Source organism: Pseudomonas sp. 8209, assembly GCF_028682105.1.
Classification (GTDB): Bacteria; Pseudomonadota; Gammaproteobacteria; order Pseudomonadales; family Pseudomonadaceae; genus Aquipseudomonas; species Aquipseudomonas palmensis.
This window is the reverse complement of sequence record NZ_JANIAH010000010.1, coordinates 114,484-172,154: the sequence shown is the minus strand read 5'-3', so window position 1 is coordinate 172,154 and position 57,671 is coordinate 114,484. Positions and strand designations below refer to the sequence as shown.

Sequence of the window (57,671 nt, the reverse complement as noted above, 5' to 3'; positions counted from 1 at the left end):
CATTCATGGCTGCTGCTCGGGCGGGCATACAACCAGCGATGGGCCAGGGTGAAGGTGGGGGCCGGCACGGCGCAGCCCACCAGTTCGGCGAAGTTGCCCAGCAGGTGCTCGATCACGGCCTCGCGCGACAGGTCGATGTGTTGCTTGCTCCAGCTGGCCGTGGCGTGCAGAACCCAGGTGTCGAGTTTTTCGTCACGCCCGGGCTTGCTGCGGTTGCGCGCCAGCCAGTCGAGGTCGCAGCCCTGCACGAAGCAGCCCTGCATGGGGGTGTCCAGGGGAGTATCGAAGCCCAGCGCAATGGCCCAGGTGGGCTCCATCTGCACGCTGGCGGCCATGCCGGCCAGCTTGGTGGTGGCGCTGAGCAGCTGCGTGGCCTGGGGCGCCGGCACCGCAATGATGACGCGGCTGAACGGCCCGTGGCTGCCGCCCTCGGTGTCCTGCAGGTGCCAGTACTGCTTGCCGCGGAACACCTCGGCAATGCGGCAATTGAAGTTGACGGTGACATCCTTGAGCAGGCCGCGGGTGATGGCGCTCATGCGCGGTACACCCACCCAGCGGATCTGCTCGTCCGGCGAGGGGGTCAGCTGACCTTCGCGGTAGTTGTACAATTGCGGCTTCCATTCGGCCGCCCAGCCCTTGGCCTGCCAGGCCTGGACCTGTTCGACGAAACGTCGGTCGCGGGCCGTGAAGTACTGCGCGCCCAGGTCCAGGGCGCCGGCTTCGCTGCGTTTGCTGGCCATGCGTCCGCCACTGCCGTGGCCCTTGTCGAACAGGTGCACGGTGTGCCCGGCCTTCTGCAGGGCCTGGGCGGCGGACAGGCCGGCGATGCCGGCACCGATGATTGCGATAGGAACAGTCATGATGGCCTCTTCGAACCTTTTGGAAACAGCCTACGCTGCCCGACAAGCCTGTACAATATCTCCAGCTTGTATAAGATGATTCCGCTCGACGTTGCAGGTTGGCCTATGTTTATCCGAGAGCGTTCGGTCAAAAAAGTGCCTTGAACTTAAAAATAGACCAGCGCGCGCCATGTGAGGACACAGCCATGCATATATTGCTGACCGGTGGTACGGGCCTGATCGGCAGACACCTTTGCCGCTTCTGGCTGGACAAGGGTTACCGCCTGACGGTGTGGAGCCGGCGTCCGGCGCAGGTCGCTCAGGTGTGCGGGGCAGGGGTGCGCGGCATTGCCCGGCTCGACGAACTGGGCGAGGAGCCGGTGGACGCCGTGGTCAACCTGGCCGGTGCGCCGATTGCCGATCGCCCCTGGACGTCGCACCGACGCGCGCTGCTATGGGCTAGCCGCATCACCCTCACCGAGCAGTTGATCGCCTGGCTGCAAGGCCGGCAGCAGCGCCCTGCGGTGCTGATCTCGGGGTCGGCGGTGGGGTGGTATGGCGATGGTGGTGAGCGCGAGCTGACCGAGCTGTCGCAGCCGGTCAAGGAGGACTTTGCCAGCCAACTGTGCATTGCCTGGGAAGAAACCGCGCTGCGCGCCGAGGCCCTGGGCATGCGGGTGGTGCTGGTGCGTACCGGGCTGGTGCTGGCGGCCGAGGGCGGCTTTTTGTCGCGCCTGCGCCTGCCGTTCAAGCTCGGGCTGGGCGGGCCGATTGGCAGTGGTCGCCAGTGGATGCCGTGGGTCCATCTGGACGACCAAATCGCCCTGATTGATTTTCTGTTGCAGCGCGAGGATGCCAGCGGTCCTTATAATGCCTGCGCGCCGGAGCCGGTGCGCAACCGTGAATTTGCCCGACGCCTGGGGCGCGCGCTGCACCGCCCGGCGTTCATGCCGTTGCCGGCGCTGGTACTGCGCGCCGGGCTCGGCGAACTGTCGGTATTGCTGCTGGGTGGCCAGCGGGCGCGCCCGGTGCGCTTGCTGGCGGCAGGCTTCACGTTCCGTTACAACGATGTGCAATCGGCGCTGGATGACTTGTCCGCGCGCCTCTGAAAAGGATGTTGCATGACCGATCATGCTCTGCTGCTGGTCAACCTGGGTTCACCGGCTTCCACTTCCGTCGCCGACGTGCGTCGTTACCTCAACCAGTTTCTGATGGACCCGTATGTGATCGACCTGCCGTGGCCGGTGCGTCGCCTGCTGGTCTCGCTGATCCTGATCAAGCGTCCGGAGCAGTCGGCCCACGCCTATGCTTCCATCTGGTGGGAGGAAGGCTCGCCGCTGGTGGTGCTGACCCGGCGCCTGCAGCAGGCCATGGGCGCGCACTGGGCCCACGGGCCTGTGGAAATCGCCATGCGCTATGGCGAGCCTTCGCTGTCCACGGTGTTGCAGCGTCTGGCCGGCCAGGGCGTCACCAAGGTGACCCTGGCGCCGTTGTACCCGCAGTTTGCCGACAGCACCGTGACCACCGTGATCGAGCAGGCCAAGGCCGTGGTGGCCGAGCACAAGCTGGCATTGCAGATGCCGGTGCTGCGTCCGTTCTATGACCAGCCGCTGTACATCGACGCGCTGGTGGCCAGTGCCAGGCCGTACCTGGAGCAGGGCTTCGATCACCTGCTGCTGAGCTTTCACGGTTTGCCCGAGCGGCACCTGAAGAAACTCGACCCTACCGGTTCGCATTGTTTCCAGAATGCCGACTGCTGCCGCAACGCTTCGCCCGAGGTGCTGGCGGTGTGTTATCGCGCGCAGTGCCTGCGTTCGGCACAGTTGTTCGCGCAGAAGATGGGCCTGGCCGAGGGCCAATGGTCGGTGTCGTTCCAGTCGCGGCTGGGCCGGGCCAAGTGGATCGAACCCTACACCGAGGCGCGCCTGGACGAGCTGGGCAAGGCAGGCGTCAAGAAGCTGCTGGTGATGTGCCCGGCGTTCGTGGCCGACTGCATCGAGACGCTGGAAGAAATCGGCGATCGCGGGCGCGAGCAGTTTGTCGAGGCGGGCGGGCAAGAGCTGGTGCTGGTGCCGTGCCTGAATGATCACCCGCAGTGGGTGGAGGCGCTTACGCAGTTGTGTGAGCAGGCGGGTTAGGTAGTGCAGCGTTCGCCGGCAAGGCCGGCTCCTACAGGTTTGCGCGAACCCCTGTAGGAGCCGGCCTTGCCGGCGAAGCGTTTCAGATCAAGGCAAATGGTCGTCCAGCACCTTGTTCTTCCAGCCGTCATTGCCCGGCAGCAGCAGGTTGAGCGCAATGGCCACCACGGCGCACAGAGCGATACCCTTCAGGCCCCAGTCGTCCGGGCCGGTACCGGTGCCGACCAGCACACCGCCAATCCCGAACACCAGGGTCACCGAGACGATCACCAGGTTGCGCGCTTCGCTCAGGTCGATCTTGTGGCGGATCATGGTGTTCATGCCCACTGCCGCGATCGAGCCGAACAGCAGGCACAGGATGCCGCCCATCACCGGCACCGGAATGCTCTGCAGCAACGCGCCGAACTTGCCGACGAAGGCCAGGCTGATGGCGAACACGGCCGCCCAGGTCATGATCTTGGGGTTGTAGTTCTTGGTCAGCATCACCGCGCCGGTCACTTCGGCGTAGGTGGTGTTGGGCGGGCCGCCGAACAGGCCGGCGGTGGTGGTGGCGATGCCGTCACCCAGCAGGGTACGGTGCAGGCCGGGCTTTTTCAGGTAGTCGCGACCGGTCACACTGCCCACTGCAATCACGCCGCCGATATGCTCGATCGCCGGGGCCAGGGCCACCGGTACGATGAACAGGATCGCCTGCCAGTTGAAGGCCGGCGCGGTGAAGTGCGGCAGGGCCAGCCAGGGGGCGGCGGCGATCTTGGCGGTGTCGACCACACCGAAGTAGAACGACAGGCCAAAGCCCACAAGCACCCCGGCAATGATCGGCACCAGGCGGAAGATGCCCTTGCCGAACACCGCCACGATGAGGGTGGTGAGCAGCGCTGGCATCGAGATCATCATCGCGGTGCTGTAGGGCAGCAGTTCGGCGCCGTCGCCGGCCTTGCCCATGGCCATGTTGGCAGCAATCGGCGCCATCGCCAGGCCGATCGAGATGATCACCGGGCCGATCACCACCGGCGGCAGCAGGCGGTCGATGAAGCCGGTGCCCTTGATCTTCACGGCCAGGCCCAGGAAGGTGTAGACGAACCCGGCCGCCATTACCCCGCCCATGGTCTCGGCCAGGCCGAACTGGCCCTTGGCGAGAATGATGGGGGTGATGAAGGCAAAACTGGAGGCGAGGAACACCGGCACCTGACGGCCAGTGACCACCTGGAACAGCAGAGTCCCCAGGCCCGCAGTGAACAGCGCAACGTTGGGGTCGAGGCCGGTAATCAGCGGCATCAGCACCAGCGCGCCGAATGCCACGAAGAGCATCTGCGCGCCGGAGACGACCTGGCGCCAGAGCGGGTCGTTGAACTCGTCCTGCATGTTCAGGTGTCCTTCTGCTTGGTGCCGAAGATCTTGTCGCCTGCATCGCCCAGGCCGGGAATGATGTAGCCGTGTTCGTTCAGGCGTTCATCGATCGAGGCGGTGTAGATGTGCACGTCGGGGTGTGCACCCTCGACCGCCGCGATGCCTTCGGGCGCTGCCACCAGCACCATGGCGCGGATGTCCTTGCAGCCGGCCTTCTTCAGCAGGTCGATGGTGGCGATCATGGAGCTGCCGGTGGCCAGCATCGGGTCGATGATCATGGCCAGGCGCTCGTCGATCTCGGGTACCAGTTTTTCCAGGTAGGTGTGCGCTTCGAGGGTTTCCTCGTTGCGGGCAACGCCCACGGCGCTGACCTTGGCGCCCGGGATCAGGCTGAGCACGCCGTCGAGCATGCCGATACCGGCGCGCAGGATCGGCACCACGGTGATCTTCTTGCCGGCGATCTTCTCGACCTGTACGGTGCCGCACCAGCCTTGAATGTCGTAGCTTTCCAGCGGCAGATCCTTGGTTGCCTCGTACGTCAGGAGCGCGCCGACTTCCTGGGCGAGTTCGCGAAAATTCTTCGTGCTGATATCGGCGCGGCGCATCAGGCCGAGCTTGTGACGGATCAGCGGATGGCGGATCTCACGGGTTGGCATAGGGAAAGGCTCCGGGGGGCGGGCAAAAAAACCGCGCTAGAGTAATCTATTCGGCCGCAGGTGTCCTATAGGCATTGTGCACGTTAGTCCATAAATGCTTGATCTGATGCGTGAGGGTGCGTACCTTTGCCCGCTTTTCTCAACCGCAGCCCCCTGGAGAGCGTCATGTCCGCTGATCTCGAGCATATCCGTCAAGTCATGCGTGAAGCAGACTGCCTGCACAGCGAAGCCGAAGTCGAAGCGGCCATTGCCCGTGTGGGCGCGCAGATCACCGCCGACCTGGCCGACCGCAACCCGGTGGTGTTCTGCGTGATGAACGGTGGCCTGATCTTCTCCGGCAAGCTGCTGACCCATTTGCAGTTCCCGCTGGAGGCGTCCTACCTGCATGCCACGCGCTACCGCAACCAGACCAGCGGCGGTGACCTGTTCTGGAAGGCCAAGCCCGAAGTGTCGTTCATCGATCGAGAAGTGCTGATCATCGACGACATCCTCGACGAAGGGCACACCCTCAGCGCCATCATCGACTTCTGCAAGCATGCCGGTGCCAAGGCGGTGTACAGCGCGGTGCTGGTGGACAAGGACCACGACCGCAAGGCCAGCCCTGACCTGAAGGCCGACTACTGCGGTTTGAGCTGCGTTGACCGCTATGTGTTCGGCTACGGCATGGACTACAAGGGCTACTGGCGCAATGCGGCGGGTATCTATGCCGTGAAGGGCATGTAAAACCGGGTGGGAGCTGACTTGGCCCGCGAAAGGGTCGATGTGGTATCAGCTATTTGCGGTGCCTGCAGCGCAGGTCAGGCCCGCTCCCACAAGAGGCCGTCAGCTTCGTACATTTCTCATGCTAGAGTGCCAGGCCGCCCCCAAGGAGCCTGCCATGCGCGCCATCCTCGCCCTCCTGCTGCTGACCAGCCTGCCCCTGGCCGCCGCGCCGCTGCACAGCCAGTTCCTGCCGCCCGACGACCTTACCCTGCGCCAGGAAACCCCCGAAGCCCAGCAACTGCTGCAGGTGAACCAGTATTCGGTGGTGGTCGGCAACCAGCGACAGTCCAACCAGCAACCGATACCGGTCACGGCACCGGTGCTGATGCGCCTCAAGGGCAAGCCCCTGAACAAGGGCGCCACCATCAGCGAGGTGCTGATCAGCTTCGACGGCGAAGGCAAGAGCCTGCGCAAACCGGCGTTCGACGCCAAGAGCCGCACCCTGACCCTCAACTATCCCGCCAGCCAGTACCGGGTGATTCTCGACCTGCTGCGCAACGACACCCTGTACGTGCAGTTCCTCAGCTATGCCAACGGTCATATCTGGGCCGATGTGCACACCGGCACCCTACGCGCGCGTTGAGCCACAGCGCTGCCGGGGGGTAAACTGCCGGCCCGTGAAAAATGTCCGTGATGGTTCAGTTGGAGTCGGCAATGCGTAAAGACAAGAAGCAAGTGATTGGTGATGAGATCAGCGACGACTACATCAAGTCGTTTCTCCAGTTCGAACCGGCCGATGCCAGCTCGCCCTCGCACCACAAACTGATCAAGGCCTATCGCGGCCTGCGCATCGATGACTTCGAACGTTTCGTCGGCTTCTTCGTCGAGGCCGGATACGATGTGGACGGCAAGGACGAGCACGGCAACACCTTCGCCCAGGTGATCGGCGACCAGCGCAATGCGCCCGAGTACATCGAGATCATCGACAGCGCCCGCAAGTGAGTACATCGCAGCCATGAAAAAACGCCCCGAGGGGCGTTTTTTCATGCATCACGCTTACGCGTAGCTTTGCGTCGGCTGGTTCTCGACCAGGCCCAGGGCCTCGTCGTTCTGCGCGCTGATCTTGTGGTACAGCGCAGCGTCGGTCGCCAGGACCTTCTCCCGTGCCGGGAAGATCTCGTTGAGCTTGGCCGCCCAGGCGCCCTTGGCCTGCTCGGGGAAGCAGCGTTCGATCAGTTCCAGCATGATCGACACGGTGACCGAAGCACCCGGCGAGGCGCCCAGCAGGGCGGCCAGCGAGCCGTCCTTGGCCGCCACCAGTTCGGTACCGAACTGCAGGATGCCGCCTTTTTTCGGGTCTTTCTTGATGATCTGCACCCGTTGCCCGGCCACTTCCAGGCGCCAGTCTTCGGCCTTGGCTTCAGGATAGAAGCGACGCAGCGATTCCAGGCGCTGTTCCATCGACTGCATTACCTCGCTGACCAGGTACTTGGTCAGGTCGAAGTTGTCGCGGGCCACGGCCAGCATCGGCCCGATGTTGCCCAGGCGCACCGACAGCGGCAGGTCGAGGAACGAGCCGTGCTTGAGGAATTTGGTGGTGAAGCCGGCGTACGGGCCGAACAGCAGCGAGGTCTTGCCGTCGACGACGCGGGTATCCAGGTGCGGTACCGACATCGGCGGCGAACCCACGGCGGCCTGGCTGTAGACCTTGGCCTGGTGGCGCTTGACCACCTCGGGGTTGTCGCAGCGCAGCCACTGGCCGCTGACCGGGAAACCGCCGAAGCCCTTGCTCTCCTCGATGCCCGACAGCTGCAGCAGCGGCAGGGCCGCGCCACCGGCGCCGAGGAACACGAAGCGGGCATCGACGTCGCGGCTGCTGCCGCTGTTGACGTCCTTGATGGTGACGGTCCAGCCGCTGCCGTTACGGCGCAGGCCGGTGACCTTCTTGCTGTACTTGACCTGCGACTCGGGGGTGTCGGCCAGGTGCTTGAGCAGCTTGTTGGTCAGGGCGCCGAAGTTGACGTCGGTGCCTTTCATCACGCGGGTGGCGGCGATGTGCTGGTCGGCGGGGCGGCCCGGCATCATCAGCGGCATCCACTCGTTCATCAGCGCCTTGTCTTCGGTGTATTCCATCTCGGCGAAGGCGTGGTGAGGCTTGAGCGATTCAAAGCGCTTTTTCAGGAACGCGACGCCCTTGTCACCTTCGACGTAGCTCAGGTGCGGGATCGGGTTGATGAAGGCACGCGGGTTCTTGAAGGCGCCCTTTTTGCTCAGGTAGGCCCAGAACTGCCGGGATACCTCGAACTGGGTATTGATGTGCACCGCTTTCTTGATGTCGATGCTGCCGTCGGCGGCCTGCGGCGTGTAGTTCAGCTCACACAGCCCGGCATGGCCGGTCCCGGCGTTGTTCCACGGGTTGGAACTTTCCGCGGCACCCGAATCCATCAACTCGACGACTTCCAGCTTCATCGCCGGGTCGAGTTCCTTGAGCAGTACGGCCAGGGTGGCACTCATGATGCCGGCCCCTACCAGTACTACATCGACTGCTTCGTTCTGCGCCATTAACGCGTCTCCAAAAATCTTCAGCACCAAATTGACAGCATGGCTCCCAGGCTTGGCCGGGATTTCCATGTCCGCTACTTCGCAGGTTTTTCAACTTCCGCGGACACCACCAACCGGGCTTTGCGTTGCCTATGAACGCATTTTACCGCCCGTGCGGCAATTCGACTTATGGTCAAGGTGTCCATCGTGCGCTATGGACCGGCCTTAGTCACCCATCGCAGATGAGTGCTGTTGCCAGCTGTTTGGGGCTTTCAGGGACGCAGTTGCTGCTTTTACACATGCCAGACTGTTCATTGCTCGCCACACTCTCGTGAAGTTGTGAAAACCGTTTTTTCACGCTCTTTTGGAGTCGTGAACCTCAAAAAGGGTGTGCACGATGGCAAACCCGGCAGGTTCAGGCAGAGCAGAGCGCCGAAGGAACGCGGGCACACCAGCTTGGCAAGACCTGTGTGGGCGGCTCTCTGTGGGCGATTCGGGGATGCCGATGCAATGGCATTGGCGGTGCTGCGAGGCCCGATCAGGAGACGTCCTTATAATCGGGGGGAGATTATAACGAGGTCGCGGGCAGAAACGATCTTTATTAACGACTTTTGTTGCGCTTTGCTTCGCCGGCCACGCCGTGGCGGGCTGGCCTGCAGGGGGCAGGCGGCTGAACAGAGCGTTCACCGGCGCAGGTGGGCAGTCTACGCGGTCGATGATGAAACGATTGTGACAGTGGCTGGCCCCGATGGCTGGGGTGGTCCCGGGTGGTTATACTGGCGACCTTTGCTGCTATTCCTGGAGAGATGAGCATGTTGCAACGTTTGTTGTTCGGTTTGATCGCTGTCACCAGCCTGACCCTGGTCGGTTGTGCCCACAGCCCGCAACAACTCAGCCCGCAACCCAAACTCACTGCCCAGCTCGCGCCCGTGGGTCGTGGCCAGCCGGTGGTGGTCAAGGTGGTCGATGGTCGTCCTTCGCAAACCCTGGGTACCCGCGGCGGGCTGTACCCGGAAACCAGCGCCATCACCGTGAACGGCAATGACATCGTGCCCAAGCTGCAGGCCCAGGCCGAGGCAGCGGTGCGCCTGCTGGGCTTCACGCCCACGGCGAACGCCTACAACGCCCCGCAGCTGAACGTGACCCTGGCCGAGCTGAAGTACCAGTCGCCCAAGGAAGGCCTGTACGTGACCGAGGCCACCATCGGCGCCACCTTCCGTGCCGACGTGTCCAATGCCAACCGCCGCTACAGCGGTCGCTACGGCGCCTCGCTGGACCAGCGCTTCGGCATGGCGCCCAACCAGGAAACCAACACCAAGCTGGTGGGTGACGTGCTCAGCGACGCCCTGACCCGCCTGTTCAAGGACCCGACGGTCGGTCAGGTACTGGGCGAGTAAACTCGCTGACGGCAAACGAAAAAGCCCGATGCCTCGTTGCAGGCATCGGGCTTTTTAGTGGGCGTGACCTGCTCAGGCGGCTTCGACGTAGAAGTCCAGCAGGCTGATGCCGGTGCCCTGGTCGACCTCCGGCAGGTCATGGTGGGCATGCCCGCCAAGTGCGCAGTACACCAGCCACTGGCGGTCCTGGACGTTGAACGCCAGGCCGTCGATCAAGGCCTGTTGTTCATCGCTGGGGGCGATCAGATAGAGGCGATCCTGGTTTTCGGCGTGCAGCATGACAAGCTCCCTGAGTGTTGAAGGGCAATAGAGTGGCTTGTCGGGATGACGAACGTGTGACGGCCGGATTTAATTGTCATCGGTCGCAAAGTACGAGAGAGCCGCTGGCGCTTGGGTAGAATGCGCGGCGTGTCGAGGTCTGGTTTTTTATCGAGGTTGTGCGATGTCGTTGCAAGTGATGTGGGGGCTGCTGGCGGCCCACCCGGCCAAGCTGATCAATGTGCTGGCCTTGTTGATTACCTGCCCTGGCGGGTTGCTGTTGCAAGCGGCGCGGCGTCGTGGCGCGCAGGCGCTGGCGGGGCTGGCGCGTGATGAGGTGATGGTGGAGGGGATGAACCTGCGGGTGAACCGGTTCTACTACATCCTGGGGTTTTCGTGCCTGGCGATGGCGCTGCTGCTGTCGTGGTTCAGTACCTGGATCTGAGGTGAAGCCATCGCGGGTCAAGCCCGCTCCCACATGTTCTGCACTGTACTCAAGGCCAGTGATATCCCTGTGGGAGCGGGCTTGACCCGCGATACGGGCGACGCGCTCTAGAGCGCCAACCCCGCCTTGACGCGGTACTGGTTGCGCACCGGCATCGCATACTGCAGCACCAGGTACGGCTGGTGTTCCACCGGGCAGGCATCCAGGCGCCGCTGCCACTCGGCCTGGGCTCGGGCCAGCTCATCGGCCGGGAACACCTCGGCGGCCCTGGGCACCTGCAACTGCGGGTCGGCATCGGCCCACTGTGCATACGCCAGGTAATGTACCGGGAACAACCGGTAGCCACCCAGTATCTGCCGATCGATTTCCGCCGCCAGTTGCTTGGTGTCTTCGAAGTACTCGCTCACCGGCGGGGCGAAGTTGATGTGCACGCGACCTTTGTAGCCGGTGATGCCCTGGGCGATGCTCACGTCATCCTCGCCAGGCGCCTTGCTGTAGGTGCCGGTGGTGGCGCGGATGTACAGCTCGCGGGCCTTGGCCTGGTCGCACGGGTCGTACTCGTAGCTGATCGACACCGGGCTCAGGTTCAGCGACTGGATCACTGCGCCGAACGGTTCGTCCTTGCGGCTCATGTGGAACATCTTGAGGATCGCCGAATCGGTGCGGTCGTCACCATCCTTGGCGCGGCCCTCGGCCTGGGCGATCCAGATCGAGGCGCAGTCGTTGCGGATTGAGTGGTTGATGTAGGCCGACAGCAGCTGATAGGCCGCCAGCTTTTCGCGCCGCCCGGTGATCGAGCGGTGCACGATGAAGCTCTTGTTCAGGCGCATCATGTCGCTGACGAACGGCTTTTGCAGCAGGTTGTCGCCGATCGCGATGCGCGGGGTCGGCAGGCCGGCGTGGTACACCGCATAGTTGACGAAGGCCGGGTCCATCACGATGTCGCGGTGGTTGGCCAGGAACAGGTAGGCACTGCCGGACTTGAACTGCTCGACACCGGTGTAGGTCACCCCGTCGGTGGCGCGGTCGATGGTGTGGTCGACGTAGTATTCGACCTTGTCCTGCAGGGTCGATACGCAACTGACCCCGGCAAATTCCTTGCGCAAGCGCCGAGCGATCAGCGGCTTGAGCAGCCAGCCGAAGGCCCCGGCCATGCGCGGGAAGCGAAAGTGGGTGAGGATATCCAGAAATGCCGGGTCGCTGAGCAGGCGCGCCAGCACGGCGGGCACCTCGGCGTCGTTGTACGGTCGGATGGCATCGAATTCGCCCATCATGCTCTCTTGTTGGAAACGGCTAGGGTAATAGTAGGGCTGCGGACTGAAAAACGGCTCAGACACCGGCAAGGCCTGTAAATAGACCGGCAATTATACGCACAAGTCACCTGGGAGACTGCGATGGTGGAATCTGCTTTCTATGATTGTCCTTACTGTGGTGAGCAAGTGGAAACCACCGTTGACCTGTCCGGTGGCGACCAGAGCTATATCGAGGACTGCCAGGTCTGTTGCCGGCCGATCGTGTTCGTGCTGCAGGTGCATGGCGAGGAGTGGATGCTGGACGTCAAGCGCGAGGACGAGTGATGCAGCGTATCTACGAGCCGGAAAGTCTGCTGGAGGCCGAGCTTCTGATCGGCATGCTGCGCAGCGAAGGGATCAAGGCGCACCTGAGTGGGCGCGACCTGATGGGCGCCGTGGGCGAGCTGCCGATGCAGGGGCTGCTGGGCCTGGCGGTGCCCGATGCGCAGGCCGAATACGCACGCCAGCTGATCGCCGCGTACAATGGCGCCCAGCCGCTTCCTGGCGACGAGCCGGAGAGTCTTCCGGGAATACTGATTTGCTAGGTTTTGCTCATGTGTGGACGTTACGCCCTGTTTCGCTGGTCTTCGGCGTTTGCCGCGCTGCCCGGGTTCCCGCCTGACCAGCAGGCGCAATGGAACATCTCGCCCGGCGCCTCGGTGCTGATCCAGCGTCAGCGCGAAGGCCAGCTGGAGCTGGCGCGGGCGCGCTGGGGGCTGACCCCGGCGTGGCTGACCGACCTGTCGCGCACCCCGGCCCAGGCGCGCGCCGAGACCCTGGCCGAGCAACCGATGTTTCGCGAAGCGTTTCGCCTGCGCCGTTGCCTGCTGCCGGCCAACGGCTTCTACGAGTGGCGCGGCACCGCGCGCAAGCGGCCTTACTGGCTGACGCCGGGCGAGGGGTCTTCGCTGTTCTTTGCCGGCGTGTGGGAGGCCTACCCGGTGCAGGACCAGGTGTGGCTGAGCACGGCGGTGGTGACCCAGGCCGCAGTCAACCAGCGCCGGCCGCTGATTCTGGATGCGGCAGGGCAGGCCGCGTGGCTGGACCCGCAGACGCCGCTGGTGAAGTTGCAGGAATTGCTCGCTGGCCCGCAGGCCGCCTTGCGCGAGCGGGTGCTGGCGAACCTGGTGAATGATCCGAAGTTGAATGCGCCGGAGTGCCTGACCCCGGCGTAAGTGGTGAGCCCTTCGCCGGCAAGGCTGGCTCCTACAGGCACTGCATGCCCCTGTAGGAGCCGGCCTTGCCGGCGAAGCTTCTGGCTCAGACGCGAAACTGATTGATCAACCGCCGCTGCTGCTCCGCCAGCTTGGTCAGCTCCGCGCTCGCTGTGCTTGACTCATCCGCCCCGCCAGCCACTTCATTGGCCACCTGGCCGATATTGATCACGTTGCGGTTGATGTCCTCGGCCACTGCACTCTGCTCCTCCGCCGCGCTGGCGATCTGGGTGTTCATGTCGTTGATCACCGACACCGCCCGGGTGATGCTCTCCAGCGCCTGGGCCGCCTGCGCCGCCTGTTGCACGCTGACTTCGGTCTTGCCCTGACTGTCCTCCATTACCTGCACCACATCCCGCGTGCCCTGCTGCAGCTGCTGGATCATCTGCTGGATCTCTTCGGTAGCCTGCTGGGTCTTCTGCGCCAGGTTGCGCACTTCATCGGCCACCACGGCAAACCCGCGCCCCTGTTCACCGGCTCGCGCCGCCTCGATGGCCGCGTTGAGCGCCAGCAGGTTGGTCTGTTCGGCAATTGCACGAATCGCCACCAGGATCGCGTTGATGTTCTCGCTGTCACGTGCCAGGGCCTGTACCACACCCACCGCACGGCCGATCTCCTCGGCCAGGGCGCTGATCGAGGTGGAGGTGTTGCGCACGATCTCCAGGCCCTGGTTGGCGGCCTGGTCGGCATTGCTGGCCGCTTGCGCCGCATGGGTGGCATTGCGCGCCACGTCCTGGGCGGTCGCGGTCATTTCATGCACCGCAGTGGCCACCAGGTCGATTTCGGCCATCTGCTTGTGCACGCCCTGGTTGGTGCGAATGGCGATGTCGGCGGTGTGCTCGGACGAGTCGCTGACCTTCTGCACCGACACCACCACCTGGCTGATCATTGCCTGCAGCTTGCTCAGGAATGTATTGAAGCCACGGGCGATGGCGCCCAGTTCGTCGGCGCGATCACTGCTCAGGCGCCGGGTCAGGTCACCTTCGCCCTGGGCGATGTCGTCCAGCATGCCGACCATCTGGCGCAGCGGCCGGGCGATGCCGTGGGCCAGCAGCCAGATCACCAGCAGGCCAAGCCCGGCGATGCCCAGGCCGACCACGATCATGCCGGTGAGGTCGGTGCTGCGCTGGGCGCTCATTTCGCGCTGCAGCGCGTCGAGGTCGGCCATCACCGCGCTGACCGGCAGTTGCAGCAGCAAGGTCCAGCGCGAGGCGGTGTTGCCCACGGCAAATGGCACGAACAGCTCGATCTGTCCGCTGGCATGGTCGATTTCGTAGTGCAGCGCCTTGCCCGACAGGTTGCCGAGCACCGCCACTTCATTGGGTTGCAGCACATCGCTGGCTTTTTTGCCGAACGTGCTCGCATCCTTGGTGTAGGCCACCACGCGTCCGTTGTTGGACAGCAGCGCCATCTCGCCCGCGCCGTCATACAGCTGGGCGTCGGCGGCCTTGAGCATATCCTGGATGAAGTTCAGCGACAGGTCGGCGGCGGCGATGCCCTGGAACTGGCCGTTGACCATGATCGGCTCGACGAACGAGGCCAGCATCACGGTCTTGTTGCCCACCTGGTACGGGGCCGGGTCGATGGCGCAGGCCTTGCCGGTCTCCTTGGAACACAGGTAGTACTCGCTGGTGCGCACGCCTGTGGGCAGCAGGGTACGGTCGTCCACATCCTGGAGTTTGTCGAGGGTCAGGCTACCGTCGTCGTTACGGTACCACCACGGCAGAAAGCGCCCGCTCTGCGGGTTGACGCCCGCCAGCGTGCTGCCTGCATAGCGGGCATCGTCGTGGTCCAGCGCATTGGGCTCCCAGCCCACGTAAACGCCCAGCAACAGCGGGTTGTCCAGGGCGGTCTGCCTGAGCAGGGCGATCATCTGTTCGCGTTCGAGCTTGAGCTGCGGGTTGCCGGCAGCATCCTGCATGCCGATCAGGGCATTGGTGGTGGCCAGGCCGCGGGCGATCAGCAGCGGCGCCTCGAGGCTGCGCTGGATCTGGCTGACCTGGGTCTGGGCCAGGGCCGTCAGGCGTTGCTCGATCACTGCCTCGAACTGTTGCTGGGTGCGGTTGTGCACCAGCGTCTGGGTGCGGGCACCGGAATACACTGCGTATAGCACCAGTGCTGCAACGATGCTCAGCACGATGGCACCGGCCAGCGCGGCCACGGAAAACTGGATCGACTTGAACTTCATGGGAGCTCCGAGCGCAAAGAGGGTCGCCTGTCTGGGCGTTATCGGCGCGCCGGGGGCAAAGCATGAGTGTGGCGATGCAATTCTTCGCGAACGGCTGTAGCGCGTTTATGATGCGCGGCCTAGGATACGCCGCATGTTCGAAGGGAGTGTTTTCATGCGTAGATCAGTTGTTATCGGTGCCCTGAGCGCCAGTGTGCTGCTGGCCGGTTGCCAGGCCGTGAACACCACCAGTGGTGGAGCGGTGGGCGTGGAGCGCAAGCAGTACATGTTCAGCATGCTGTCGACCGATGAGGTCAACCAGATGTACGCGCAGTCGTACCAGCAGACCCTGGGCGAGGCATCCACCAAAGGTATGCTCGACAAGACCAGTGCCACCGCCAAGCGGGTGCAGGCCATTGCCGATCGGCTGATCGTGCAGGCGCCGAAGTTCCGCCCCGATGCGGCGCAGTGGAAATGGGAAGTCAACCTGATCAAGAGCGACGAGCTCAATGCCAACTGCGGCCCGGGTGGCAAGATCATTTTCTATACCGGCCTGATCGACAAGCTCAAGCTGACCGACGACGAGATCGCGGCGGTAATGGGCCACGAAATCGCCCACGCCCTGCGCGAGCATGGTCGCGAGGCGATGTCCAAGGCCTATGGTGTGGAGATGGCGCGCCAGGGCGCAGGTGCTCTGTTCGGCCTGGGCCAGGACAGCCTGGCGCTGGCCGACACCGTGGTGCAGTACAGCATGACCTTGCCCAACAGCCGCAGCAACGAGAACGAAGCCGACCTGATCGGCCTGGAGCTGGCGGCGCGTGCGGGCTACAACCCGAATGCGGCGATCAGCCTGTGGAACAAGATGACCGAAGCGTCGGGTGGTTCGCAGCCTGAGTTCATGAGCACTCACCCGGCTTCGAGCAGCCGTATCGCGTCGTTGCAGGCGGCGATTCCCAAGGTGATGCCGTTGTACGAGCAAGCCAGAAAATAGCGCCGTGACCTTCGCCGGCACTGTCGGCTCCTACCTGAACCTGTAGGGGCCGGCCTTGCCGGCGAATGCTTCACACGCTAGCCGGTATCAGCCCACCCACCCGCTGACCTTCATCGCCGAATACACCGCCACCAGCGCCAGCACCACGAATGCCGTGGCCGCCAGGCGACGGATCAGGGTCAACGGCAGCTTCTCGGCGGCAAAATTGCCCGCCAGCACCACCGGTACGTTGGCAATCAGCATGCCCAGGGTGGTGCCGATGATCACCATGATCAGGTGCGGGTACTGCGCCGCCAGCATCACCGTGGCCACCTGCGTCTTGTCGCCGATCTCGGCAATGAAGAACGCGATCAGCGTGGTCAGGAACGGGCCGAAGCGCCGCGCCGTACTGGCTTCATCGTCATCCATCTTGTCCGGCACCAGGGTCCACAGGGCCGTGGCGGCAAAGCTTGCGGCCAGGATCCAGTGCAACGTGGCCTCGGAGAAGAAACTGCCGAACCACGCACCCACCGCACCGGCCGCCGCATGGTTGGCCAGGGTCGCGGCAACGATACCGGCGATGATCGGCCAGGGTTTGCGAAAGCGTGCAGCGAGGATGAGCGCGAGCAGTTGCGTCTTGTCGCCGATTTCGGCGAGCGCAACGATGGCGGTGGGGACCAGCAATGATTCCAGCATCAGGATTCCTACGGGGGCGGGTCGACACGGCTATGACACGTACAGCCTTCCCGCCCCGGGTAAGGTGTGCGTGTCATAGGTCTTGTCAAACCCTGGATCCGTCTGTGCGGACCGTGGGTCGTACGCGCCATGGTCTGAGGACCAAGTATGTTGACGCGTACCGGGCGAGCTGGGTGCTCGCGGGAGACTACTCCCCTAGGACGGAGCGGATTCTGCCTAGGCAAAACCGTTTGGGCAAGCGAAGTTTTTAAGTTCGTGTGGCCTGGTAGATCCGAAAGCCTTGTCCCTCGTCGCGAATCAGGCAGTTGCCCAAGGCGCCTTCGATGAGCGGTTGGTACCGCAGGAAGCTGTTGGCCACAAGCCGAAGTTCGCCGCCTTTTTTCAGATGATCGGCCGATTTTTTCAGCAAGGTTTCCGAGGCGTGGTAATTGGTGTGAACCCCGGTGTGAAACGGCGGATTGCTCAGGATCACGTTCAGCTCGCGGGGCGCGGCATCGATGCCGTCACCGGCGATGACCTCCCCCTCCAGGCCATTGGCGGCCAGGGTCAGGCGGCTGCTGGCCACGGCGAAGGCATCCACGTCCAGCAGCGTTACCCGGCTTTGTGGGTAGCGGCGCTTGATCGCCGCGCCGAGCACGCCCGCACCGCAGCCAAAGTCCAGCACATGGCCCACGGGCAGTTGCTCGAGGTTGTCCAGCAGCAGCGCGCTGCCGCGGTCCAGCCGGCCATGGCTGAAGACCCCGGGCAGGCTCACGATCTGCAGCGGGCCTTCGGCCAGTGGCAGTTCGAATCGTTGCGCCAGGCTTTCCAGCGGCTGCGCCTCTGGCGGGGTGTCCACCGTGACCTGCCACAGCTGGCAATGGCGTGCACTGTCGAGCTTGCGCGGCTTGCCGAAGGCGTGCAGCTGCTTGGCCGCACCCTCGATACCCCCGCGCTTTTCACCCACCAGGTACAGCTGGCGCCCACCCAGGCGCGAGGCCAGGGCATTGAGCAGGTAGTTGGCCAGATCGCGGGACTTGGGCAGAAACAGCACGGCGCCGTCGAAAGCCACCGGCGGCACCTCCACGCCATAGTGACTGCGCCCGGCAAATCGCGCCTCGAGCGCGGCCTGGTCGCCGGCGTGCCAGCTCCAGGCGCGGGCATCGGGCAGGCTGCCCAGCAGGTCGTCGGCGGGCAGGCCGGCCAGCAACACGGGGCCTTTGAACAGCTCGGCCTGACGGAGCAACACTTCACTACGTGGGTCCATGGTCGGCGCCCCTCTGCAAAAAGTCGCGAATTCTAGCAGAACTCAGCTGACCACTCGGCGCGGGTTGCCCTGCAGGAAGGCTTCGGCGTTCTCGGCCAGTTGGCCGACGATGCGCTGGCGCGCCTCGACCGCGCCCCAGGCACTGTGCGGGGTGACCACAAGGCGCGGGATATCGCCTGCCAGCAGGGGGTTGCCATTGACCGGAGGCTCCACGCTGAGCACGTCGGTGGCGGCGCCACCCAGGTGCCCGCTGCGCAGTGCGTCGGCCAGCGCCTGTTCGTCGATCAGCCCGCCACGGGCGGTGTTGACCACGAACGCGCCGGGCTTGAGCAGGGCCAGCTCGGCGGCGCCGATCATGTTGCGGGTGCTGTCGTTGAGCGGGCAGTGCAGCGTCAGCGCATCCACCTGCGGCAGCAGCTCGGCCAGGCTCAGGCGATCATCGCGGGCCGGGCGGCCGGGCAACTGGCCGGACAGCACGCGCATGCCGAAAGCTTCGGCCAGGCGCGCCACCGCACCGCCAAGTTCGCCGTGGCCGAGCAGGCCGAGGGTCTTGCCCTCCAGTTCGACGATGGGAAAGTCGAGCAGGCAGAACTGCCTGGCCTGGGCCCATTTGCCGTCGGCCACCGCCTGCTGGTAATCGGGCAGGCGAGTGGCCAGCGCCAGCAGCAGGGCCAGGGTGTGCTGCGCCACCGAGGGCGTGCCGTAGCCCTGGCAGTTGCTGACCACGATGCCCTGGGCGCGCGCGGCCTGCAGGTCGACGTTGTTGGTGCCGGTAGCCGACACCAGGATCAGCCTGAGGTCGGGGCAGGCGGCGAGGGCGGCGGCGTCCAGGTGCACCTTGTTGGTGATCGCCACGCTCGCGCCCTGCAGGCGCTCGGCCACTTCGTGGGGGGCAGTGGCCGGGTGCAACTGCAGTTCATCGAAGCAGCCGCGCAGGCGGCTCAGGTCGAGGTCGCCCAGGTCCAGGGAGCTGTGGTCGAGGAATACAGCGCGGCGCAAGGTCATGGGGCAGGCTCCTGGGGTGTGGTTTGAGCAGGTAGTGGGGCATTAGAGCCTGCATCGCCGTGGGCGTAAAGCCAGGCATCCGGCTGCACGGGAGGTGACTGTGCCGATTCACTTGTAACTGTATCTTTCAGAACTGCCAGGCAGTGGGTAAGGTACGCCACCCGATCGTTTGCCAGGAGCGTCACCCCATGTACTGGGCAGAATTTCTCACCGTTGCGCTGATCCACCTGCTGGCCGTGGCCAGCCCCGGCCCGGACTTTGCGGTGGTGGTGCGCGAAAGTGTTACCCACGGTCGGCGCGCCGGTACCTGGACCGCCTTCGGCGTGGGCACGGCGATCTTCCTGCATGTGGGCTATTCGCTGCTGGGCATCGGCCTGATCGTGTCGCAGTCGATCATGCTGTTCAACGTGCTCAAGTGGCTGGCTGCGGCCTACCTGGTGTACATCGGCATCAAGGCCCTGCGTGCCCGCCCGGCGCCTGCCGGCAGCGAGAGCGTGCAGGTCTCGACCGTGGCGCGCACCCCGCGTGCCGCCTTTGTGGCAGGGTTCATGACCAACGGCCTGAACCCCAAGGCCACGCTGTTCTTCCTGTCGCTGTTCACGGTGGTGATCAACCCGCACACGCCGCTGCTGATACAGGCCGGCTACGGGGCCTACCTGGCGCTGGCCACCGGCCTGTGGTTCTGCCTGGTGGCCCTGCTGTTCAGCCACGCCCGTGTCCGCTCCGGGTTTGCGCGCATGGGCCACTGGTTCGATCGCGGCATGGGCGCGGTGCTGGTGGCGCTGGGTATCAAGATCGCCTTCACCGAGATGCACTGAGGCGGTTGATGGCCATTGGCCTGTCATCCCTGCGGGCGCGCAAATCATTCCTTTGGCTGATTTGAGCGCCCCCGTCCCGTTCTAGAGTAAGCGCCGTATTGCCATGCCTGCGTACTCGAAAAAGGGACTCCCATGCTGCAAACCAGGATTATCGCCCCCGCTGCGGGCGCTTACGAATACCCGCTGCTGATCAAGCGCCTGCTGATGTCGGGCAGCCGCTACGAGAAAACCCGCGAGATCGTGTACCGCGATCAGCTGCGCTACAACTACCTGACCCTGAGCGAGCGCATCGCGCGCCTGGCCAACGTGCTCACCGCAGCCGGGGTCAAGGCCGGCGACACCGTGGCGGTGATGGACTGGGACAGCCATCGCTACCTGGAGTGCATGTTCGCCATCCCGATGATCGGCGCGGTGGCCCACACCATCAACGTGCGCCTGTCGCCCGAGCAGATCCTCTACACCATGAACCACGCCGAAGACCGCTTCGTACTGGTCAACAGCGATTTCATCGGGCTGTATCAGTCCATCGCGCCGCAACTGACCACGGTCGAGAAGACCCTGCTGCTCACCGACGGCCCCGACAAGCATGCCGAACTGCCGAACCTGGTGGGCGAGTACGAGCACTTGCTGGCCGGCGCGGCCACCACCTACGACTTCCCCGACTTCGACGAGAACTCGGTGGCCACCACCTTCTACACCACCGGTACCACCGGCAACCCCAAGGGCGTGTATTTCACCCACCGCCAGCTGGTGCTGCACACCCTGGGCGTGGCTACCGTGACCGGCAGCATCGACAGCATCCGCCTGCTGGGCACCGATGATGTGTACATGCCCATCACCCCGATGTTCCACGTGCACGCCTGGGGCATCCCCTACGTGGCCACCATGCTCGGGCTCAAGCAGGTCTACCCGGGGCGCTACGAGCCGGAGATGCTGTGTCAGCTGTGGCGGGACGAAAAGGTCACCTTCTCGCACTGCGTACCGACCATCCTGCAGATGCTGCTCAACGCCAAGGGCGCGCAGGGCCAGGATTTCGGCGGCTGGAAGATCATCATTGGCGGCAGCTCGCTCAACCGCGCCCTGTATGAGTCGGCCAAGGCCCAGGGCATCCAGCTCACGGCGGCCTATGGCATGTCGGAAACCTGCCCGCTGGTGGCCTGTGCCCACCTCAACGAAGAGCTGCTGGCCGGCAGCGACGACGAATGCATCAGCTACCGCATCAAGGCCGGCGTGCCGGTGCCGCTGGTGGAGGCCGCGGTGATGGATGCCGAAGGCGGCTTCCTGCCGGCTGACGGCGAGTCCCAGGGCGAACTGGTGCTGCGCGCGCCGTGGCTGAGCATGGGGTATTTCCGCGAACCGGAGAAAGGCGCCGAGCTGTGGCAGGGCGGCTGGCTGCACACCGGGGATGTGGCGACCATCGACAGCATGGGCGTGGTCGATATCCGCGATCGCATCAAGGACGTGATCAAGACCGGCGGGGAGTGGGTGTCGTCGCTGGCCCTCGAAGACCTCGTCAGCCGCCACCCCTCGGTGCGCGAAGTGGCGGTGGTGGGTGTACCCGATCCGCAGTGGGGCGAGCGTCCGTTTGCCCTGCTGGTGGTGCGTGACGGCACCAGCATCGACGCCCGCGAGCTCAAGGAGCACCTCAAGCCCTACGTGGAGCTGGGCATGATCAACAAGTGGGCAATCCCCAGCCAGATCGCCCTTGTTACCGAAATTCCCAAGACCAGCGTGGGCAAGCTGGACAAGAAGCGCATCCGCGTCGACATCAGCCACTGGCAGGCCAGCAACAGCGCATTTCTGTCCACCCTCTGAAGGCGGGCCGGTCGCGCCCTGGCGGGTGCGACCCTTGCGCCAGACACCTGCGCGCCTTGTCAAAGCGAAAAAATAGGCCATCCTTGCCGCTGCCCGCGCAGTTGGCGAGCGAATCAGCTCTTTGGGTGTAGTACCAACGTGCAAATCACACTTTAGAGGGATCAAGCACAGGTACCTGCTGGCTATAGTCGGGTCAGGGGATTTTTAGGGACGGGGGCCCGCGCAAATGACTGCGCACTGCCACGTTGGTCGACCAGCAGGCGTATTCACGTCGGTCGTTCGATGCGTTTCTCAAAGGACTCACTGCCATAAAAATAAAGTACATGGAGTAGCGTCGATGACATCAGTAAATCTGTTCTGGCGCCGGGCGAAATTGCCATTGGCCGTCAGCCTCGCTTCTACGCTCGCCGGCCCTGCATTCGGCGTCAGTTTCAACATCGGTGAAATCGAAGGTCAGTTCGACTCGTCGCTGTCCGTGGGGGCCAGCTGGTCGACGGCCAAGCCGAACCAGAACCTGATCGGCGTCAACAACGGCGGCAAGGGGCTGTCGCAGACCTCCGACGACGGCCACCTGAACTTCAAGCGCGGCGAGACCTTCTCGAAGATCTTCAAGGGCATCCACGACCTGGAGCTCAAGTACGGCGACACCGGCGTGTTCGTGCGTGGCAAGTACTGGTACGACTTCGAACTCAAGGACGAACACCGTCAGTTCAAGGATATCAGCGACTCCAACCGCAAAGAGGGCGCCAAGTCGTCCGGTGCCGAGCTGCTCGACGCCTTCGTCTACCACAACTACTCGATTGGCGAACTGCCGGGTTCGGTGCGTTTCGGCAAGCAGGTGGTGAGCTGGGGTGAAAGTACCTTCATCGGTGGTGGCATCAACTCGATCAACCCCATCGACGTTTCCGCGTTCCGCCGCCCGGGTGCCGAGATCAAGGAAGGCCTGATCCCGGTCAACATGTTCTACATCTCCCAGAGCCTGACCGACAACCTGTCGGCCGAAGCCTTCTACCAGCTGGAATGGGACCAGACCGTCGTCGACAACTGCGGCACCTTCTTCTCCCAGCCGGACATCATCGCCGACGGTTGCACCGACAACCTGCGCGTATTGTCCAGCAGCCGCACCATGACCCCGGCACAGATCGCCGGCCTGGCCAACTTCGGCGTGGACGTGAACGAGGAAGGCATCAAGGTGGCGCGCGGCCCCGACCGCGATGCCCGTGACAGCGGCCAGTTCGGTGTTGCCCTGCGCTACATGTTCGAACCGCTCAATACCGAGTTCGGCGCCTACGCCATGAACTACCACAGCCGTGCGCCGATCTTCAGCGCCACGGGGGCTTCTGCACAGGCCTACGCCATTGCCGGCATGGTCGACCCGCGCACCGGCGCCGCCATCGTGGCGGGCAACTCCAAGTACTTCGTCGAGTATCCCGAAGACATCCGCCTGTACGGCCTGAGCTTCTCCACCACCCTGCCTACCGGCACCGCGTGGAGCGGTGAAATCAGCTACCGGCCGAACGCACCGGTGCAACTGAACACCACCGACATCCTGTACGCCGGGGTCACCCAGCTGGGCGGCACGTTCGGCAATGCCTCGCTGCTCAAGGGCCAGGCCGATACCGACCTGCACGGCTACAAGCGCAAGGAAATCACCCAGTTCCAGACCACCCTGACGCACTTCTTCGACCAGGTGATGGGCGCCAGCCGCATGACCGTGGTAGGTGAAGTGGGCGTGACCCACGTGGGCGGCCTGGAAAGCGCCGACAAGCTGCGCTACGGCCGCGATCCGGTGTATGGCCCTGGCCCGCTGCCGGATACCTTCGGCCTCAACACCTGCTCGGACATCCTCAACGCCGGCACCATCGGTGGCGCCGCGCCTGGCGGTGGTTCCTCCGCCAACCGCAGCCGCAAGTGCGAAAAGGACGGCTACACCACCAGCACCTCGTGGGGCTACCGTGGCCGCGTGATCTGGGACTACAACGATGTGTTCGCCGGGGTCAACCTCAAGCCGAGCGTGGCCTGGTCGCATGACGTGTCCGGCTACTCGCCAGGCCCGGGCGGCAACTTCGAGGAAGGGCGCAAGGCGGTCAGCCTGGGCCTGGACGCCGAATACCAGAACACCTACACCGCGAGCCTGTCGTACACCAACTTCTTCGATGGCAAGTACACCACCGTGGATGACCGCGACTTCATCGCCCTCAGCTTCGGCGTGAACTTCTAAGCACTGATCCGGGAAGACCAAGATCATGAAAGCAACCAAGAGTCTGTTGAAAATCGGTGTGCTGAGCCTGTCGCTGCTCGCCACCGGCGTGATGGCGGCGGTGTCCGCCGACGAAGCCGCCAAGCTGGGCACCAGCCTGACCCCGATGGGCGCCGAGAAGGCCGGCAATGCCGACGGTTCGATCACCGCCTGGCAGCCCCTGAGCACCACGGCCGGTTCGGTCGATGCCAAGGGCTTCCTGTCCGACCCGTACGGCAACGACAAGCCCAAGTTCACCATCACCGCGCAGAACGTCGACCAGTACAAGGACAAGCTGTCCCCTGGCCAGTTGGCCATGTTCAAGCGCTATCCGGACACCTTCAAGCTGCCGGTGTACCCGACCCAGCGTGGCTCCACGGTGCCGGACTCGGTGTTCGCCGCCATCAAGAAGAACGCCACCACCACCAACCTGGTAGCTGGCGGCAACGGGCTGGAGAACTTCCAGATCGCGATTCCGTTCCCGATCCCGAAAAGCGGTGTGGAGGTGATCTGGAACCACATCACCCGCTACCGTGGCGGTGGCGTCACGCGTGTGGTGAACCAGGCCACGCCGCAGCAGAACGGCAGCTACAGCATGGTGAAGCTCGAGGAACAGTTCATGTTCCGCGATCGCCTGAAGGATTTCGATCCGGCCAACCCTGGCAACGTGCTGTTCTACTTCAAGCAGAAAGTGACCGCCCCGCCGCGCCTGGCCGGTACCGTGCTGCTGGTTCACGAGACCCTCGACCAGGTCAAGGAGCCGCGCAAGGCCTGGATGTACAACGCTGGCCAGCGCCGCGTGCGCCAGGCCCCGCAAGTGTCGTATGACGGCCCGGGTACCGCCGCTGACGGCCTGCGTACCTCCGACAACCTGGACATGTTCAACGGTGCGCCGGACCGCTACGACTGGAAGCTGGAAGGCAAGAAGGAGATGTACATTGCCTCCAACAGCTACAAGCTCGATTCGACGAGCCTCAAGTATGCCGACATCATCAAGCCGGGGCATATCAACCAGGACCTGACCCGTTACGAGCTGCGTCGCGTGTGGCATGTGGTGGGCACCCTGAAGCCGGGCCAGCGGCATATCTATGCCAAGCGTGACTTCTACATCGACGAAGACACCTGGCAAGCGGCCGTGATCGACCAGTACGACGGCCGCGGCCAGCTGTGGCGGGTATCCGAGGCACATGCCCAGGACTACTACAACAAGCAGGTGCCGTGGTACACCCTGGAAGCCATCTACGACCTGCAGTCGGGCCGTTACCTGGCGCTGGGCATGAAGAACGAAGAGCAGAAGGCCTACAACTTCGACTTCACTGCCAGCAAGGCCGACTTCCAGCCGGCAGCGCTGCGCCAGGATGGTGTGCGCTGAGTTAGAACCTCCTCCGTGTGATCCCCAGAACGCCCCGGCTTGCCCGGGGCGTTTCTGTGTGTGGCCCGACAACAGGCCGTGAGGGGCAATGCGGGATGAATTGCACGCAATGCTGCGCTTCGTGAGTTTTTGTCGCTTTTTGTTGTAGTCTTTTTTCCGACCTCTGCGCCAATCATCTTCAAATGTGCCGTTTAAAGCGCTAGTCTCGGCGGGTCTGTTCTGCCGAAGACTTCCAACTAAAACGAGCCGGCCATGACTGATCTGTCGCGTATGCAAGGGTTCGCCAGCCAGGCCATCAGCGCTGTGGAGGGCCGCTTCTACCGTCCACCACTGCCCGAGGGGCACGTGCCGCGCCCGCGGCTATGCCAGCGCCTGCACGCCGGCCTTAGCGGTCGACTGCTGCTGGTTTCGGCGCCCGCCGGTTTCGGCAAGAGCTCGCTGGCCGTGGAGTTCTGCCAGAGCCTGCCGGCCTCGTGGGGCAGCCTGTGGCTGGGGCTGAGCCAGCGCGACAGCGACCCCGGGCGCTTTCTGGAGCGCCTGCTCGAAGGGCTGCAGCAGTTCTGCCCGGACCTGGGCAACCAGGCCCTGGGCCTGCTCAAGATGCGCCAGCGGCACCAGCCTTTTGCCTTCGAGGAGTGGCTCGACAGCCTGCTCGACGAACTGGCCCTGCACCTGCACCCGCAGAACCCGCTGCTGCTGGTGCTCGATGACTACCATCTGGCCCAGGGCCCGGTGCTCGACCGCTGCCTGCAGTTCTTCCTCAATCATTTGCCGCCTGGCCTGGTGCTGCTGGTCACCAGCCGCCAGCGTCCCGACTGGCACCTGGCGCGCCTGCGCCTGTCGCAGCAGTTGCTCGAACTCACCGAACAGGACCTGCGCCTGAGCCCCGAGGAATCCCTGGCCGTGCTCGACCAGCACCCCACCACGCTGCGTGGCCAGGCCCTGGACAACCTGATTCAACGCAGCGATGGCTGGGTCGCCGGCCTGCGCTTCTGGCTGCTGGCCGCCTCCGAGGCGGGGGTCGACAGCGCCTTGCCCCACGCCCTGCATGGCGGCGAAGGGCTGATCCGCGACTACCTGCTCGAAGAAGTCATCGACTGCCTGCCGCCCGAGGTGCAGGCGTTTCTCTACGACACCGCCTGCCAGGAGCGTTTTTGCGCCGACCTGTGCGATGCCCTGCGCGAAAGCCACGACAGCGCGCAGATACTGCGTTACCTGAAGGCACACCAGGTGTTTCTGGTACCGCTGGACGAGCAGGGTCAATGGCTGCGTTATCACCACCTGTTCTCCGACCTGCTGCGCACCCGCCAGGCCAGCCAGCCGCTGGCCAGCCTGCACCTGCGCGCGTGCCGCTGGTTCCACGCCCAGGGCCTGCTCGACGAGGCGGTGGAGCAGGCCCTGCGCGCCGGTCACCTGGACGTGGCGGCCAACCTGGTGCAGAACCTGTCCGAAGAGCAACTGCTGGCCGAACAGAACGTCGGCATGCTGCTGCGCTGGAAGATGGACCTGCCCGACAGCCTGCTGATCAGCACCCCGCGCCTGATCGTGCTGTACAGCTGGGCGCTGGGGCTGGCCTGCCAGCTGGATGCGGCCGAGGAACTGGTCAGCCACCTCAGCCGGTTCCTGCCGGCGCCTTCGGCCACGGCGCAGAAGTCCATGCTGGCGCAATGGCTGGCCCTGAGCGGAATCATCGCCCGCGGTCGCGGCGACCGTCTGAAAACCCGCTCGTACTGCCAGCAGGCGCTGCGCAGCCTGCCCACCAAGCGCTACGGCCAGCGCCTGATGTGCCTGTCCACGTTGTCCAACCTGGCCATCGCCGAGGGCGATTTCTGGCACGCCCGTGGCTGGAACCGCGAGGCGCTGGAGCTGGCACGGCGGGTCGGCAACCCGTTGTTCGAGGCCCTGGCCCACTACGATCGCGCGCGGGTGCTGCATGCCCGTGGCGAGGTCCTGCGTTCGATGGAGGAGGTGCGCCACGGCCTGCAACGCCTGCAAGGGCTGTCGGCCCAGCGCCTGTACGCGGCGCGTGCGCGCCTGGCGCTGTACGAAGGCTACCTGCTGGTCGCCGGGCTGCAGCCCCAGGAAGGGCGTGCGCGCTTGCGCGCCGGGCTGGTGGAAGCGCGTGCCTGTCGCGACATCAGCGTACTGATCGGGCATTGCGTGCTGGCCACCCTGGACGGACGCGAGGGGCGTTTTACCGAGGCCTTCTGCGAGCTGGCCGAGGCCGAGCGCCTGATGCATATCTGGGACGTGCCGCCGGTGTTCTATCTGGCCATGATCACCCTGGTCAAATGCGAGCTGTGGCTGGCCCAGGGGCGCATGGATCTGGCCGAATCCTGGCTGCTGCGCCTGGGCCAGACCTACGGTGGCGAACGTGCCGCCGCCGCACCGGAGTTCCATCCGCTGCTGCCTTTGCACATCGAACTGCAGCAGGCCCTGCTGGAACAGGCCCAGGGGCGTACCGCACAGGCCGCACAACGCCTGCAGGCGCTGACCGAGCACGGGCGCAGCAATGGCGGCCAGCTGCTCGGCACCACCGCGGTGTGTCAGCATATCGGCCTGTTGCTGGCGAGCGGTGCTGCAGAGGCGGCCGTGGTGTTGCTGCCCCAGGCCCTGGAGGCCGCGCAGGGGGGCGTGCTGCAACCCTTCCAGCGGCTGCTGGAAGATCACCCCGAGTGGATGCGCGAGCAGTTGCTGGCCCAGCCGGCGGGGCCGGTGCAGGCGCGCCTGCTGTCGCTGTTGCCGGTGGTTGATACCCCGCCGGCCCCCGGGGCGGGCACCGAGGCTCTGAGTGCGCGAGAGATGTCGGTACTCAAGCTGATCGCGCTGGGGTGCTCCAACCAGCAGATCAGCGAGCAACTGTTCATTTCGTTGCACACCGTCAAGACCCACGCCAGCCACATCAACAGCAAGCTCGGCGTCGAGCGCCGCACCCAGGCGGTTGCCCGGGCCAAGGCGCTGGGCCTGTTGTAGCACGGCAGTCGGCCAAGTATGATGGCATCGCGCCATCACGCTTGGCGCGTTGGCTTCGTGCCGCATGCTTGCGGCGCCTCAAGCAAAGTGCACGTGCTGCCGATAGCCTTTCCGAGGCCTGCAGCCGTTGACGTTGCTTGCCAAGCAGCATGCGCTGGCGATGATCGTCGCGCTGCTTGCGTCCTGAAGCCGAGCCTGTCCCTGTAGGCGCCTTGGCGCCGCTCTTCTTTCTTCCAAGTCAGGTTTTGTGGATGTTGGTGTATAGCCAAAAAAGTTTTCTGATCGTCGATGACTTCACCGACTTCCGCACGTCCGTGCGTTCGATGTTGCGGGAAATGGGTATCCGCGACGTCGATACTGCCGAGAGCGGCGAGACGGCGATTCGCATGTGCGGGCAGAAGCGCTATGACTTCATCCTGCACGACTTCCACCTGGGCGACGGCAAGAAGAACGGCCAGCAGGTGCTGGAAGACCTGATGATCGACAAGCTGATCAGCCACGAGGCGATCTTTGTCATGGTGACGGCCGAGAGCAGCCAGGCGGTGGTGCTCAGTGCCCTGGAGCACGAGCCGGACGCCTACCTGACCAAGCCCTTCAACCGCCTGGGGCTGACCCAGCGCCTGGACAAGCTGGTACAGCGCAAGACCCTGCTCAAGCCTATCTTGCAGGCGTTGGACCGTGGCCGACCGGCCGAAGTGCTGCTGGCCTGCGACAACCTGTGCAAGCAGGACCCGCGCTTCGCGCCGCTGTGCCTGCGCTACCGTGCCGACGCCCTGGGCGCCCTCAACCGGCATGAAGAGCTGGAGCGCTTTCTCAAGGCGATCCTGGCCAACCGCCCTACGCCATGGGCATACGCGGCGTTGGGCAAGCTGCTGTTCAAGCGCGGCCAGGCCGTCCAGGCCAAGGAAATCTACGAACAGGCGATCAAGGCGTTTTCGATGATGCCCGGCCTGTACGACGGCTTGGCCGACGTGCTGGCTGCCGCAGGTGAAACCCGCCGTGCCCAGTCGGTGCTCGAAGAGGCCGTACGCCTGTCGCCGCTGGCGGTCCGCCGGCAGATGCAACTGGGCAAGCTGGCCCTGGGCAACGCCGACTTCGACACCTCGTCGCGGGCCTATCGCCAGGCCGTGAGCCAGGGCCAGAATTCGCGTTTCAAAGACCCTGAAAGCAACCTGGGCCTGGCCCAGGCGCTGATCCAGAAGAACGTGGGCAACGGCCTGGATGCACGCACACGGGTGGAGCTGAACCAGGTGCTGGGCGATGTGGCCAAGGAGTACACCGACGACCAGGGCCTGCAGGTACGTGCGCGCTTGATCAAGGCCACCGGCCTGGCGCAGGCGGGCGATGCCGAGACGGCCGCCAAGCTCACCGAGGCGGCGGTTGCGCGGCTGGAGAACATGGACCAGTTCTTCTCGGCCGAAACCGCCCTGGCAGTGGCTGCGCAGTTGCAGCAACTGGGTCAGGAGGCGGCGGGCACGGCCATCCTCAAGAACTGCGTGGAAGTCTACGGTGACGACGCGAGCGTGATGCAGAGCATCGCCAAGCTGACCGACGACCCGACGATTCTGGGCGCCGGCAACGAAGCCGTCGACCTCAACCGCCAGGGCGTGCGCAGCTATCAGGCCGGCAAGGTCGGCGAGGCGCTGGAGCAGTTCCGGCGCGCGCTGGCGTTGCAGCCCAAGAACATCAGCATTGCACTGAACACTGCCCAGGCGCTGCTGCGCATGGCCGGGGAAAACCCCTCGAGCGCCGCGCTGGAGGAATGCCGCGCGTGCCTGGCCAAGGTGGCGGGCATTCCCAATACCGATCCGCGCTACGAGCGCTATCGAAAACTGCGTATCCGGGCGGTGGGCTCATGAGCAACGATTCCCAGGGGCTGGATTTTTCCACGGTGATCGCCTCCACCGTACACGACATGAAGAACTCCCTGGCGATGCTGATGCAGGCGCACAGCCAGTGGCTGTCGCGCCTGCCGGCCGCCCAGGCGCAAGGCCCGGAGCAGGCGGTGGTGGAGCACGAGTTCGCGCACCTCAACGGCATGCTCGTGCAGCTGCTGGGGTTGTACAAACTCGGGGTCAATCAGTTGCCCATGTGCCCCGACTACCATGACCTGGACGACTTCATCGGCGGCCTGCTGGCCTCCAATCAGCCGATCATCGACAGCCGCGAGATCATTGCGCGCTACGAGATCGATGCCTTCAACCCGCTGGGCTTCTTCGACCGCGAGCTGGTCGGTTCGGTGATCTCCAACGTGATCAACAACGCCATCCGCTATGCCGGGCACGCCTTGCTGGTCACGGTGGCCGAGCAGGGCGAGCAACTGGTGCTGAGCATCAATGACGACGGCCCGGGTTATCCACAGGGCATGATCGACCGTCAGGCCGACTACGTGCAGGGCATCAACCTGCACACCGGCAGCACCGGGTTGGGCCTGTACTTCGCTGAACGCATTGCTGCGCTGCACGAGCGCAACGGTGTGCGCGGGCGCATCGAGATCGCCAATGGCGGTGCCCTGGGCGGCGGCCTGTTCCAGCTGTACCTGCCCTGAGCCAGTCGCCGGTCGGCCAGGGCGTTGCACCAAAGTCTACAAATTAAACGGTTAGTACATAAAATCCCGTAACATAGGCCACCTGCATTTCTTGTGTCCCGGTTCGCGCCTTCGTCGCTGACCGGGTGGCGATCTATTGTCTTTCGGGAGGGCCGTTTGAGCCTCTTTTCGCGTTTTCCGTTCAGCCCCCTCGCGTTTGCCGTGGGCCTTTCTTCCAGCCTGCTGGCGTGTGCGGTGCAGGCCGATGCATTCGACACCCTTGTCGACAGCCCGACCCTGACCGGCGACTGGGGCGGCAGCCGCTCACGCCTGGAGGCGAGCGGCGTCAAGCTCACCGGCGAGTATGTGTCGGAAACCATGGGCCTGGTCAGCGGTGGCCTCAAGCACGGTGCGCGCTATGCGCAGCAGGTCCGCCTGGGCGCTACCTTCGACCTCGAGACATTGCTGGGCGAGGCGGATGCAGGCACGGTCCAGCTGACGATCAATGACCGGCGCGGCAACAGCGCCTCGCAAGACCTGGTGGGCAACCGGCTGCCGGTGCAGGAGATCTACGGCGGGCTGTACACGCGCCTGAGCGAGCTGAGCTATGCGCGCAGCCTGTTCACCGACGACCTGAACGTCAAGCTCGGCTGGATGGCCATGGGCAATGACTTCGGCGGCATGGGCATCCTCACCAACTTCGTCAACGCAGGTTTCTGCGCGCACCCGCTGAGCATGTCCGGTGGCAGTGGCTGGGGCAACTACCCCACCGCGCACTGGGGCATGGAGCTGAAATACCGCATCAGCCCCGAGTGGACGGTGCAGACCGCCTGGTTCAACGTGAACCCCGAGACCAACAGCGCCTCGTCCAAGGCCTTCGACCTGACCTCCAGCGGCACCACCGGGGCCATCCTGCCGGTGGAGCTGATCTACAACAACCTGGCTACCTATGACGGGCAGTACAAGTTCGGCTGGTATTACGACACCTCCGACACTGCGCGCATCGGCCAGCCCGACAGCAAGGCGGCGGGGCGTCACGGTGCCTATGTCCTGGTCGATCAGATGGTATGGCGTTCGGATTCGACCCGGGGGCGCAGCGTACGCCTGTTCGCGCAGGCCACCGACACCGACACGGCCACTTCGCCGTTCTCGCACTGGTACGCGGCCGGAGCTGTGCTGAGCCGACCGTTCGCTTCGCGCGAGCATGACAACGTGGGGTTGGCATACGGCCGTGCGGTGTTCAACTCGCGCAGCCGCGATGTCCAGATCGCCAACCTGGAGCGCGGTGGCGACCTGGCCCAGGCGCAGAGTGTCAGCAACCTGGACATGGGCGAGCAGTTGCTGGAACTGAGCTACACCGCCCAGGTAACCCGCTGGCTGACGGTGCGCCCGAGCGTGCAGTACGTGATGGAGCCGGGTGCATTTTCCGGCAAGGACACCCAGGACGCGTTGCTGGCCGGCGTACAGGTGAAGGTGCAGTTCTGATGGAGTGAGCGCGATGCGCTTGTTCGCCGGGAGGCTGACCCGCACAGGACTGTAGGAGCCAGCCTTGCTGGCGAAGAGGGCTGCATGACATCATCCCGCGCCCAGATCGCCCAGGATGGCCTCGCCTTCATGCTTCGCACTTCACTGCTTGCCCTCGCTCTGTTCTCCTTCCCGGTTTTCACCTACGCCGCCCCTGCGGCCTCGGACAAGAGTTGCAGCGGTGACGATTATGTCTGCCCCGATTGGATGCCGACCCAGGGCCAGGTGCAAGACGCCATGGCTGACTTCACCCGCAAGCTTCACGCCAGTGGCCGGATGACGTCGCCGATCAAGGTGCTGGGCCGCATAGAAGTCTCCACCGTCTCTTGCGCATCGATGGGCCCGGAACGCGATTCGAACTTCATCTGCGGTGCCGAAGTACGCCTGCTCGGCGACGGCGGGCAGACCCACCACGTGCAATCGTCCTACACCATGCGGCTTTCCGAGTCGAACCGGTTCAGCGTCTACTCGCAGGGCGAATGGGTTGAGTTGTGACGCGAATCGTGGCTGACTGCGCGCTCTTTTTCATCGAGCCCCTGCCGTAGCCATGAGTGAACTCACCGTCGAACTGATCCCGACCGGCCCTGAACACATCGAGCTGATCCGCAACCTCTACCAGTTCTATGCCTACGAGTCCTCGGACTGGGAGCAGGAAGACGTCGAGGTGGACGGCCGTTTCTACATCCACGACGAGCACCTGGCCCGCTACTGGCAGGAGCCGCAGTGGAGCGCCAACCTGATCCTGGTCGATGGCTACATCGCCGGCTTCCTGCTGGTCGAGCGCAGCGAACTGGCAGGGCTGGACGCACAGGAGCTGGCCGACCTGTTCATTCTCAAGCGCTACCGGCGCAAGGGCATCGGCCAGGCATTGGCTACCCAGGTGCTGATGAGTGGGGAAGGGGACTGGCTGGTGCGCTTCTATGACCAGGATGAAACCTCACAGGCGTTCTGGCGCAGCGTGCTCGACAACCTGCCACGGCCGGTGCAGGCCATCGAACTGGATGACGAGGGCGAGTTGCTGAGCTTTTTGATTACGCGGGCGGTCATGCATTGAAAGGGCCGGCTACCAGCGGCAAGCCTCACCAGACTTCATGGGGCTGGGCCCTGTAGTTTTTTTCGATGCGCTCGACCAGCAAGGGCGCGCTGATTAATCCTCGGGTGGGGTACTTCTGCTCTTGCGAGCTGAATGCCCTGTCCGGTCGATACTCTTCGTCACCGTCCCACAGCCAGAGCGAGCCACCCGGCCCACCCGCCCTTGTGCGGAATGTCAGAGATCCATACCGCCGTGCATTGACAATTATTCCAGCGATGAGAGCTGGCCCGACTGCTTTCGACCAAACTCGAAGAGCTGTTTGGTCAGCAGCAGGAAACCACTGTGCGTAAGCGTGGCCCAAGACCTGTTCCACTTGGAAGGTTTGACGCTGAGCTTAAGCCACTAGTAGCTAGATCATCTACCTTTCTGGCAGCGCCACCAGTTGCTTTTGCACCGTTAAATCACCTAGATTTCACGGCCTTCTCTTTTATGTAGTCCTCCAAATAACTTTCTAAGGGCTTTGCTGTTCCAAGAACATGAAGCGCACCAGACTGCGTAGTATTTTGAAATTACTGAGATTTGCTGGCTTCCCGGTCTGCCCATCAAGGAATCTAACAACACCATTCTGATTAAACACATTGAAAACATGCCCTGGCTGACCCAGCCCATAAGAACCAAACACAACTCCCCGAGCGCCATTTCCGGAGCTTGCCATTTGCTGCGCAATATTGTCAGGCGCCGTTATAGGGCCAAATTTAGAGCCAAATTGTTTTTGAAACACACTCAGCGGGACACCTTTCGCCTGGCCTTGCAGGCGCAAAACAAACCATACTTGGTCGGTTTTTTGATGGACTATGTAGAGTTAGTATTGATTAACGTGCCGCCATCTTTACCAAGGCCATCGTAATCGATCAGTGTTTGCTCAACTGCCCGAGCGTCAGCACGAGAAATATTCTCAAGCCCTCTGATTTCGGAAACCACTATACCTTTTTGTCTGAGGTGAGCTTGACTGCGTTTAACTATGTCGTCGGTTTCCAACGTAACGAGTCACGCCATCAATAACGCAGTTATAAACACAGGCCTTTCCGCCTATAGAGGCAACCTCACCTGCGCCTTTTGCACCGAAGGACTATTTCTACTTAATAGAAATTTCTTTTAATTCCTCGATAAGTCGATCCCCCTCCTCACTTTGCGACTCCAAACTAATCATCACAGGAAAGTCTTCATAAACCAATCGCAGGGGCCGGTCTTTTATAATCACCCCCCACACTCTAGTATCAACAGAATCACTTCTGCTAATAATCTTTCCAGAAAATAACTTAACGAATTCTTCGGCATAATTAGGGAAGCCTTCCCAGCCCACATCAGAAGTCAGCTCCGCATACAGTCTCCCAGACCTCATGCGGCCAAGAGAAAACACTTTTTCATCAATAAATTTTTTCATTGAAAAAGATCTCCACCACCAGCTCGCGTAGAGCTCTCAATTATCTGATCAAAAGTTTTTCCCTTTTTAACTAAATCATCAAATGCAGGGCCGATCTTGTTACCATATCGCTCCAAATTTCTTGCATCGATTACGTCAAGCATATCCGGAGGCGTATACTCCCTATACTTTACTTTCAACTCGTTTCTTGCGCCATATGCATATTTTGCGACTTCTTCTGCGCTAGCGCCGCCGGCACGCATTTTGTCCACAGCACCTTGCAAGTCGTAAACATCTTTAACATAGTTTTGTCGGACAGGTGGGAGATACCCGAAGTCTCCGTCAGCTTTAGATATAGCGTTGTCCCAAGCAGGAGTACCTTTTGCACCCCCCACCGAATGCGCATAAGGCATCCCTGCCTCCGCATCCGTTATACCACTTGTCGAATTCGGATTCTTTCCAGGTGGCCCATTTTTACCACCAGCGTTGTCCACCAGGCTCGACGCCTTCCAAGCCGTCTCCCGCTCCCCAAGCGCTTTCGCAACCTGCCCCAGCTTCCCTGCTTTGTTGATCACCGCAAAGCTCAGGGCGAACTCGGTCTCCCACTGCATTTCCACCCGCAGGGCAGCCTGTTCCTGGCCTTGCAGGCGCAAAACAAACGCCTGGACTTTCGCGTCCTGCTTGGCGCTCTCGAAGGCTTGTGCGACTTCGTACGGATTGCTGGCCTTCTGAATCAGTCCGTTGGTAATACGAGAACTGGTGCCACTAAAGTCCGTGACCAGCCCTTCACCCAAGCCGTAGATGTTTTTGGCTGACTCTGCCACTGCCGCCGCAATGCCTTGCCCTACGCCAATCCCGCCACCCAGCAGATCGGTTTTGCCGTAATTGAGGTTGCGGTCGTAATAGGCGAGTTGTTCCCAGTTCTGAAGGAATCTGTCGTTGATCAGGTATTCCTGATTCACCTTCGGATCATAGAAATTTGCGTGGTTGATCTCGTAGTTCTTGAGCAACGCCAACGTTTCCGAGGCGGTATACACCTTGTGCGGGTCGCTGATGCTCGGCACATCCCCTTTGTCCGTGGTCGCATAGTTCGCCCCCAGCGGCGCCAGCGCCTGCCCGAGGTGGGCGAGGGTGCTGTCGTCGAACTTCACGCCCGCAGCGCTGATCGTGGTCTGCCAGTCCTTGTCGGTGTAGTAGGCAAATGCCTCGGCCATGCGCCGCTCGGCTTCGGCCACGCTGATGTTCTGCTCTTGCGCCAGCGCCTTGGCCTGCTCGGAGATGAGCTTGCGTTCTTCCGGGTGCAGTACGAGGCTTGGAGGTGTCTACGAAACCAGGGGCGATTCAGACCGTAGGTCGTCAGGGTGGGTGCAAAAGGAATGCAACTTGACTGCAGAAAGGATGCAAATAGGGTGCAAGAAGGCGGCAAAAAGGGTGCAGATAGGGTGCAAAAACACCCCATATTCAGCCTAAGCTTCTACATCTAAACCTGCCGCTTAATTTTCAAGGATAAATAAAGTCTATACTTATTTTAACTTTAACTAAGTCCAAGGTTACCTCACAGCCACTCCACGCTGGCAGCCCTCCTGTAAGTTTATTCTCAACATACCAACTGCGAAGCTCTGTTAAAAGGTCTAAAATATCTGTATTGGCTCGCCCGCCTGCCGTGAACCAGGCAACGTTACCTTGTTCATCAATGTAGTCATACTCATACTCACAGCTATCTAGCTCTTGGGATAACTGTGCCCGCATTATAATTTTACAGGCTCCGCCGGGAGCAATTTCAAATAAAATACCCCCAATGTCATTGTAGATATCATCATCACTACGCATCAATTTCCACCCGGTGAGTTTTTAAATACTGTAGTGGTCAACTGATCCCGGACACTGAATTGAGTTTTTCCTCTGCGACCGCAGGCGGTAGCCCTTCGTTGAATTGATGCGGTCGCCGCCAGTTGTACCGCTCCATCAAAAACCGACTGATATCTTGCTGCGCCAGCACAGCGCTCATGTAGCCCACCGTCGGTATCCATTCAGTCTTCAGGCTGCGAAATAGCCGCTCCATCGGCGCGTTGTCGTGGCAGTTGCCGCGCCGACTCATGCTCTGCGTGAAGCGGTATCTCCATAGTCTCTGGCGGAAACTCAGGCTGCCGTATTGGCTGCCCTAGTCGCTGTGAAACAGCACATTCTGAGGCCGGCCACGCCGCTCATAGGCCATATCCAATGCCTTGATCACCAGGTCGGCATCAGGCTTGGCTGAGAACGCCCAACCTACAACACGCCGGGCACAAAGGTCGATGACAGCCGCCAGATAGTGCCATTGGCCTTCAGCCCAGACGTACGTAATGTCACCGCACCAGATTTTGTTCGGGGATGCCACGCTGAACCCACGATCAAGCACGTTCGGGATATCAGGCCGCTCCACGGTAGCCTTTTTGTAGGCATGGGAGCCCGGCTGTTTGCTGATCAAGTTCAGCTCGCGCATCAACCTACGTACCTTGAATCGCCCGATCTGAATGCCGTCCTCTTTCATCATCGGCATGATGCTCCGGCTGCCCGCAGCGCTTCGGCTTTGCGTAAACAACTCGTTCACGCGGCTACGCAAGACTACTCGTTCGGCATCCGGATACCGACGTTTCCGGCAGTACGCGTAGTAGCAAGATCGGGTGACATCAAATACCGAGCACAACAGATCAACAGGCTCTTGAGCCCGCAGTTGATCGATTAACGCGAACGCTCGTGTTCCTCGGCCATCAAGAGCGCGGTGGCCTTTTTTAAGATCGATTTTTCCCGTTCTAGCCGATTGATACGGGCTTCGAGTTCCTGGATTTTTTGCTGCTCAGGTGTCAGAGCCTTGCTGGTGGGAGTAACACCGCTACGTTCTTGCTGAAGCTGGCTCACCCATCGACGAAGCGCCGATTCGACCAATCCGAGCGAACGGGCGGCTTCGATATGGCTGTAGCCTTGGTCGAGCACCAGGCACGCAGCCTCGCGCTTGAACTCAGGGGTAAAGGTACGACGTTGCTTGGTCATCAGACACCTCTCTATGGCGAGCATTCTCGCCTAAATGGGTGTCCGGTTTCATTAGACCACTACATACAATCTCTTTTGGACGAGCACCGCCTATTGAATACTCCACATTAAAGCTATCTGGCCGAACACTTTTGCCAGAATACACAGGCTCAATCTTCACGCTAACCTGCTTGCCTTCCTTAAGTGCGGACGTCCATGTATTCTCCATAGACTTCCAAGTACCTTTATTCAAGTTCCCATTCATGGGAAGGAGATTCAATCTCTCCCCAGGTCCGTTGAATATACTAGCAATCAAGTGCCCACCCTCGTCCCCACTGACGCCTCACTTACCTGCCACACATTGCTGATATGTATTCCGATCATTTTTAGTCAATGAAAGATTTGACTCGACTTTCTCAACGCGGCCCAAGCCATCTGTTTGAAAAGTTTTATTCCCATCGACCTTATATACGGTATTCGGCACAGGCTTATTCAGCTCTTTATTCCATGCACCTTTACCACCAGAACTAATCTCGACCTCCCGTAAAGCTTGCCCTGTTCCTTTTGCACCATCTAAACCTTAACGAGCACAAACTCCATCAAAATACCACTACCACTCATGCTTTCAATAATTACTCGACTCGCTTCTATCGACTTCAAAGCGAAATTCATTTCATTTAATGACGCGGAAAAGTCGACAATACAATCCATGCCTGGAACTCTCTTGTTTCCCTTGATTTTAAAACCCTCAATACCAAGAACTGCAATATTATTATTTTTGCAGTAGTCGACCAGCCTGATTCCATCGCCAACATCAAACAAAGGAATGCCACTCCACATCAATGTAGGTGTAACAGGTAAATCCTCAACGAATACTTCAACTGTAATCAGTCCCATGGTGCAACCCACTCAGGATCTTTTTATTGGAGACTTGGACAATCGCTCCCGTGCGATCATTCCTTACCACATAAGAACCATCCTTAGCGATATACCCAGTAGCTGGATCGTTAAGGCGGCTCCCTGACACAGTATCAAAACGAGTATCTTTCGTCACAACCGTTTTGACTGGTTTATCGATTACAGACTGTATAGAGCTTTCCGTCCAACCCCATTTACCCATTTGGTCGGCAATCTTTGGTTCAATCGTAATTGAAATTCCTTTTGCACCATCTAAACCGTCAATTTAATCCAAATAAAATCTGCCTGAGAGCACGTTGTTTTTCTAGGGTTGAACCATCAAAAAAAACCTTATCAGACGTTATAACTTTAATAACTTTACCACACTCATAAACTTTAAATCCCTGGCTCTCCAACAGCGAAATGCTGGCAAATCTATCCACGCCTGCTCTCTCCCAGAAGAGGTTGCCTAGCCACATAGTGCTTCCAATCGCCTCAATATATCCTTGCCTGAGCACGTTACGGCCAGGATTCCCTGAGGTATCAATTTCCATTTGATCCAAGGGGGGAGGCAAGCCATTCGACTTCATTGGAAGACCTGAAAGAGGGCGACCCACGCATTCATACTCTAGAGGGTCTGTAGCGTTCTGCCAAAAATCATATTCGACATCAGAAACCCATGCCTGAATAAAACCTTCAACATTGAGAATAGGCCTTATTTCCTCTTCCAACTTAGTATTACCATGACCCTCTGATTCTTCTAGTACCAAAAAGCAATAACCCAGTGCTGGAAGCAACCCGAATCGGAGCTCAAACCCACCAGACACCAAACCACTAGGCCATGATTTTTTTTTCAATATTTTCTTTTCAAGCGTTTTGATATCAATCTTAACCCCATGCAGAAAAAATATCGTAGGGGAGGAAAACTTACTTAAAAGCTCTTCAACCAAAGCCAGCATCTGCAAACCACTGATCGACTCGACATCAAAAACAAACTTGAATCGCTTCATCTTTTCAGGTCTCACTTGAATTCTTTAACAACCACTTTGACATTATATTCACGGCCGAATTCGATAAGCGACTTAGCAGCAGCCGAGCCACCAGGCTGAACTCGCAGGTCAAGCACCATATTTGCTGGTACACCATTGACTTTCGCGCCATTTGTCCCTAAGTCGATAATATGATCTTGCATTCGGCCTAACCACGTACTTCCTACCGTATCTACAGATTTCAGACTAACGAGCGTATTACCATTCTGAAAATCAACAAGCGGGAAATACCCATTTCTTTCGGCCCCTACGTTATACCAGCCGCTCTGCGGTGAATACTCAGTTTTAGCAAGGTATGACTCAATGTCTACCCCTCGTTGAGTCGGTTTAAGAGTCCAAACCTCTGAAAGATTCGTTGTGAGATCTTTTGCACCATTTTTTTCCCCGCTTTGCAACATCCCCGCCAGCTTCTCAAGCCACCCTGGCGTTTTCGAAGCCACAGCTTTAGCAGCACTTCCCAGCGAAATAATGGCCAGCGCCAGTTCCGCTTCTGCCTCCACCCCAAGCCGATGACTCTCCGATTCGGTCGGCGTAAACAGCGTATCTTTGGTGCTCTCAAACTGGTTCAGAAACTGACTGACCAATTGCAGCGCAGCAGGATCGACCTTTTCCCTCCCTTGACCATGCCGCGCGGTGGCTTCCAGCGCTTGAACCATCTGCTGTTCAGTTACGTTTTCAGCCCCTGGCGCGCAGTAACCGGGCATTTGCCTGCATGCATCGGCGATGCCTTTGGCGAAGCTTTCGGCATTCTTCCTGTGCAGGTCATGGTTGTAAATGGTTGCACTCTGAGCAACCTCGGAGCCTTTCTGAAGATCACCGTTGACGGCTGCGGCGGCAAGCACACCAGTCAATTGGGACAGCATCACATGAACGTTGGTGTCGCCACCGGATAACGTTGACAGCGTATCTGCCATGGCTTCGTTCAAGCCCGCAGCCATGGCGCCAGTTTTGAAATCGCTGCCCGTGGCCTCTGCCAGCAAACCACCCATGACGGCATGCACCACAATTTTGGGCAGGCTGCCGTTCTCAAAGGGGTGATGAAGAGGTATTTAGTGATTACGGCGGAGTGAAATAAATAACCCCGGCACTGCCGGGGTTATTTTTCTATGTACAATGACTGATAGCTAATCGAAGAGTCGCACCGATTTCAGCTGGAGAACTATTACCTGAAATCACCACATAGTCGCTTTCAGTTATTCCTTTACCACTCCATGCTTCTGGTTTTTCGTGGTGGCTAGGTTTAATAGCCATAGTGCTTTTAAAGAATTCGATCACACATTGCTTCATATCCTTGAGCATCGCCCGTTTGGCTTTATACCCAAACCGACCCATAATTTCGCTTACCCATAAATTGTACTGAGGAACTACTCTTCCTCTAGCATCAAAAAAACTGGTTCATCTTTCGGGTTAATCATTCGACTAGTTAAAAGTCCTTTTATCACTGCCTCCCCCAAATCTTCATTAGATGATGAGTGAGACAATAAAAACTTTCTCCGCAGGGATCTGGGAGAAAATTCCAATATCCCGACACGGTCTATCGCCCCGCCAGTTGCTTTTGCACCAACAAATATTTCGGACTATATCTGCTTTACCCTATTAACATACCCCTAATAATCTAAGGTCATCTTTAAGCTCCACGACTTCATCAGAAGGCAGATCTTCCAAGATAGAGGAGAGTTCAAACTCCTCTAACAATTTAGAGATGGTATCCAGATGATACTTCTGGACCTTTTCCGGAGATCGTCCTGCTGAAAGAATAAGTGCTATAACTTCGAGCATTAACTTTTCAATAGGTAATTCAAATGAGTTTTCAAGCTCGCCATAGGCATAACCCACTTCACTTTCACCTTCGGCCCATGAGCTTTGGTGGCTGAGCTTGACCTTGCAATAGCTATAATAGCTACCCAGAAACCAAGCCCGGATTTCACCATAAGTCACTCTGTCTTCCATCACGGCGTCTTCCTCGGAGGGCGCAGCATAACACCCTGATTATCAAGAATATTAACGGTAATATTGGGGTACTTCGCTTTGAACTGCTCAGCCACATTCAGACAGCTGGCACAAGCCGCTTTCTCCGTAAGGATATTTACTGTTCCTCTTACGGAGGTATTTCTCCCCAACTGGTCAGCGATATTATCTAGAATTTTGTATTCCGTATCTATTCCCCGATAAACCAAGTCTCCAGCATTATTGGGTACAGATTGAGCGACAAAATTCCCATTTCCGGAGCCGACAAGCCCCTTACCAGCATCAGAGACTTGGCTGTGTGCGGCCATCTGCTTAGGTATTCCGGGAATATCTATTTCCGCGACACTACAAAGGGAGTATTGAGCAGATAGACCGTAGGTCGTCAGGGTGGGTGCAAAAGGGATGCAACTTGACTGCAGAAAGGATGCAAGAAGGCGGCAAAAAGGGTGCAGATAGGGTGCAAAAACACCGGCGCAAGGCCGGTGCCAGATCAACTCAGACCCCTTAAAATTTATAATGAAACTCACCCGCCTGTTTCATCTATCAGCTTTTGTTACATTAGAGTAACAACCGAACTTGGGGATTTTTTCATAATTTCGAGACGATTCGAAACTTGATCTGGCCTCTTCAATCTCATGAGGATTAAATTTTTCTCGCCTAATAACAAGGCCGCCTTCCTCATTGAAAATGTAGGACTCCCCACCAATGACCTCGTCTCCATCCCCTTCAAACTCACGATGAGTCGCCATAGTCAAAAATAAGTTATCCGCATCTGTTACTTGAAATTGGTAGGTCAGATACTCACGACATTTTTTATCTAAAAAACCGACACCAACCATTCCTTTATCTATGGAGAACTCAACAAAGCAAGATGGCGCAGAGTCCGACCCAATGAGAGCCGTATATGATTCACCCGAGAGATGCCTAGAATGTGCCAGAGATTCATCCATAGGCTCTATCGCAAACTTTTTCATCCGAAACCAAGACTTACAATAATAAATAGGCAGCCCCATTAATACACCTTCACATTAGTATCTCTAATTAAAACTCCTGCTTTATTGGCAGAGTCCAAGATGGTTTCTGGAATTACTCCATTCTGTGGAGGAACCTCAAGAATAACAGTCCCTTGCAATTTTTGGCCACCCAAAGCCCCACTAGATGGACCATTCGCAATGGTCGCGCCAGAAGGGTATTTCGTAATGGCCTCACTTATGTAGCTCTTTGCTGTCGCCTCTGAAACCTCAGAAAGCTGTGTCAATTTACGAGAGGCGATTTCGCCTTTTATGGGATTATACGAATCAACACGATAATAGCCATTCCCGTCAGGTCGCTGAATATAAACTTAGTTATTCGAGTAATTTTTATACTGTACCTTATTAAACTCATTACCCGCATCAAGCCGCTGCAACCATTCAGGTTTAGACGATGGAGCTACAACATCATCTACCTTTTCTGCAGCACCGCCTGTCGCCTTGGCGCCTCTTTACATTTTTAATCCTATTTTCTCAACACCAATTTTTGCCTACTGTCTATTTAACTATAAGAAACCTAGGATCCTCACTCATAAGTCTTAAAACTTCTGACCAGTTCCAAAGTATGCCAGGAAGATGATCCCTCGGGACAAACCTCCCACGTTCAGAGTTTGGAAATTTTTCCATAGCAAGTTTGCAATTCTCATAAAACAATTTGAAGCAATGTGCATCCACCTCATCTAAAGCGATAAAACTCTGCCCCTGCTCGTCCAGCGGCCTATAAATCTCACTCATGCAACCCGCCTGACTACCACTAAATTGCTTTCTGGTTGCCTCGACTATGCAATCAAAAACGCCTCCAGAGGTTCCCCAACCTACATTCTTGCTAATTGCAACATACATACCCATAACGGTTCACCTAAGTATTAAAACCTTATTTTGCTGACTTTCAGGGAGCGCTTTTATCCAGCCGTTAACCATATTTTGGTTTGCCTGCGTGAGATTTCTGTAGTCCAACGGAACTATATCAGCCTTGTTTATATGATCTATTAACTGGGCTTGATTTCGAGCAGCATTGTTTGTGAAAAATTTATTTATCTGCTCTGCCCTGGTAGAGTCAGTCCACATGAAATCGACCGTTTTCCCAGCATTTGGGCCGTCAGTGAAAATAAAGTCAGGATTTTTCTGCCCTTGAGTAGGCTCTACGCGTTTCAGGGTACTGCCGAAGGTATTCTCCAGTTGAACGGCAGCCTGCCCTTCGTGCAAAGCTAGCTTTCCAGTATCCAGATCTTTAGCTAAGTCTTGAATCCTTCCCGTATTTATTGACGTAACCGGGTTGATTGAATTCAGCCCCGTATCTGCGTCTTTGAATACAGGCGTTAACACTGAACCTGTCGCTTTTGCACCACCCACCGAATGCGCATAAGGCATCCCTGCCTCCGCATCCGTTATACCACTTGTCGAATTCGGATTCTTTCCAGGTGGCCCATTTTTACCACCAGCGTTGTCCACCAGGCTCGACGCCTTCCAAGCCGTCTCCCGCTCCCCAAGCGCTTTCGCAACCTGCCCCAGCTTCCCTGCTTTGTTGATCACCGCAAAGCTCAGGGCGAACTCGGTCTCCCACTGCATTTCCACCCGCAGGGCAGCCTGTTCCTGGCCTTGCAGGCGCAAAACAAACGCCTGGACTTTCGCGTCCTGCTTGGCGCTCTCGAAGGCTTGTGCGACTTCGTACGGATTGCTGGCCTTCTGAATCAGTCCGTTGGTAATACGAGAACTGGTGCCACTAAAGTCCGTGACCAGCCCTTCACCCAAGCCGTAGATGTTTTTGGCTGACTCTGCCACTGCCGCCGCAATGCCTTGCCCTACGCCAATCCCGCCACCCAGCAGATCGGTTTTGCCGTAATTGAGGTTGCGGTCGTAATAGGCGAGTTGTTCCCAGTTCTGAAGGAATCTGTCGTTGATCAGGTATTCCTGATTCACCTTCGGATCATAGAAATTTGCGTGGTTGATCTCGTAGTTCTTGAGCAACGCCAACGTTTCCGAGGCGGTATACACCTTGTGCGGGTCGCTGATGCTCGGCACATCCCCTTTGTCCGTGGTCGCATAGTTCGCCCCCAGCGGCGCCAGCGCCTGCCCGAGGTGGGCGAGGGTGCTGTCGTCGAACTTCACGCCCGCAGCGCTGATCGTGGTCTGCCAGTCCTTGTCGGTGTAGTAGGCAAATGCCTCGGCCATGCGCCGCTCGGCTTCGGCCACGCTGATGTTCTGCTCTTGCGCCAGCGCCTTGGCCTGCTCGGAGATGAGCTTGCGTTCTTCCGGGTGCAGTTGGCGGTTGTAGGCGGTCGCGTTCTTGGCGATTTCGGCGCCCTTGTTCACGTCACCATTGACCGCTGCGGCAGCGCCCACACCGATGAGCTGGGAAATCATCAGTTCCAGCTTCTGGTCCTGGCGAACCCTTTCCGACAGCTGTGCGATCAACGCTTCACTGGCACCGGCCGCCGCCGCACCGGTTGCGAAATCACCGCCAGTGGCTTTGCTCAGCGCGCCTCCGACCAAGGCGTGGAATATGACCTTTTCCGGGCTGCCGTCCTTCCAGCCGAAGTGGCTGGAGGTGTCGCCAACCCAGTTGAACACCCCAGCCTGCAACAGGTGCTGGCCCTGGGCAGTCAAGGCGCCGTTCAGGTTGTCGCTGAAGCTGCCGCCACCGACGGCTGTCTGTGCGCCGGCCTGCACCACGCCTTGCGCACCCAGGTAGGTGCCGAACTTGGCTAACTCATCCAGCTTACCGAGGTCAAAGCCTTTGGTGACCTTGTTGACGTTGTCGCCGGTCACCCCGAATGCTTCGTCCAGCACGCCTGCGGTAAACCCGGCGGTGATGCCGCTGACTGCGTAGCCCTTGAGTGCGTCGGAAGAGGTGACGTCCTTGAACACCAGGCCCAGGTTGCCGCGGTTGTTGATGGTGCTGATGGCCGCATTGCTGGCCATGCCACTCAGGATGGCGGTGCCCGCGACGTTGGCCCAGCCGGCCGAGGCGCCTGCGGTCGCTGCTGCCGTGGCACCGGCCATGGACGTGCCGGTGCCGGCGGCAGCAATGGCGCCGCTGGCGGCACCGGCCGTAATGTACGTCACCAGAATTGCGACGATCAGCTGGGACGCCACACCCATGCCGGAATGTTTGTAATCCCAGCTGTCATGCAGCTCTTTGACCTTGCGCCAATCCACGTCACCCTGTTGCTCGGCCGTCTTGAGCCAGGCCATCTTGGGGTCGGCCTGCACCATGGCATCGATGGTCTGGCTGACGGTCTTCTGGTCGACATCCCTGATATCGATTTTCAGGCCATTGACGGCCTTGATCATCAGCTCCCCGTTGGCCACCATCTGCGTCTGGCGCAGCGTCTCATCCGTCTGCCCCTTGCCCTTGGCACTGGTCCACGCCAGGTCGCCCTTACTCTTTTCGTGACTCTCCTGATGCATGTCCTTGACGGCTTCGAACGTCACCGCACCGCCGCTTTCTATTGTGAGGTCGCGGCCTGACTCCAGGGCGGCGCCCTGGTACAACTGGTCACCGCCGCTCACCAGGGTCAGGTCACCCCCGCTGGTGACCACGCTGCCCACCGCCTTTACATCGGTGACTTCGTCACGCTGGGTCTTCTTGCTGCCCCAACTGCCTTTCTTGTTCATGTCGTACAGCGAGTACTCGCTGTCGTTGGCGGCCAGTAGCTGCAGGGTATTGCCGGCGGAGATGTAGGCCTCGCCGCCCGCCGTGGCCTTGCTGGCAACCATCAGCAGGTTGTCGCCGGCCTCGATGCTGAGCGAGCCGCCGGCAGTCAGTTCGGCCGCCTGCTGGCGCACGCTGTCGTGCTGTTTCTCGGTTTTGGTGTTGCCTTTTTTGCCTTTGGAATAGGCATGGTCTTCGTCTGCCGCAGCAGCGATGAACACGTCGCGCCCAGCATCCAGGGCGATGTCGCGACGTGCCTCGATCTCGCTGGCGATGACCGACAGGTCTTGCCCGGCCGAGGCACTGAAGCTGCCGCCAGCCTGCACTTGGCTGACGTACTGGGTGGTGGTGCTGTCGTAGCCGCTGACGCGGCGACGCTGGTACTCGTGGCTGTCGGTGACTTGCTGGCTGGCGATATAGAGGTCGCGCTCGGCGCTCAGCGCAATGTTGCCGCCGGCGGTGGCCACGCCACCGACAAAGCCGATGTCGCGACCGGCCGAGAGGGTCAGGTCGTTGGCAGCCTCGATGCGCGCCGCATTGTTGACGATGTTCTGCACCACATGCTCGCCGCCGACACGATCGTCCAGGCGGGTGACGCTGCGCTCGTTGATGACATCGCCGGTCAGGGCCAACAGGCTCACGTCGCGGCCCTTGAGGATGCCGCCGGCGCTGTTGCGGATGGAATCGGTGGCCAGCAGGTCGAGGCGCTGGCCGGCTTCCATCAGGCCGCTGTTGTCGATGTTGCCGGCGGTGACGGAAAGGTTGTTGCTGGCGCGCAGGGTGCCGACGTTGTTCAGCTCGCCGCCGCTGATCAGGCTGACATCGCGCCCTTGGATCAACGCGCCGTTGGGCGCCAGGCGTCCTTCGGACTGGGCCAGGTAGAGCACCGGGGCCAGCACCTGCTCGCCGTTGACCTCGATGGTTTCCATCCACACGATGTCGTGGGTGAGGGCGGCCACCTGCTCGGCACTCAGCGACACGCCTACGCTCAGGCTCAGCGCATCCTTGCTGGCAATGGCGTTGTCCATCAGGTAGCGGAACATCGCCTCGTCGCTGTCCAGCCCGGCGATCAAGCGCTGCCCGGTGCGCTCCACTACCGCTTCGCGGATCAGGCGCTGTTCGTACAGGCCGTCGCCCAGGCGCTTCTTGGTGGCGTCGGGGTCGATGTCGAGGCTGCCCAGCAGGTAGTCGGAACTGAGGAATTTCTTCAGGTCGGTGAGCACCGGGTTGGTTTCCACCAGGTACTTGTGCGGCTGGCTGGCAGTTGCCGGGGTTGGCACGCCCTGTACCAGCTTCACGCCTGCCGGCAAGCCGTCCAGGCCCGTACCGGTTTGCCCGGCAACGCTGGCAGCCTGTGCGTCAGGGCCTGCCCAGTAACCCTGGCCGGCGTTGCCGGTGGCAGTGTTGGCCAGGCTGCCCAGCGTGCCGGCTTGCCCGTGCTGAGTCAGGTCGGCACCTGCGGCCAGTGCACCGCTGGCCTGGGCTGTCTGGCCGGTCTGCCCGCTAAGGCGGAACAGGCCGTGCTCGCTCTGCGGCAGGCTGAAGCTTGGCAGCGTGACCGGGTTGACCTGGCGCTGTGCCAGGTCGGGCGGCAACTGCGAGGTAACGGCACGTACCGAGGTTTGCGCGGTGGCCTTGTCGGCATTGGCACCGCGTTGGCCGATGCCGCCGACCCCGCTGGCATTGGCGCGCACCACACTGTTGTCGATGCGCTCGGTGGCGTTGATGCTGACGGCGCCCGCAGCCTGGATGACGGCAGGGGAGACCACGGCGCCAGCGATGGGCGTGCGGTTGTCGCTCAACCTGTATACGCCTTTGCCGGGGTAGCCGCCGGCGGCCAGGAATTGGTCCAGGGTTTCCATGCCGGGTACGCCGGACTGGTTGAACGCGTTCTTCTTTTGCATGAAGCCGGAATAGTGCGACCGGTTACGGCTGTAGAAACTGCCGTTCAAGTTGCGCTGCTCGCCACCGCTCACGCCAATGTTGTTGAGTACGGCAGTGTCGATGCTGATGTTGCGGGCGGCAGAGACGCTGCTGTAACGGTTGCTGAACTCGTTGCCGCTGAACGTCAGGCTGCCACCTGTGGTGATCGATGCCGCCTGGCTGTCCTGGTCGATGACATCGTGGGAGATCTCGACGGCGGTGAACTGGAACTCGCAGCCCTTGCCCTTGCAATGGTCGTCGGCATAGGTGTTGATGCTCCCCGATACCCGTTCGGTCCGGACCGTGAGCTTGTCCTTGCGATTGATCAGGGTGTCGGCCAGCAGGCTCATGTTGCCGGCGCTTTCCAGGCTGCCGGAAATGTTCTCCACGTGCGTGGCACGGGTACCTCGGTCATTACGGGCGATGCTCAGCCCGCCTAGGCTGTACAGGTCGGCATAGGTGTTGGTGAAGGTGCCTACCCGCAGCGTCATATCGTTGCCGCTGAAGATCAGCCCGCGGTCGTTGCGCAGGGTGTCGGCATTGATGCGCAAGGCCGTGGCGCCGCCCAGGGTGGCGTAGTTGTCGAGCGTGCCGGCCGTGGCGGTCAGATTGCCCGCCGAGGTGATCCGCCCGCGGTTGGTCAAGGTGTTGGTGGCGCTCACCACGCTGGTGGCGCCCCCGGTAAGGGTGCTGGTGCTGGCAAGGTCGATGCTGGCCGCGTTCAGGGTCAGGTTGCCCAGGCTGGTGGTGCGCCCGGTGCCGTTGTAGGTGCCGGTGAGGTCGAGCCGCAAACTGCCGTCGCTGGCCAGCAGGCCGTCGTTGCGCCAATTGACCCCCTTGCCGGTGAAACTCTGCGCCGCCAGCAGCTTGCCGCTCGCGGTCTGGGTGAACTGGCCGATGTCCAGGTTCAGGCGCGCGGCCTGCAATACGCTGCTGTTGGTCCAGTTGGCGGCCTTGATGTCGAGCAGGCCGTTGGTGTACAGCAGGCCGCCCGCACGCATCACCTTGTCGGCGGCCAGGCCGAAGTTGCCGCTACCGGTGTGCAGCAACTGCCCGCTGTTGTTGCTCAGGCCGGCGACTTGCAGGTCCAGGTGCTGGTTGGCGGTTTCCAGCAGGCCAGCGTTGTTGTTGAACGTCTCGCGGGTGCTGATCAGGGTGGTGCCGCTGCGCCCCAGCGCGCGCAGGCTGCCATTGGCGTTGTTCAGCGTCTGGCTGCGCAGGGCCAGGTCAGCCTCGCTCTCGAGATGGCCCAGTTGGTTGTCGAGCAGGCCCGACAGGTCGAAGTCGATGCGCCCGGCACCCACCTTGCCGGCCTGGTTGAGGAACTGCCCGGCGTTCACACCCAGCCATCCTGCGGCATACAGCCCGCCGCCCTGGTTGTCGAATGTGGCGGTGGCGATGCGGTTGTCGCCGGACAAGGCAGAGATGAAACCCTTGCGGTTTTGCAGGCCGTCGCGGGCCTCGAGGTCCAGCGTCTGGGCCTGGAGGGTGCCAGCATTGTTGTCGAGCAGGCCGCTGACCAGCGTGAGCCGGCCCTGGCTGCTATTGAGCATGCCGCCGGCGCTGTTGTTCAGGTGGGTGCTGTGGATATCGAGGTTGCCGGCCACGCTGTCCACGCGCCCGCCCTGATTGCGCAGGTCGTCGCCCAGGCGCAGCAGGATATTGCCCTGGGCCTTGAGGCTCGCCGCCTGGTTGTCGAGGGCCTGGGCCTGGATGTCGAGGCTGCCGCGTTCGCTGAATACCAGGCCGTCCTGCTGGTTGAGCAGGTCGCCCTTCAGACGTAATACCAGGTTCTGCTGGCTGGCCAGTGTGCCGCCAGCGCTGTTGTTCAGGCTGTCGGCGTCGATGCGCAGCAAGGCCTGGCTGACCAGCCTGCCGCCGCGATTGTCGAGGTTGGCGCTGTTTAGCAGCAGGTCGCCGCCACTGGCCAGGCGTGCGCCCTGGGTGTTGAGCAGCGCGCCGAGCAGGGTGACGCGCAGTGCGCCCTGGCTGGTCACCTGGCCGTTCTGGTTGTTCAGCTGCTTGCCGTCGATTTCCAGGCGCTGGCCATTGAGCTGGCCGCCGCTGTTGTCGATCACGCTGCTGGTACGGTTCAGGCTCAGGGTTTGGGTGGCCGCGATCAGGCCACCCTGGCTGTTGTCGAGCCGGCCGTCGATGCTCAGGGTCACATCGGCTTCGCCGGCGATGATGCCGTGTCGGTTATCCAGGCGCGTGGCAGTGATCTGCTGCCTGCCAAGGCTGACCAGTGCGCCCTGGTCGCGGTTGTCCAGGGTGTCTTCAAGGTGCACGTCGAGGCGGCCATGTTGGCTGGAGAGGGTGCCGGCGCCGCGGTTGTCCAGCGTAGTGCCCCTGACCTCAAGGCCCTGCAGGCCCGAGACAAGCCCCGCGTTGCTGTTGTCGATGCTGGTGGCCTCGACCTGCAATGTGCCGGCGCTGATGAGGCGGCCCTTGTGCTGGTTGTCGAGTTGCGTGGCGAGCAGGCTGAATGCCTGCTCGCTGGATATCTCACCGCCATTGCTGTTGTCGACCAGCCCCAGGTGCTCGAAGGTCAGCGGGCCGCGGGCGTGAATCAGCCCGCCCTGGTTGTCCAGCGTGCCGCCTTGCAGGTTCAGGTGCACGGCCTGTTCGCCGATCAGGCGGCCTTGCTGCTGGATCAGTCGCTGTACGCTCAGGCGCAGGTCGCCCTTGGCCGAGAGTTCGCCGCGCGGGCCATTGTCCAGGTGGCGGGCAGTGATCGTGAGGTTGGCGTCACTGCTGATGCGGCCACCGGGCAGGGCGTTGGCGTAGGCGCCGTTGCGCAGGTCGGTGCTGTTCAACAGCAAGGCTTTGGCGCTGGTGATGGCGCCGCTGCGGTTATCCAGCGTAGTGCTGTCGATGCGTGCATCGCCCTGGCTGATCAACTGGCCGCCCTGGCTGTTGTCCAGGGTGCCGGTGTCGATGTGCAAGCCCAGGTTGGCGGATACCAGCCCCTGGTCGCTGTTGTCGAAAACGCCGCTGTTCAGGCGCAGATTGCCGCCTGCCGACAGGGTGCCCTGATGCTGGTTGGCCAGCAGGCCTTCGAGGGTCAGCCCGATGTCGCCACGGCTGGCCAGGGTGCCGCCATGGGTGTTGCTCAGGCTGCCGGCTTCGATATCCAGCCCGGCGCCCGCCGACAGTACGCCGTTGCGGCTGTTGTCCAGGGCGTTGGCGATGCGCAGGATGAGGCTGTCGGCGCTGATCAGGCGCCCGCCCTGGTTGTCCAGGCGATCGGTGTGCAGGCTGTAGCCGAGGTCACTGGATATCTCGCCACCGGCGCTGTTGTCCAGCGCGCCGATCTGGCGCAGCAGTAGTTGGCCGGGGCTGGCGATCACGCCCTTGTCGCGGTTGATCAGTGTGCCGCCCTGCAGGTCCAGGCTGATGCCGGTTGCGCTGAACAGGTAGCCGCCATCGCGCTGGTCCAGCCCGCTGAGGGTGGCCTCGATCTTGCCCCTGGAAGTGATGCGGCCCTGTTCGCCGTTGTACAACTGGGCGCCATGCAGGGTGATGCCGGTGTCGCTGCCGATGCGGCCCTTGTCGCGGTTGTCGAGCCCGCCACTGCGCAGCTCGAGTGCGCCCACCGCGCTGATTGCGCCGCCATGACGGTTGTCCAGGTTCGCGCTGCGGATCGACAACGCGGCGTCGGTCACCAGGGTCCCGCCCTGGTTGTTCAGGGCGCCGTGGCTGACCACATTCAAGGTATCGATGGCCGATACCAGGCCCTTGTTGTGGTTGTCCAACTGAGCTGCACTCAGGCTCAGGCGGCCCTCGCTGACCAGCTCGCCGCCCACGCTGTTGTCCAGCGTGCCGCTGAGTTCGATATCGACCGAAGCCAGGCTGCTGACCCGGCCGGCATCGCTGTTGAGCAACTCGGCGCCGCGCAGTACTACCCCATCGCGTCCAGCCAGCAGGCCCTTGCTCTGGTTGAGCAGACGCTGCACGGTGAGGGTCAGGCCGCTGTCGCCGATGACCTTGCCGCTGGTGTTGTCCAGTTGCCCGGTAGCTGTGATGCCCACCGTGCCGATGCTCGACACCACACCTTGCTGGTTGAGCAGGTCGTGGGTGGTGATAGTCACCGCATCGTTGCCGACGATCTGCCCGGCGCGCTGGTTGTCGATGTGCTTGGCGTCGAGGGTCACGCGGCCCTGGCCGAGCAGCTTGCCGGCGTCATGGTTGCGCAGCGTGCCCACGTCAACGACCAGGTCGGCCTGGGTGCTGGCTTTGCCGCCGCCACTGTTGTCGAGGGTGTCGCCGACCACCGTCAGTCCCTGATCGGCAACCAGTACACCGCCTCGATTGTCCAGCCGCTCACCCGAAAGCGTCAGTGTGGCCTTGCTCGACAGCAGGCCGCTGCCACTGTTGTTCAGTTGGCCGGCCGTGACCTGCAGCGCGCCTTCGCTCACCACGTTGCCCTGGTTGCGGTTGTCCAGCAGGCCGCTGATGCGGGTGTTCAGCGTGCCCTGACTGAGCAGGGCGCCCTTGTTGCTGTTGTTCAGGCCAAGGCCCTGGATGTCCAGGTGCTGACTGGCCGAGATCAGGCCCAGGCGGTTGTCGATGGCAGCGCTGGCGATCAGCAGCACGTCGCCTCCAAGCAGTTTGCCGCCCTGGTTGTTCACGCTGGCGCTGCGCACTTCGTTGCGTGCGCCGGAAACCTCGCCGGCCTGGTTGTTCAGCGCGTGGCTTTGAATCACCACCTGCCGGTTGCTGGCCAGCAATCCTGCGTTGCTGTTGTCCAGCTGCGGTGCGTCAATGGCCAGGCTGTCGAGGCCGATCACTCGACCACCCTGGTTGTTCAGGCCGGAGTTGGCCTGCACCACGGTGCTGCGCTGGCTATGCAGCAGGCCCTTGTCGCGGTTGTCCAGCGTGTCGGCCTTGAGCGTGAGGGTGTGGCTGGCCAGTACCTGGCCCTGGCGGTTGTCCAGCTTGCCGGCGGTCACCGTGGTGGTAGCGCCCTTCAGGCTGCCACCCTGGTTGTCCAGGTTGGCGCGGGCGGTCACTTCGAGTTGGCGGCTGGCAACCACGCTGGCGCTGTTGCGCAGGTCCTGGCTGGCCAGGTGCAGGTCGCCGCGGTTGTTGCGGGTGTTGTTGGCTTCGACACCGGCTTCGATCACGCCGCGGTTGTCGATCTGCCTGGCTGCCACGTCGATGCGTTCGCGAGCAGCCAGGCTTTGCCGGTTGACCAGTTGCTCGGCGCTGCGAATCTCGGCGTTGCGCGTTGCGTAGGTCTTGCCTTCGAGCTCCACCTGGTGGGCGGCGATTTTCAGGTCGCGCTCGGCGGTGACATTGCCCAGGCTCAGCTTGCCGTTCACGTCGATCTGCACGTCACTGGCGGTGGAGGCCATGTTGCCGGCCAGTTTCACCCCCACGCCCTTTTCGGTGCCCACCAGGCGGATGGCGCCGGCGTACATGCCACCCAGTGCGGAACTGTCAATGGTCAGCAAGGGTTTGCCGCTGCCGTCGTCCGCCCGTGGCGTGACCTGCAGGCTGTCGGCCTTGACGTCGTTGCGTCCGGTGACGATGTTCAGTTGCTGGGCGTGCAACGTGGCGTTGAGCTTGGCGCTGCGGGTGATCAGGTCGAACTGTTCGACATTGCTGGCATTGAGCCCGGCGCCTTCGAGCGCGATGTCGCCGCCATCGACCTGAAAGCGGTCCAGGCGTTCGCCGTCCATGATCGGTTTGCCGGTGGTCAGCGTGGCGCGCGGGGTATTGATGAAGCCGCAACCGTTGCAGGTGATGCCGTGGGGGTTGGCCACGATCACCCGCGCAGCGGAGCCGGCCACTTCGGTGTAGCCCGCCAGGGTGCTGCGGTTGCCCCCGGTCACCTGGTTGAGGATGACCTTGGCCGCCTGGCCCTTGAGGTTGGGGTTGCCCACGATGATGCCGCCCAGCTGGGTGCTCTGGGTCTTGTTGGTGGCATTGTTGAGGATCAGCCCCTGCTTGCCGACGTTGTAGTCGCGAAAGGTGTTGCTCGACAGCCCGCTGCCGTTGGGGCGGGCGATGTTGACGATGGGCACCCCGTTGCCGGCTGCGCCCACGGTGGTGCCGGCCTTGGCCGCCGCATCCACGGTAACCTGCGCGGCGGTGGCGACGATCGGGTTGAGGAACATGACCCCGGCAACGATCAGGGCCAGGTACTGGTTCAACGGGCTGCGGGCGTCCATGTCAAAACTCCGGAAAATCGGTGCCCCTCCATCAGGGCACGTTAATCGGCTGGGGGGCCGGTCAGAAGAACGCGTCCATGCGCACGTAGATCGGGTGTTCACGACGTTCGAGGCTGTCGGGCCGCTGCAACGAGCGGGCAAAACTGACGCTGGCGGCGAAGTACTGCCCGCGCAGGTTCAGTTCCACGGCGTTGCCGCTCAGGCGGCCATGGGTGTCGGGGTTGTTGTGGTCGCCCTTTATCACGCCCACGTCGTAGGCCAGTGCCGCGCCGTACTCCTGCACGAAGGGCTGCAAGGGCGCCCAGCTCACCGGGCGACGCCAGCGCAACTGGTTGCGCCAGTAGCCGCCGCTGTTGCCGGTGAGGGTCTGCTGCTTGAACCCGCGTACCGAGTTGAGCCCGCCCACGCTGATGCGCTGCGGGCTGTAGAGCGGGTCTTCGCTGCGCTGGCCGGTGGCCAGGCTGTCGAAGCTGAAGGCTTCGCCCCACAGGGTGAACGGCTGCAGGTAGCTCAGGGTCAGGCTGTATTTGTTGTAGCGGGCAACCGGTTCGGTGCCGTGCGGGTCGCCCGCGCCCTGGGCGTCGAAGGCGCCGATGCCTTGCTGCCAGCCGGCGTCGAGGTTGAGGAAGGCGGTGCCGATGCGCCGCCCATGGTTCACGCCCAGCTGGCTTTCGCTCAGGCGCGTGCTCGACACGTCGATCAGGCTGTCGTCCAGGTAGTTGTTGGTACGCAGGTGGCTGATGCCGAAGTTGACCGCCGTCTTGCTCAGGGCATCGCGGTGTATCACGCGCTCGACGCGCAGTTGGTGCATCTGGCTGTCGCCATCGAGCTTGAAGGGAAAGCCGCTGGAATCGTCGCGGGTACGGTAGTAGCTCTGGTTATAGCTGTAGGTGAAGGTCCACCAGCCCCATGGCACGCTGTAGTTCAGGTACTGGCTGTCGGAGTGGCGCCAGTGGTCGCTGACCGCGTCCTGATTGGCCCTCAGGCTGAACTGATCGGCCAGGCCCAGTGGGCTGTCCCAGTCCAGGCCCAGGCCCATCTGCTGTTCACCGCTGCTGCGGTCGCCGTCATTGTTGCGCGTGGCCGACACGCGCCAGGGCTTGTCGCGCTGCCCCTGCAGCTGCACCCGGCTGCTGCCCACCTCGTCGCCCGGCACCAGTTCCAGTTGCGCCTGGCGCGAGGGCAGGCGGGTCAGCTGGTCGACCAGTTGTTCCAGTTCGCGCAGGTTCAGTACCTCGCCGGTGGTGCCGGGGAAGGCCATGGCCAGCTCGCGCGGGCTGGCCAGGCTGGAGCTGTCCAGGCTGTCCAGGCGCCCTTCGACGACAGTGATCTGCAGGGTGCCGGAGGACAGGTCCTGCTGGGGCAGGTAGGCGCGGGTTGTGATGTAGCCACGGTTGAGGTAGTGATCGGTGACCACCTTGAGCAGCGCATTGAGCTGGCCGACACCCAGGCACTGGCCTTCGTAGGGTTCGAGCAGACGGCGCTGCTCGCGCTCGCCCAGGTGCTCGGCGCCCTCGAGCACTATGTGACGGATGGTAAAGCAACGGGTGTCTTCAGGTGTGCTGGCTGGCACCTGGGGCGCAGCCCTGCCTGGGAGGCTTTGCAGCTCCTGCAGGCGTTTGCGCTGTTCCTGCAGCAGCCGCTCCTGGCGGTCGCGGATCAGGTCGCGGTCGCCTGGGGTTTGCAGCGGGTCGGCCGAGCCGAAAAACGGCAGCAGCGCCAGGCCGAAAGCCAGGCGACGGAAGAGGTAGAGCATGAGGGTGATCCATCACTCGTTATGCAAAAAGAACGTCTGTTTCCTACAAACGCGGCGCAGGATACTGCAAAAAAGCGTCGAGGTGATGGCTAATTGACGTCATTTTTGTAACGGGTGTAGGAGGTTTCCGGTTGCCGTGCATGGGCTGAACAGCGTCGAATTTGCAGGGCGCAGACGTGCACTCGGTTCTGACCGGTGCGCGTGATGAACATCCTGTTTGTTTGGGGGGCCGCCGGCTTCGCACTTTTCGGGTTTACCGTGGCAGCCAGTAGACTACAGTTTGTCCCGAGGGAATTTTTATCGCAGCTCGCGTTCCAAGCCTGGCAGGGAACCGCCGTCGGTCCGCTGCATACACGAATTCTGTAGGAGCTTGTCCATGTTCACCATGCGTCGTCTGATTATCGTCGCTACTGCTGCTGCCCTGATGACTGGCTGCGCCAGTCAGAACCCCTATGACAACCAGGGCCAGGCGCAAGGCTCCACCGGGATGAGCAAGACCGCCAAGTACGGCGGCCTGGGCGCATTGGCCGGTGCCGTTGCCGGTGCCGCCATCGACCACAACAACCGTGGCAAGGGTGCGTTGATCGGCGCCGCCGCGGTGGGCGCCGCCGCCGCCGGCTACGGCTACTACGCCGACCGCCAGGAAGCGGCACTGCGCGAGAGCATGGCCAACACCGGTGTCGAAGTGCAGCGTCAAGGCGACCAGATCAAGCTGATCATGCCGGGCAACATCACCTTCGCCACCGACTCGGCGAGCATTGCACCAAGCTTCTACGCGCCGCTGAACAACCTGGCCAACTCGTTCAAGCAGTTCAACCAGAACACCATCGAGGTGGTCGGTTTCACCGACAGCACCGGCAGTCGCCAGCACAACATGGACCTGTCGCAGCGTCGTGCACAGGCCGTGAGCACCTACCTGACCTCCCAGGGCGTCGACCCTTCGCGCGTGAGTGCGCGTGGCCTGGGCCCGGACCAGCCGATCGCGAGCAACGCCGATGCCAACGGGCGTGCGCAGAACCGTCGGGTGGAGGTGAACCTCAAGCCGATTCCTGGGCAGCAGTACCAGTAAATCTTTTCGCCAGCAATGCTGGCTCCTACAGGGGGCTCACGCCGTTGTAGGAGCCGGCCTTGCCGGCGAAGGGCTCACTGCTGGCGCATCCGCTCCAGCCGTTCATCCTTCTCTTCCCACAACCGGTTGATCCACTGCTGGAACGCCAGCCTGTAGGCTTCATCCTGGTCGTAGCTGCGTCCCAGGAATTCCTTGGGAATCGCCAGCGCCTCGAACGTCACCTCCACCCGCGCCACTCGCCCGCACAGCAGGTCCCAGAAGCCCGGTGTGCCCTGCGGGTAATGGATCGTCACGTTGATGATCGACTCCAGTTGCTCGCCCATCGCATCCAGCACGAAGGCAATGCCGCCCGCCTTGGGTTTGAGCAGGTGCCGGAACGGCGAACCCTGTTCGGCATGCTTGGCGGGGGTGAAACGCGTGCCTTCGGCAAAGTTGAAGATCGCCGTGGGCTTGCCACGGAACCTGGCGCAGGTACGGCGCGTGGTCTGCAGGTCCTTGCCC

At 61.4% G+C, this 57,671-nt stretch carries 46 protein-coding genes, 4 pseudogenes and 1 riboswitch (2 of these 51 only partly in view); of the genes and pseudogenes, 22 read left to right on the top strand and 28 right to left on the bottom strand.

The window, feature by feature from the left end; translation table 11 throughout:
- A protein-coding gene (locus tag NP552_RS21620; RefSeq protein WP_043864339.1) for an NAD(P)/FAD-dependent oxidoreductase crosses the window boundary here: on the bottom strand, positions 1-860 show its 5' portion. The gene continues 127 nt to the left of window position 1, outside the view; only the first 860 of its 987 coding nucleotides appear in the window; the start codon lies at positions 858-860; its stop codon lies beyond the left edge, outside the window.
- 185 nt (positions 861-1,045) lie between these two features.
- Between NP552_RS21620 and NP552_RS21615 the strand changes: the two genes are divergently transcribed.
- Positions 1,046-1,948 carry a TIGR01777 family oxidoreductase gene (locus NP552_RS21615; protein WP_043864340.1) on the top strand — a complete coding sequence of 301 codons (903 nt, stop codon included), beginning with the start codon at positions 1,046-1,048 and terminating at the stop codon, positions 1,946-1,948.
- Positions 1,949-1,960: 12 nt separating this feature from the next.
- Positions 1,961-2,977 (top strand): ferrochelatase, encoded by a 1,017-nt coding sequence (hemH, locus tag NP552_RS21610; protein ID WP_043864341.1) that lies wholly within the window; start codon positions 1,961-1,963, stop codon positions 2,975-2,977.
- Positions 2,978-3,064: 87 nt separating this feature from the next.
- Here the strand turns inward: hemH and NP552_RS21605 are convergent, their stop codons facing one another.
- Both NP552_RS21605 and upp read right to left on the bottom strand, forming a co-directional pair.
- Positions 3,065-4,339, bottom strand: a complete 1,275-nt coding sequence (locus NP552_RS21605; RefSeq protein ID WP_043864342.1) for a uracil-xanthine permease family protein — start codon at positions 4,337-4,339, stop codon at positions 3,065-3,067.
- A gap of 2 nt (positions 4,340-4,341) precedes the next feature.
- Complete coding sequence (upp, locus tag NP552_RS21600; RefSeq protein ID WP_054916236.1) at positions 4,342-4,980, bottom strand: uracil phosphoribosyltransferase; 639 nt, start codon at positions 4,978-4,980, stop codon at positions 4,342-4,344.
- A 165-nt stretch (positions 4,981-5,145) separates the two neighbouring features.
- Here upp and NP552_RS21595 point away from each other — a divergent pair, with 165 nt between their 5' ends.
- The 3 genes from NP552_RS21595 to NP552_RS21585 all read left to right on the top strand — a co-directional run bounded on the left by NP552_RS21595 (position 5,146) and on the right by NP552_RS21585 (position 6,684).
- The gene (locus NP552_RS21595) at positions 5,146-5,703 is read left to right on the top strand and encodes a hypoxanthine-guanine phosphoribosyltransferase (protein WP_043864344.1); all 558 of its coding nucleotides are present in this window, start codon (positions 5,146-5,148) and stop codon (positions 5,701-5,703) included.
- Positions 5,704-5,857: 154 nt separating this feature from the next.
- A complete protein-coding gene (locus NP552_RS21590; protein ID WP_274097140.1) occupies positions 5,858-6,325 on the top strand; it encodes a hypothetical protein in 468 nt (155 codons plus the stop codon).
- Between the two features lie 71 nt (positions 6,326-6,396).
- Positions 6,397-6,684, top strand: coding sequence for a PA4642 family protein (locus tag NP552_RS21585; protein ID WP_054916234.1), 288 nt, complete (start codon positions 6,397-6,399; stop codon positions 6,682-6,684).
- Positions 6,685-6,738: 54 nt separating this feature from the next.
- Here NP552_RS21585 and mqo read toward each other — a convergent pair whose 3' ends face one another.
- Positions 6,739-8,244 (bottom strand): malate dehydrogenase (quinone), encoded by a 1,506-nt coding sequence (gene mqo / locus NP552_RS21580; RefSeq protein ID WP_043864347.1) that lies wholly within the window; start codon positions 8,242-8,244, stop codon positions 6,739-6,741.
- Positions 8,245-9,035: 791 nt separating this feature from the next.
- Here mqo and NP552_RS21575 point away from each other — a divergent pair.
- Positions 9,036-9,620: a YajG family lipoprotein gene (locus tag NP552_RS21575; RefSeq protein ID WP_274097139.1), complete on the top strand. Its 585-nt coding sequence runs from the start codon at positions 9,036-9,038 to the stop codon at positions 9,618-9,620.
- Between the two features lie 72 nt (positions 9,621-9,692).
- Here the strand turns inward: NP552_RS21575 and NP552_RS21570 are convergent, their stop codons facing one another.
- Complete coding sequence (locus NP552_RS21570) at positions 9,693-9,899, bottom strand: hypothetical protein (RefSeq protein ID WP_043864349.1); 207 nt, start codon at positions 9,897-9,899, stop codon at positions 9,693-9,695.
- Positions 9,900-10,062: 163 nt separating this feature from the next.
- Between NP552_RS21570 and NP552_RS21565 the strand changes: the two genes are divergently transcribed.
- On the top strand, positions 10,063-10,323 hold the full coding sequence (locus NP552_RS21565) for a hypothetical protein (protein WP_054916233.1): 261 nt from the start codon (positions 10,063-10,065) through the stop codon (positions 10,321-10,323).
- Positions 10,324-10,430: 107 nt separating this feature from the next.
- Here NP552_RS21565 and NP552_RS21560 read toward each other — a convergent pair whose 3' ends face one another.
- Positions 10,431-11,594 carry a 1-acyl-sn-glycerol-3-phosphate acyltransferase gene (locus tag NP552_RS21560; protein WP_043864351.1) on the bottom strand — a complete coding sequence of 388 codons (1,164 nt, stop codon included), beginning with the start codon at positions 11,592-11,594 and terminating at the stop codon, positions 10,431-10,433.
- A 123-nt stretch (positions 11,595-11,717) separates the two neighbouring features.
- Here NP552_RS21560 and NP552_RS21555 point away from each other — a divergent pair, with 123 nt between their 5' ends.
- The 3 genes from NP552_RS21555 to NP552_RS21545 are packed head-to-tail and all read left to right on the top strand — an operon-like array spanning position 11,718 to position 12,790.
- Positions 11,718-11,900 (top strand): CPXCG motif-containing cysteine-rich protein, encoded by a 183-nt coding sequence (locus NP552_RS21555; protein WP_054916232.1) that lies wholly within the window; start codon positions 11,718-11,720, stop codon positions 11,898-11,900.
- Complete coding sequence (locus NP552_RS21550; RefSeq protein ID WP_054916231.1) at positions 11,900-12,160, top strand: putative signal transducing protein; 261 nt, start codon at positions 11,900-11,902, stop codon at positions 12,158-12,160. The genes NP552_RS21555 and NP552_RS21550 overlap by 1 nt, the downstream gene beginning before the upstream one ends.
- A 9-nt stretch (positions 12,161-12,169) precedes the next feature.
- Positions 12,170-12,790 (top strand): SOS response-associated peptidase, encoded by a 621-nt coding sequence (locus NP552_RS21545; protein ID WP_043864354.1) that lies wholly within the window; start codon positions 12,170-12,172, stop codon positions 12,788-12,790.
- 85 nt (positions 12,791-12,875) lie between these two features.
- On the opposite strand, the gene NP552_RS26175 is transcribed toward NP552_RS21545, so the two are convergent.
- Both NP552_RS26175 and NP552_RS26170 read right to left on the bottom strand, forming a co-directional pair.
- On the bottom strand, positions 12,876-13,619 hold the full coding sequence (locus NP552_RS26175) for a methyl-accepting chemotaxis protein (RefSeq protein ID WP_370409190.1): 744 nt from the start codon (positions 13,617-13,619) through the stop codon (positions 12,876-12,878).
- A 111-nt stretch (positions 13,620-13,730) separates the two neighbouring features.
- Positions 13,731-13,934 (bottom strand): annotated as a pseudogene (locus NP552_RS26170) (HAMP domain-containing protein); the annotation flags it as partial.
- Positions 13,935-15,171: 1,237 nt separating this feature from the next.
- On the opposite strand from NP552_RS26170, the gene NP552_RS21535 reads away from it, so the two are divergent.
- Positions 15,172-15,987 (top strand): M48 family metallopeptidase, encoded by an 816-nt coding sequence (locus tag NP552_RS21535; RefSeq protein ID WP_043864476.1) that lies wholly within the window; start codon positions 15,172-15,174, stop codon positions 15,985-15,987.
- 87 nt (positions 15,988-16,074) lie between these two features.
- Here NP552_RS21535 and NP552_RS21530 read toward each other — a convergent pair whose 3' ends face one another.
- From NP552_RS21530 to NP552_RS21520, 3 genes are all read right to left on the bottom strand, one after another.
- Positions 16,075-16,662 carry a TMEM165/GDT1 family protein gene (locus NP552_RS21530; RefSeq protein WP_043864356.1) on the bottom strand — a complete coding sequence of 196 codons (588 nt, stop codon included), beginning with the start codon at positions 16,660-16,662 and terminating at the stop codon, positions 16,075-16,077.
- A gap of 87 nt (positions 16,663-16,749) precedes the next feature.
- Positions 16,750-16,871: riboswitch (yybP-ykoY riboswitch) on the bottom strand.
- A 38-nt stretch (positions 16,872-16,909) separates the two neighbouring features.
- Positions 16,910-17,908 (bottom strand): class I SAM-dependent methyltransferase, encoded by a 999-nt coding sequence (locus tag NP552_RS21525; protein ID WP_043864357.1) that lies wholly within the window; start codon positions 17,906-17,908, stop codon positions 16,910-16,912.
- A 42-nt stretch (positions 17,909-17,950) separates the two neighbouring features.
- Complete coding sequence (locus NP552_RS21520) at positions 17,951-18,913, bottom strand: 2-hydroxyacid dehydrogenase (RefSeq protein WP_054916229.1); 963 nt, start codon at positions 18,911-18,913, stop codon at positions 17,951-17,953.
- A gap of 188 nt (positions 18,914-19,101) precedes the next feature.
- Between NP552_RS21520 and NP552_RS21515 the strand changes: the two genes are divergently transcribed.
- The 10 genes from NP552_RS21515 (at position 19,102) to NP552_RS21470 (ending at position 33,235) form a co-directional block, all read left to right on the top strand.
- A complete protein-coding gene (locus NP552_RS21515; protein ID WP_043864359.1) occupies positions 19,102-19,731 on the top strand; it encodes a LysE family transporter in 630 nt (209 codons plus the stop codon).
- A gap of 132 nt (positions 19,732-19,863) precedes the next feature.
- Positions 19,864-21,546, top strand: a complete 1,683-nt coding sequence (locus NP552_RS21510) for a fatty acid--CoA ligase (protein ID WP_054916228.1) — start codon at positions 19,864-19,866, stop codon at positions 21,544-21,546.
- 337 nt (positions 21,547-21,883) lie between these two features.
- Complete coding sequence (locus tag NP552_RS21505) at positions 21,884-23,767, top strand: DUF1302 domain-containing protein (RefSeq protein ID WP_043864361.1); 1,884 nt, start codon at positions 21,884-21,886, stop codon at positions 23,765-23,767.
- A gap of 25 nt (positions 23,768-23,792) precedes the next feature.
- The gene (locus NP552_RS21500) at positions 23,793-25,157 is read left to right on the top strand and encodes a DUF1329 domain-containing protein (RefSeq protein ID WP_043864362.1); all 1,365 of its coding nucleotides are present in this window, start codon (positions 23,793-23,795) and stop codon (positions 25,155-25,157) included.
- Positions 25,158-25,409: 252 nt separating this feature from the next.
- On the top strand, positions 25,410-28,130 hold the full coding sequence (locus NP552_RS21495) for a LuxR C-terminal-related transcriptional regulator (protein WP_078481525.1): 2,721 nt from the start codon (positions 25,410-25,412) through the stop codon (positions 28,128-28,130).
- 251 nt (positions 28,131-28,381) lie between these two features.
- A complete protein-coding gene (locus NP552_RS21490) occupies positions 28,382-29,989 on the top strand; it encodes a tetratricopeptide repeat-containing response regulator (protein WP_043864364.1) in 1,608 nt (535 codons plus the stop codon).
- On the top strand, positions 29,986-30,678 hold the full coding sequence (locus NP552_RS21485) for a sensor histidine kinase (RefSeq protein WP_054916226.1): 693 nt from the start codon (positions 29,986-29,988) through the stop codon (positions 30,676-30,678). The genes NP552_RS21490 and NP552_RS21485 overlap by 4 nt, the downstream gene beginning before the upstream one ends.
- A 156-nt stretch (positions 30,679-30,834) precedes the next feature.
- Positions 30,835-32,142, top strand: coding sequence for a carbohydrate porin (locus NP552_RS21480; protein ID WP_274097138.1), 1,308 nt, complete (start codon positions 30,835-30,837; stop codon positions 32,140-32,142).
- Positions 32,143-32,226: 84 nt separating this feature from the next.
- Positions 32,227-32,676, top strand: a complete 450-nt coding sequence (locus NP552_RS21475) for a hypothetical protein (RefSeq protein ID WP_054916225.1) — start codon at positions 32,227-32,229, stop codon at positions 32,674-32,676.
- A 52-nt stretch (positions 32,677-32,728) separates the two neighbouring features.
- Positions 32,729-33,235, top strand: a complete 507-nt coding sequence (locus NP552_RS21470) for a GNAT family N-acetyltransferase (RefSeq protein WP_054916224.1) — start codon at positions 32,729-32,731, stop codon at positions 33,233-33,235.
- 490 nt (positions 33,236-33,725) lie between these two features.
- Here NP552_RS21470 and NP552_RS26165 read toward each other — a convergent pair whose 3' ends face one another.
- The 16 genes and pseudogenes from NP552_RS26165 to NP552_RS21405 all read right to left on the bottom strand — a co-directional run bounded on the left by NP552_RS26165 (position 33,726) and on the right by NP552_RS21405 (position 56,101).
- Positions 33,726-33,995, bottom strand: a complete 270-nt coding sequence (locus NP552_RS26165; protein WP_353229557.1) for a toxin glutamine deamidase domain-containing protein — start codon at positions 33,993-33,995, stop codon at positions 33,726-33,728.
- Between the two features lie 354 nt (positions 33,996-34,349).
- Complete coding sequence (locus NP552_RS21465) at positions 34,350-34,658, bottom strand: DUF3630 family protein (RefSeq protein ID WP_253086812.1); 309 nt, start codon at positions 34,656-34,658, stop codon at positions 34,350-34,352.
- Complete coding sequence (locus NP552_RS21460; RefSeq protein WP_274097137.1) at positions 34,655-35,872, bottom strand: hypothetical protein; 1,218 nt, start codon at positions 35,870-35,872, stop codon at positions 34,655-34,657. Before NP552_RS21460 ends, NP552_RS21465 begins: the two co-directional genes overlap by 4 nt.
- A gap of 265 nt (positions 35,873-36,137) precedes the next feature.
- The gene (locus NP552_RS21455) at positions 36,138-36,467 is read right to left on the bottom strand and encodes a hypothetical protein (protein WP_274097136.1); all 330 of its coding nucleotides are present in this window, start codon (positions 36,465-36,467) and stop codon (positions 36,138-36,140) included.
- Between the two features lie 37 nt (positions 36,468-36,504).
- Positions 36,505-37,667: pseudogene (locus NP552_RS21450) on the bottom strand (IS3 family transposase).
- Positions 37,636-38,130 (bottom strand): annotated as a pseudogene (locus NP552_RS26160) (DNA/RNA non-specific endonuclease). Before NP552_RS26160 ends, NP552_RS21450 begins: the two co-directional pseudogenes overlap by 32 nt.
- An 89-nt stretch (positions 38,131-38,219) precedes the next feature.
- Complete coding sequence (locus NP552_RS21445; protein WP_274097135.1) at positions 38,220-38,543, bottom strand: hypothetical protein; 324 nt, start codon at positions 38,541-38,543, stop codon at positions 38,220-38,222.
- Positions 38,524-38,766, bottom strand: coding sequence for a colicin E5-related ribonuclease (locus NP552_RS21440; protein WP_078481539.1), 243 nt, complete (start codon positions 38,764-38,766; stop codon positions 38,524-38,526). Before NP552_RS21440 ends, NP552_RS21445 begins: the two co-directional genes overlap by 20 nt.
- Before the next feature lie 58 nt (positions 38,767-38,824).
- On the bottom strand, positions 38,825-39,553 hold the full coding sequence (locus tag NP552_RS21435; protein ID WP_078481540.1) for a hypothetical protein: 729 nt from the start codon (positions 39,551-39,553) through the stop codon (positions 38,825-38,827).
- Positions 39,554-39,564: 11 nt separating this feature from the next.
- Complete coding sequence (locus tag NP552_RS21430; protein WP_274097134.1) at positions 39,565-40,581, bottom strand: hypothetical protein; 1,017 nt, start codon at positions 40,579-40,581, stop codon at positions 39,565-39,567.
- Positions 40,582-40,696: 115 nt separating this feature from the next.
- A pseudogene (locus NP552_RS26155) lies at positions 40,697-40,969 on the bottom strand (contact-dependent growth inhibition system immunity protein); the annotation flags it as partial.
- 219 nt (positions 40,970-41,188) lie between these two features.
- Positions 41,189-41,542 carry an Imm2 family immunity protein gene (gene imm2 / locus NP552_RS21425; protein WP_024672729.1) on the bottom strand — a complete coding sequence of 118 codons (354 nt, stop codon included), beginning with the start codon at positions 41,540-41,542 and terminating at the stop codon, positions 41,189-41,191.
- Positions 41,542-42,087 (bottom strand): deaminase domain-containing protein, encoded by a 546-nt coding sequence (locus NP552_RS21420; protein ID WP_274097133.1) that lies wholly within the window; start codon positions 42,085-42,087, stop codon positions 41,542-41,544. Before NP552_RS21420 ends, imm2 begins: the two co-directional genes overlap by 1 nt.
- 9 nt (positions 42,088-42,096) lie before the next feature.
- Complete coding sequence (locus tag NP552_RS21415; protein ID WP_274097132.1) at positions 42,097-42,573, bottom strand: lytic transglycosylase; 477 nt, start codon at positions 42,571-42,573, stop codon at positions 42,097-42,099.
- Positions 42,574-43,446: 873 nt separating this feature from the next.
- Positions 43,447-54,345: a two-partner secretion domain-containing protein gene (locus NP552_RS21410; RefSeq protein WP_274097131.1), complete on the bottom strand. Its 10,899-nt coding sequence runs from the start codon at positions 54,343-54,345 to the stop codon at positions 43,447-43,449.
- Between the two features lie 61 nt (positions 54,346-54,406).
- Entirely contained in the window at positions 54,407-56,101 is a 1,695-nt protein-coding gene (locus NP552_RS21405) for a ShlB/FhaC/HecB family hemolysin secretion/activation protein (protein ID WP_058541372.1), read from the bottom strand.
- Positions 56,102-56,477: 376 nt separating this feature from the next.
- Between NP552_RS21405 and NP552_RS21400 the strand changes: the two genes are divergently transcribed.
- Positions 56,478-57,170 (top strand): OmpA family protein, encoded by a 693-nt coding sequence (locus NP552_RS21400; protein WP_043864368.1) that lies wholly within the window; start codon positions 56,478-56,480, stop codon positions 57,168-57,170.
- A gap of 74 nt (positions 57,171-57,244) precedes the next feature.
- On the opposite strand, the gene NP552_RS21395 is transcribed toward NP552_RS21400, so the two are convergent.
- On the bottom strand, positions 57,245-57,671 hold the end of the coding sequence (locus NP552_RS21395; RefSeq protein ID WP_054916274.1) for an acyltransferase. 467 nt of this gene lie beyond the right edge of the window; 427 of the gene's 894 nt are visible here — the last part of the coding sequence; the start codon falls outside the window, past its right edge — the gene reads right to left on this strand; its stop codon occupies positions 57,245-57,247.

What these genes read in the sequence shown, in the direction of transcription:
- NP552_RS21470 (WP_054916224.1), top strand. Translation starts at nt 32,729, where the DNA reads ATGAGTGAACTCACCGTCGAACTGATCCCGACCGGCCCTGAACACATC.
- NP552_RS21435 (WP_078481540.1), bottom strand. Translation starts at nt 39,553, where the DNA reads ATGAAGCGATTCAAGTTTGTTTTTGATGTCGAGTCGATCAGTGGTTTG.
- NP552_RS21405 (WP_058541372.1), bottom strand. Translation starts at nt 56,101, where the DNA reads ATGCTCTACCTCTTCCGTCGCCTGGCTTTCGGCCTGGCGCTGCTGCCG.
- NP552_RS21475 (WP_054916225.1), top strand. Translation starts at nt 32,227, where the DNA reads ATGACATCATCCCGCGCCCAGATCGCCCAGGATGGCCTCGCCTTCATG.
- upp (WP_054916236.1), bottom strand. Translation starts at nt 4,980, where the DNA reads ATGCCAACCCGTGAGATCCGCCATCCGCTGATCCGTCACAAGCTCGGC.
- NP552_RS21400 (WP_043864368.1), top strand. Translation starts at nt 56,478, where the DNA reads ATGTTCACCATGCGTCGTCTGATTATCGTCGCTACTGCTGCTGCCCTG.
- NP552_RS21500 (WP_043864362.1), top strand. Translation starts at nt 23,793, where the DNA reads ATGAAAGCAACCAAGAGTCTGTTGAAAATCGGTGTGCTGAGCCTGTCG.
- imm2 (WP_024672729.1), bottom strand. Translation starts at nt 41,542, where the DNA reads ATGGAAGACAGAGTGACTTATGGTGAAATCCGGGCTTGGTTTCTGGGT.
- NP552_RS21565 (WP_054916233.1), top strand. Translation starts at nt 10,063, where the DNA reads ATGTCGTTGCAAGTGATGTGGGGGCTGCTGGCGGCCCACCCGGCCAAG.
- NP552_RS21410 (WP_274097131.1), bottom strand. Translation starts at nt 54,345, where the DNA reads ATGGACGCCCGCAGCCCGTTGAACCAGTACCTGGCCCTGATCGTTGCC.
- NP552_RS21515 (WP_043864359.1), top strand. Translation starts at nt 19,102, where the DNA reads ATGTACTGGGCAGAATTTCTCACCGTTGCGCTGATCCACCTGCTGGCC.
- NP552_RS21485 (WP_054916226.1), top strand. Translation starts at nt 29,986, where the DNA reads ATGAGCAACGATTCCCAGGGGCTGGATTTTTCCACGGTGATCGCCTCC.
- NP552_RS21575 (WP_274097139.1), top strand. Translation starts at nt 9,036, where the DNA reads ATGTTGCAACGTTTGTTGTTCGGTTTGATCGCTGTCACCAGCCTGACC.
- NP552_RS21535 (WP_043864476.1), top strand. Translation starts at nt 15,172, where the DNA reads ATGCGTAGATCAGTTGTTATCGGTGCCCTGAGCGCCAGTGTGCTGCTG.
- NP552_RS21505 (WP_043864361.1), top strand. Translation starts at nt 21,884, where the DNA reads ATGACATCAGTAAATCTGTTCTGGCGCCGGGCGAAATTGCCATTGGCC.
- NP552_RS21430 (WP_274097134.1), bottom strand. Translation starts at nt 40,581, where the DNA reads ATGGGTGGTTTGCTGGCAGAGGCCACGGGCAGCGATTTCAAAACTGGC.
- NP552_RS21570 (WP_043864349.1), bottom strand. Translation starts at nt 9,899, where the DNA reads ATGCTGCACGCCGAAAACCAGGATCGCCTCTATCTGATCGCCCCCAGC.
- NP552_RS21510 (WP_054916228.1), top strand. Translation starts at nt 19,864, where the DNA reads ATGCTGCAAACCAGGATTATCGCCCCCGCTGCGGGCGCTTACGAATAC.
- hemH (WP_043864341.1), top strand. Translation starts at nt 1,961, where the DNA reads ATGACCGATCATGCTCTGCTGCTGGTCAACCTGGGTTCACCGGCTTCC.
- NP552_RS21445 (WP_274097135.1), bottom strand. Translation starts at nt 38,543, where the DNA reads ATGGGACTGATTACAGTTGAAGTATTCGTTGAGGATTTACCTGTTACA.
- NP552_RS21595 (WP_043864344.1), top strand. Translation starts at nt 5,146, where the DNA reads ATGTCCGCTGATCTCGAGCATATCCGTCAAGTCATGCGTGAAGCAGAC.
- NP552_RS21415 (WP_274097132.1), bottom strand. Translation starts at nt 42,573, where the DNA reads ATGGGGCTGCCTATTTATTATTGTAAGTCTTGGTTTCGGATGAAAAAG.
- NP552_RS21495 (WP_078481525.1), top strand. Translation starts at nt 25,410, where the DNA reads ATGACTGATCTGTCGCGTATGCAAGGGTTCGCCAGCCAGGCCATCAGC.
- NP552_RS21530 (WP_043864356.1), bottom strand. Translation starts at nt 16,662, where the DNA reads ATGCTGGAATCATTGCTGGTCCCCACCGCCATCGTTGCGCTCGCCGAA.
- mqo (WP_043864347.1), bottom strand. Translation starts at nt 8,244, where the DNA reads ATGGCGCAGAACGAAGCAGTCGATGTAGTACTGGTAGGGGCCGGCATC.
- NP552_RS21520 (WP_054916229.1), bottom strand. Translation starts at nt 18,913, where the DNA reads ATGACCTTGCGCCGCGCTGTATTCCTCGACCACAGCTCCCTGGACCTG.
- NP552_RS21605 (WP_043864342.1), bottom strand. Translation starts at nt 4,339, where the DNA reads ATGCAGGACGAGTTCAACGACCCGCTCTGGCGCCAGGTCGTCTCCGGC.
- NP552_RS21550 (WP_054916231.1), top strand. Translation starts at nt 11,900, where the DNA reads ATGCAGCGTATCTACGAGCCGGAAAGTCTGCTGGAGGCCGAGCTTCTG.
- NP552_RS21585 (WP_054916234.1), top strand. Translation starts at nt 6,397, where the DNA reads ATGCGTAAAGACAAGAAGCAAGTGATTGGTGATGAGATCAGCGACGAC.
- NP552_RS21545 (WP_043864354.1), top strand. Translation starts at nt 12,170, where the DNA reads ATGTGTGGACGTTACGCCCTGTTTCGCTGGTCTTCGGCGTTTGCCGCG.
- NP552_RS21525 (WP_043864357.1), bottom strand. Translation starts at nt 17,908, where the DNA reads ATGGACCCACGTAGTGAAGTGTTGCTCCGTCAGGCCGAGCTGTTCAAA.
- NP552_RS21555 (WP_054916232.1), top strand. Translation starts at nt 11,718, where the DNA reads ATGGTGGAATCTGCTTTCTATGATTGTCCTTACTGTGGTGAGCAAGTG.
- NP552_RS21490 (WP_043864364.1), top strand. Translation starts at nt 28,382, where the DNA reads ATGTTGGTGTATAGCCAAAAAAGTTTTCTGATCGTCGATGACTTCACC.
- NP552_RS21455 (WP_274097136.1), bottom strand. Translation starts at nt 36,467, where the DNA reads ATGCGTAGTGATGATGATATCTACAATGACATTGGGGGTATTTTATTT.
- NP552_RS21440 (WP_078481539.1), bottom strand. Translation starts at nt 38,766, where the DNA reads ATGGGTAAATGGGGTTGGACGGAAAGCTCTATACAGTCTGTAATCGAT.
- NP552_RS21590 (WP_274097140.1), top strand. Translation starts at nt 5,858, where the DNA reads ATGCGCGCCATCCTCGCCCTCCTGCTGCTGACCAGCCTGCCCCTGGCC.
- NP552_RS21615 (WP_043864340.1), top strand. Translation starts at nt 1,046, where the DNA reads ATGCATATATTGCTGACCGGTGGTACGGGCCTGATCGGCAGACACCTT.
- NP552_RS26175 (WP_370409190.1), bottom strand. Translation starts at nt 13,619, where the DNA reads ATGGCCGAAATCGACCTGGTGGCCACTGCGGTGCATGAAATGACCGCG.
- NP552_RS21560 (WP_043864351.1), bottom strand. Translation starts at nt 11,594, where the DNA reads ATGGGCGAATTCGATGCCATCCGACCGTACAACGACGCCGAGGTGCCC.
- NP552_RS21465 (WP_253086812.1), bottom strand. Translation starts at nt 34,658, where the DNA reads ATGAAAAAATTTATTGATGAAAAAGTGTTTTCTCTTGGCCGCATGAGG.